This is a genomic window from Pseudoalteromonas fenneropenaei, assembly GCF_042643375.1.
In the GTDB taxonomy this organism is placed as follows: Bacteria; Pseudomonadota; Gammaproteobacteria; order Enterobacterales; family Alteromonadaceae; genus Pseudoalteromonas; species Pseudoalteromonas fenneropenaei.
The window spans coordinates 173,015-229,514 of sequence record NZ_JBHRSD010000029.1 but is presented as its reverse complement, the minus strand read 5'-3'; the positions used below and the strand labels follow the sequence as shown (position 1 = coordinate 229,514).

Sequence of the window (56,500 nt, the reverse complement as noted above, 5' to 3'; positions counted from 1 at the left end):
GCCGGCTCGTCGTCCTGACTCGCGTTCATAAACTGCGAAGCTGCGCTTCGGTTTTACTCACCCAATTGAGCTAATGACCCGCTCTGGATATAGATAACTTAAAGTGTAAATGGTGGGTCATGATGGACTCGAACCATCGACCAATGGATTAAAAGTCCACTGCTCTACCAACTGAGCTAATGACCCGCTCTGGTGATATCTGTAACTTGAAGTAGCATGGTGGGTCATGATGGACTCGAACCATCGACCAATGGATTAAAAGTCCACTGCTCTACCAACTGAGCTAATGACCCGCTCTATTTTATCCGGGGTTATAATCATCCTGAAGCTCTGGGCCAGCTCGTCGTCCTGACTCGCGTTCGTAAACTGCGAAGCTGCGCTTCGGTTTTACTCACCCAACTGAGCTAATGACCCGCTCTGGATAAATCAACTTCAAATGCAAATGGTGGGTCATGATGGACTCGAACCATCGACCAATGGATTAAAAGTCCACTGCTCTACCAACTGAGCTAATGACCCGCTCTAAGATATCATTTACAAATTAAGTGGTGGGTCATGATGGACTCGAACCATCGACCAATGGATTAAAAGTCCACTGCTCTACCAACTGAGCTAATGACCCACTCGATGCAGCTGTTTTGATATCATCTATCGCCTGCTGCGGGCGCTTATAATACTTATTTAAAAAAGGAGTGCAACTGAAAACCGCATTTTTTTTCAATAAACACTGCTAGATGCCTAATTTTAAATCAATTTGTCACAAATATACACAAATCGGATTAGACATCTGCGGTGTTTGCACAGCGCTACAGTTTGGCAAGGCGATCCGCCGCCATTTTTGCAGCAGTCGTGCTTGGATATTGTTGCACCAATTTGGTCAATATCTGTTTTGCTGCATCCAACTGTCCAAGCTTTTCGTAAAGGTTACCAAGCTTCAGCATTGCATCTGGGCGTTTATTTGAGTCGGCATAATTGTCAACTACGCGCTTAAAATGACCGACAGCCTGCTGATCATCATTCTTGATGGACAACAACTGCCCGAGCCAATAATGGGCATTCGGCTCATATACTGAATTTGGGAACTTTTTCAGGAAGGCTTCAAATTCCGGGATGGCTGCATCATAGCGCTTGTCTTTCATGATAAGCGCCACAGCGCGATCGTAGGCTTCGTTTTCCGATAAGTTACTGCTAATCGCTGTATCCGGCGTCACGGTAACATTCGCAACTGGCGAAGTCGCTTGCTCAGGCACACGAGAAACTCTATTCTCGATTTCCTGATATAACTCGCGTTGCCGCTGTAACACTTTTTCCAGCTTGTAGCTTTGTTCTTCGGTGATACCACGTAGCTGACTGACTTCATCTTGCAAAACAATGATCTGTTGTTGCATTTCAGCTTGCATAATATTGCGCGATTGCATCAAGCTTTCCAGCTGAGCTAAACGTGCATCCAGACTTGATTTTGAACCTGCAGCCTCAGAAACAGGTGCGGGAGCGGCCAACACGTGGACGCTCCCGCACGAGAGTAGTAAGGCTGCCAAAACGTGTTTCGGCTTCATCACTCTATTCTATCTTATTAGTATACCAGTACTGCGCGACGGTTTTTCGCAAACGCTTCTTCAGTACGTGATTTGATCATCGGTTTCTCTTCACCGTAGCTCACTACTGAAATTTGGCTGTCGCTTACACCTAGGCTTTGTAGGTATTTCGCTACAGACTTAGCACGGCTTTCACCTAGAGCAATGTTGTACTCAGGTGTGCCACGCTCATCAGCATGACCTTCGATTAATACTTTTACAGATGGATTCTTAACTAAGAAATCTGCGTGAGCTTGTAGCAACTCAGTAAATTGGCTTTGAATAGTTGATTTATCAAAGTCGAAGTAAATGATTTGCTCTTGACGTAGTGCTTCGTATTTCTCACGTAGCTTTTCTTCTGCTGATTTTTCACGGGCAATAGTGCTTACTTCAACATTGCCGTTATCAGTTTGGCTTGTCGCTTGGTTGCTTTGGTTAGCAGCTGACTCATCAACGTTTGAAGATGAGCTACAAGCAGCTAGCGTCATGACAGGGACAGCGATTAAAAGACCTTTAATAATTTTGTTCAGTTGCATCGAGTATATTCCTATTTCTTTTAAATCTAACCAGCAAAATTCTAATTTAAGAAAGGCGACCAGGCAGGCGCTTTCACTTGGCCATCCAGCACAGGTAAGCGTGCTTTAAAACGACCATCCATAGATACCAGCGCCAACACTTGCTTATTGTTGTGCAAAGTACTGTAAATGATCATTGAGCCGTTTGGCGCGATGCTTGGTGATTCATCCAAACGCGTTCTTGTTAACACTTGAAACGCATTTGTATTTAAGTCTTTCTTAGCTAGGTGATATTGCCCTAACGTTCTATTTACCATGACCAGCTGCTTCCCATCAGGTGTAATAGAGCCAGCTAAGTTCATGTCACCATCAAAGGTCAGTCGCTTTGACCTACCAGTTTGTAAATTTAACTGATAAATCTGGGCATTACCACCCCTTTCCGATGTAAAAACAATATCCTTACCATTTGGATGCCAACTTGGCTCAGTGTCGATACTACGATGATTTGTAATTCGCTTTTCACGCTTTGTTGCCAAATCCAAAAGGTAAATTTCCGTCGCACCGTCGCCATCTTTTGATAGTACCAGTAACAATTGCGTACCATCTGGAGAAAACTGCGGTGCACCATTAATACCAGGATAAGTCGTAACTAACTGACGTTTCCCAGTATAAAGATCCTGAATATAAATCTGACTTTGACGATTCTCAAAAGTCACATAAGCGAGCTTAGTACCATCTGGCGACCATGCCGGAGACATCAAAGGCTCTTTTGAGCGTAATAAGATTTGCTCGTTATAACCATCGTAATCGGCTACCACTAGCTGGTAAGGCTTATCATCTTGCTCACGCACGATGACGTAGGCAATTTTAGTTAAAAATGCGCCGCGCTCACCGGTTAACGCCTCGTATACTGTGTCACTGATTTTGTGCGCATAGCGACGAAAACCCGACGTTTCCACCACACTTTGTCGTGACTCTTGGATGTGATCCTGACTTTTGGTTAAACGACCATTGCTCATCATCCGCGTTTGTCCACCCGTGATCTGACCGCGGATCACGTCAATTAACTCATACTTAACCAAGTAACGCCCAGCTGGTTGCTGTGTCACAGTGCCAACTACGATAGCTTCAACGCCTTTGTTTACCCAAGCGTTGTAATTAACGTTTTCATCCGATGTCGGTAACTCTGGCATGTCCGCCACCGCAATAGGTTTAAACTTACCGCTACGCATCAAATCCGCAGCGATAATATCGCTTGGTTGCATTGGCAAGGTGCCAACACCTTCATATTTAAAAGGTACTATGGCTATCGGACGCGCACCGTCGATACCTTCGGTGATAACAATTTCTAGTGCAGCTTGAGCCTGCCATTGCCAACAGGCAACAACAACTAGCAAAAAGGTCTTCATTTTATGGAACATAGTTTTCCTTTTTAGATATTCGGCCTAATTGTTAGGTTAATATTTTTTAGTTGTTCAAATACATCTTTGTCTGGTGACACAGGTAAAGTATCTGCCATACGCACGGCACGCAGCGCGGCTTCGCACACCAGCATATCGCCACCAAGTGACGTCGCCTGAGTCACCAAGCCATTGAAGGCCAAGCGAATGTTCAAACGACACTCTTGCCCTTTCATTTTTTCGTCTATCAACAAGTTTTGTTGAATACGCTGCATGATCAATGCTTTGTATTTATCTACCTCAGACAAGACCTGTTGCTGGCGCACTTTGGCACGGGCAGCGGCTTCTTTAGCCAACTGGTCTTGCAGCATTTGCTCTTCAAGCGCTTGCTGGCGACGTCGTTCTTCTTCTGCGGCACGGCGTTTAGCTTCTTGTTCACGCTTTTTACGCTCATCTTCAGCCTTGCGTAGCGCCTCTTCTTCTTCCTTGCGTTTTTGCGCGGCAGCCTTAGCGGCTTTTTCAGCTGCTACTTTTTCTTGCTGCGCTTTTTGCGCATCCTCGCGCTGCTTCTTCTCTATCTCTTTGGCCTTTTTCGCTTCAGCTTCAGCCTTTTGACGTTCAGCTTCTTGAACTTTACGTTCTTGTTCTAGCTTTTTAATTCGTCTGGCTTCTTCTTCACGAGTTTCTTTGGCTTCTTTGGCACGGCGTTCTAAATCACGAATGCGACGCTCTTCAGCACGCCTTTTCTCGTCTTCAGCAGCTTTAAGTTCTGCAACTTTCAGTTCTACTGCACGTTGGTCAACAGCGACGGCTTCAACCACTTGCTCTGACTCTTGGATTTGCTCAGGATTGAGCACCACTTCGAGTACATCTGGCTTTGGCATATGAAAATCAGCCGTCACTAACAGTAGCGCGGCAATTGCCACATGCAGGACCAGTGATTTTATTACACTTTGTTGCATTGCCTGCTTACCCTTTATCAAACGATTTCGTCATCAGGCCAACCGACGGTACACCGGCATTCTTCAAAAAGTCCATTAACAACAACACTTCCTGATAAGAGACTTTACCGTCGCCTTTTATCATCACTGGCGTGTTTGGGTTTTGCTGCAACTTCAGTTTGATAATTGCTGCGACTTCCACTGCATCCATTGGTTTTTCGGGGTCAGTACCCACACTAACGTAGTAACGCCCTTGCGCATCTATTGAGGCAATAATTGGCGGTACATCTTTGTTGTCAACCAGCTCCGACTGTTCCATTTTTGGCAAATCAACTTTGACACCATGCGTGATTAACGGCGCTGTTGCCATAAAGATGATAAGCAACACCAACATAACGTCGATATAAGGAACGACATTGATTTCAGCAACTTGTTTTCTTTTTTTACGCAGGTACATTTTGCTTAGCCTCGGCTTGCGCTGCTGCTTGGCGATGTAGGATATTGGCAAACTCTTCCATAAAGTTAATGTAAAGTGTTTCCAACTTTTCTACGTTTTTCGCATAACGGTTATAAGCCATTACCGCTGGAATAGCCGCAAACAAACCCATTGCAGTGGCAATCAACGCCTCGGCGATACCGGGAGCAACCATTTGTAAGGTCGCTTGCTGAACTTGGCCTAACGCGATAAAAGCATTCATGATCCCCCATACCGTACCAAATAGGCCGATGTAAGGGCTGATAGAACCAACGGTGGCTAAAAATGATAAGCTTGACTCAAGTTTTTCTACTTCTCGAGAAAGCGCGACACGCATTGAACGGTGTGTACCTTCAATAATCAAGCCCGCTGAATTAATGCTGTTTTTTTGATGACGGGCAAACTCTTTAAAACCTGCAACAAATAACGCTTCAAGACCCTCTTGCTGGACACCACGTGCGGTAACTTCATTATATAGTTTGCTTAATTCGCTGCCTGACCAAAATCTTTGTTCAAATCTTTTCGCGTCAGTCAACGCACTGCCAATGACCTTTTTCCGTTGGAAGATAATTGCCCAAGAAGCAACCGAAAGACCGACTAAGGTCAACATTACAAGTTGCACTAAAAAACTGGCTTTAAGAATGAGGTCAATGAAGTTGAGTCCAGATTCCACTTATTATTCTCCTACTAGACATAATGGCTACAAATTGTAATCCAATAGACTGAACGCTTTATGAAAGGTTCAACTAGTTTACCCGCCAACTACAGCGGATACAACGAGATTGCCATGAATTCCAAGGAATTAACGACTAAATAAATTTGCGGGCTTTTCGCCATATTCAGCTAGCACTCAGTTTCCCATTCCTTTGCATGAGTATGTCTGTATTTATTCATCCAAAGCCACAAAACTCCATGTTTTATGCAAGATCAGTGAATAGTCGCCCAAAACGCATTTGGTCAGACCATTTTCCAACAATTAATTTTATTTTGAGTGATTTTCAACCAAATGTTAATTGTCATATTTTTCATAAGGTTGCACCAATTTTAAACTTATTAATCGCAATTAACGCAATAAACCTATATCTCATAGCATTAGTTTTTTTAATTTGAAACTGTAATTTTTCTAGTTTGAACATTTTTCCGAAGATCCGTAATATACATCCTGTACTGAGCACACAGCGTCGCAGATGCTAAGCACAGTTGTTGGCAATATGATTACTGATTTGTCGTATTGCCCAGATGACGAACTTTGGGATAAAACCTAAACAGACTCATCTTTGTTCCCTGGATTACTTCCTTCAACTTGTTGTTTTGCCCGCATTTTTGCGGGCTTTTTTTTGCCTAAAATAATCATAGGCACAAACAATCAATTAGCTTTGTAGACAACACCCAAGCCAATAAAAAAGCGGGTTACTTGTCAGCTCCCCGCCCTCAATCATTAGCCCTACTTCTCTATCAAATGATGAGAAACTGTTTATAGCGTCTTCATAAACTCAACTAATTGCCACTTTTCATCGTCAGATAAGCTAGTACCATAAAGGTGTCCGTCATTGGAGTTACCAGCCTGCACAGTACCATCCGCTTTATTTACCTTAAACAAGTTAAGGCCTTGTGTTGTGTCATAACCGACTTTAACTGGATCAAATTCTCGGCTACCCACCCAAAAAGTGCTTGGGCGTTGCTGCGGACTCTGTAATAACGACCACAGATCTGGCACCGAGCCATTATGTAAGTAAGGTGCGGTTGCCCAAATGCCATTCAATGGTCGCGCTTTGTACACTCCAGCATCATAGAATCCATCAACGCAATCCTCATTGGTATTCGGGGTGAGCTTGTCGCGATTCTCAACGTGTGCTTTGATCCGTTCTTCAATAGACTTGATGAGCGTGGTCTTTTCACCGTCAGTGCCTGTCTTTTCGGCTATTGCTCCCGCTTTTAGTGCTTTGATCGGATCTTTTAGCACCAAACCGACCACACCATTGACGGGAATGTCTATCGCACTGTCAGTGGCCGCAAATTTATCGCCAGCCAAAATAAAGGTTTTCGTGCCTTCTAGAATTAAGGTTTTCGCCATGTGGCAGCTGGCATTGTTAGACATAGTAGGATCTGTGCCGACTTCCTTTACAGGTACTCTTGTGGCTACATAATCGTTTAAAACATCCTGTGGGGCGATAATTTGATGGCAGCTTACGCAATTTGCTTGGAATACCATTTTACCCCTCGCCGCTTTATCAATATCTATCCCCGGCAAATATTGCTCAGGCCATACTGGTGGGCGCAGCGTTTTTACCCATGCCTCTAACTGGCCTAAACCATTTAAATCCACAGTAGAGCTATAACTGACATGCTTGTCTACGAGCTTTTCCCAAAGCGGTGCCTTGTGGATAGACAATGAACCAAACACCCCAACTACTTCACCAATATTACGCACCAATGGGCCAACTATCGGCGTATTTGGTGCCGAGGCATTCCATTGCACCACGTCAGATTGATGCGTACCCCAAATAAATGGATAAGACACTGGTGCTGTCGGCGCATTGCGGTTATTAAGATCATCCAGCGCAAACGCCGTCCCTGCGTTTTGAATATTGCCAAAGGCGTCAAGCCGCGCATAGCTGGTAAAATCGTCAGGATAATCCGCCGGTAAATCATTAACGGCTTGCCGCTCCGCCGTTGCCATTGCAACTTGCATTAGGTCTTGGCGTAAGTCTTCTATTTTTTCTTGTGAGGCGTCGTCTTTTAAAACATTGATAGCAAATCGGCTGAACTTTTGGTTATCGTTCAACGTTGCCGCTAACGCCGCATTGAGGCGATTAAAAAACAGCACAAAGTTGGCTAAGGTTGGCGCCCCTTCAATAAGCAATTTAGTGCCTTTATAATCTAATTGATTGGTGTGGCAGGCCGCACAGGTCATACCCACCCACGCCTGTCCGGTAGTTTGATTATTGTGTAACGCAAAACCAATTGGCAAACCACCGGGGTTGGCATTACTGCTGTTATTGGGCAAATAACGCAACATTTCCATGTGCTCGCCATCGCGAAAAAGCTTGTTATTGTCAGGCTGCTCTAACCACATAAACCACACATACGGGATAATTTGCGAGCCTTGGCCGGTATACCAAAAGTCTTGGCGTAGCTTTTCTGACCAACCTTGGTCAAGCCATTTACGATCTGGCACTTGCCCAACCGCCGTAACGGGTTGAACTTGCTCTTTAGGAACATCGGGTTTACGGTCAACCACACTACAACTGGATAAAGTTACTGTGGCACATACGAGCCAAAGTGGTTTAAGCGCAAAGTTTAAAGGTTTCATGATCAGATCCTGTGACGTAGAAATGTAAATTATTGATTATTTTATTTTACAATAAAATTACATTGTACGTGACAAACGGATATTTTGCAGAAAATATCAATGAGAAATATTCACCTGCGGGCACAAGGCAAACTAAGATGTAAACAGTGATGGGAAACAACTGTTTAAAATGACGCTCAAGCAAAGACAGAATAATAAAGCGCTGGGGTCATTTATCCCTAGCGCTTTGGCAACAGTGCAACGTTATTCGGGTTTAGTTAAACCAAAATGTTGGTAGGCACGGTCAGAAACCATACGGCCACGCGGTGTGCGTTGAATAAAACCCTGCTGAATTAAAAACGGCTCAATCACGTCTTCTATTGTCTCGCGCTCTTCACCAATTGCAGCAGCCAAGTTGTCTAAACCAACCGGACCACCCATAAACTTTTCAATAATAGCGAGTAGATACTTACGATCCATATAATCAAAACCGCAATTATCGACATCCACCATATCAAGCGCCGCCTTGGCGATAGTTTGCGATACGCTACCATCACCTTTGACCTGCGCGTAATCCCGTACTCGACGTAATAAGCGGTTGGCAATACGCGGCGTACCACGCGAGCGCTTGGCAACCTCTTCTGAGCCCGCATCTGAGATCTCTAACGCAAGAAAATGCGCAGAGCGTGACACGATTTGGGTTAAATCAGCGACATTGTAAAACTCTAGCCGCTGCACAATGCCAAAACGGTCACGTAGTGGTGAGGTTAACGAGCCCGCTCGGGTGGTTGCGCCAATTAACGTAAAAGGCGGCAAGTCGAGCTTAATTGAGCGCGCGGCCGGTCCTTCACCTATCATAATATCCAGCTGATAGTCTTCCATCGCGGGATACAAGATCTCTTCAACCTGTGGACTTAGGCGATGAATTTCGTCAATAAACAGCACATCCCCTTCTTCAAGATTGGTTAGCAGTGCCGCTAAGTCGCCCGCTTTTTCAAGCACTGGCCCTGAAGTGGTTTTGATATTGACTTGTAACTCATTAGCCACAATATTGGCCAACGTGGTTTTACCAAGCCCAGGTGGGCCAAAAATCAGCAAATGATCGAGCGCTTCGCTACGACTACGCGCCGCTTCAATGAAGATCTCCATTTGCTTCTTAACATGAGGCTGGCCGGTATAATCAGCCAATAGCTTTGGTCGAATGGCGCGGTCAACAACGTCTTCTTGGCCTTTCACGCCAGCATCGATGAGGCGATCAGCTTCAATCATGGTTTTCTCACATCATAGATTTTAGGGCGTCTTTAATTATGCCCTCGGTGGTCATACCCGCTTTTGCGACTTTTTTCACTGCACTTTGTGCCTGTGCAGGTTTATAGCCTAAAGCCAGTAAAGCTGCAATGGCATCATCTTGCGGGGTATTGGCAACGGTAGGATCTTGCTGTGGTGCTAATATAGCGTCATCGCTGAATGGTGTGAGTAAGTCATTACCCCAATCTTTGAGGCGATCTTTTAATTCCAATACCAAACGCTCAGCCGTTTTCTTACCAACACCGGGAATTTTCACTAACGTAGAGGCATCTTCGTTATGCACACAATGGATAAATTGCTGCGCCGACATGCCAGATAAAATCGCCAAAGCCAGTTTAGGGCCAACGCCGTTGGCTTTAAGCAACTCACGAAAGAGACTGCGGCGCTCTTTGGTTTTAAAACCAAACAATAACTGAGCATCTTCGCGCACCACAAAATGGGTGTAGATAGTCACTTGTTCGCCAATTTTTGGTAACTCATAAAAACAGGTCATAGGTAGCGCCACTTCGTAGCCTACGCCATTAATATCAATCAGCACTTCTGGCGGCTGTTTCTCAACCAATTGACCTTGTAAACGTCCGATCATAATTCCTCTTTAGCGTCTTAAACGTCCGCGTACGGTTTTGCTGGCATTACCCGCCAGACGAATTAAATTTTGTTCTGAATGAGCATGGCAAATTGCCACAGCTAGCGCATCGGCCGCATCGGCTTGGGGTGTGCCGGGTAATTTCAGCAGCTGCTTAACCATGTGTTGTACTTGTTCTTTTTTGGCCGCGCCAGTACCAACAACCGCTTGTTTTATTTGCCGTGCGGAATATTCACACACTGGCAGTTCTTGCAAGGTTGCCGCAACAATTGCTGCGCCCCTTGCCTGCCCGAGTTTCAACGCTGAGTCTGGGTTATGTGCCATAAACACTTGTTCAATGGCAAAACTGGTTGGGGAAAACTGTTCGATGAGCTGGCTGATACCTTGAAAGATCATTTTCAAACGGATGGGAAAATCGTGGTCGCCCACTTTGATACAACCACTGCCAAGATACTGAAAACGGCTCCCTTGATGTGCTATCACACCATAGCCTGTAAACCGTGATCCGGGATCGATACCAAGTATGATTGCCACGCGCACCTCATTATTGTTGTTTGCGCTAAGTGTGCCGTAATACTGTATGAATTTCCAGTAACTTTTCCTAGAGACACAAAAAAGGCGGCTTGTGCCGCCCTTTTGCTCGATTTTTATTCCGCGCTAGCTTTCAATGCCGCTAAATCGATGGCAATTGCCAGCTCTTTGAGCGCATCAGCATTGGCCACGCTTGGCGCATTGGTCATTAAACATGACGCTTGCGTGGTTTTCGGGAACGCGATGACATCACGGATGTTATCTGTGCCACACAGCAACATCACTAAGCGGTCTAAACCGAATGCTAAACCTGCATGCGGTGGTGTACCGTACTTTAATGCTTCAAGCAAGAAGCCAAACTTATCTTGCTGCTCTTGCTCATCGATGCCGAGAATACGGAACACAGTTTGTTGCATTTGGTTGTTGTGGATACGTACTGAACCACCACCCACTTCATAACCGTTTAGCACCATATCGTAGGCATCAGACAATGTATTAGCTGGGTTTGCTTCCAACTCTTGAGCCGACACCCCTTTTGGTGCAGTAAATGGATGGTGAACTGCGTGTAGATTGCCCTCGTCGTCTTCTTCAAACATTGGGAAGTCAACAACCCATAGCGGCGCCCATTGGTCAAGACGCGTTAATTCTAGGTCTAAACCAAGTTTAATGCGTAACGCTCCCAGCGCTTCGTTGACAACTTTACGCTTGTCCGCACCAAATAGCAGGATATCGCCAGTTTGTGCACCTGTGCGCTCAAGTAACGCTTTGATCACCGCTTCATTTAAGAATTTTGCAATCGGTGATTGAATGCCTTCAAGGCCTAATGCAAGGTCGTTCACTTTTAACCATGCCAAGCCTTTGGCACCATAAATGCCAACAAACTTGGTATAATCGTCAATTTGCTTACGCGAAAGCGCTGCGCCACCTGGTACTTTAATGACCGCAACACGACCTTTTTCGTCGTTTGCTGGACCTGCTAGCACTTGGAACTCAACGTCTCTTAGCAAATCTGCAACGTCCACGATTTCCAGCGGATTACGTAAGTCTGGCTTATCTGAACCAAAACGGCTCATCGCTTCGCTGTATGGCATGACTGGGAATTGACCCAAGTCCACATTTAAGAATGTTTGCCACATTTCACGGATCATACGCTCGGTCACAGCACGAACTTGGTCCGAGGTCATAAATGAGGTTTCGATATCGATTTGGGTAAATTCTGGTTGACGGTCAGCACGTAAGTCTTCATCACGGAAGCACTTAACGATTTGGTAGTAACGGTCAAAACCAGACATCATCAACAATTGCTTAAACAACTGCGGTGACTGTGGTAACGCGTAGAAGCTACCTTTATGCACACGGCTTGGTACTAAGTAGTCGCGCGCACCTTCTGGCGTCGCTTTAGTTAATACTGGCGTTTCGATATCAAGGAAATCATTGCTGTCTAAGAAACGGCGAACAAAACTGCTGGCTTTTGCACGCAGCTTGATACGGTCACTCATTTCTGGACGACGTAAGTCTAAATAACGGTACTTTAAACGACGCTCTTCAGAGTTTTGTTGGTTAAAGTCTAGTGGTAGTGGCTCTGCACGGTTAACAATCGTTAAGTCTGTGCCTAAAATTTCCACTTCGCCAGTGGCCATATCTTTATTGACTTGGCTGTCTGGGCGTGCGCGTACAGATCCTTTGATCTGCACACAGAATTCTTGACGAAGACCGTTGGCTTTATCCATCAGGCCGTCAACTTCTGGATCAAAAACAACTTGCACGATGCCTTCACGATCACGAAGGTCAACGAAAATCAAACCACCTAAATCACGGCGTTTGTTGATCCAACCACATAGCTCAACCTCTTGACCTACGTGCGATTTATTAAGTTTTCCGCAGTATATAGAGCGCATAATCTTCCTGTTCAACGAATCCTAACTGCCTCGCTTGGCGGCACTTAGGTAAAAAATATCCGCCAATTATATAAAACTGGCGCTTAAAGTCATCCGAAATGCCAAGCTGTTTTTGAAAAAACAGGAGCATTTGCAAAAAATTTGTTAGGCTAAGCGGGTTTCGAGGATCTTGAGGGTTGTAATGCTGTATTTGGGATGTCCACAATGGGGAAGCCAACACTGGCGCGGACGATTTTTTAGTCGCCATTGTAAAGCCGCCGACATGCTGCATGAATACAGTCAAATCTTTAACTCCGTTGAAGGCAACACCAGTTTTTACGCCGATCCGAGTCCCGCAACAGTGCAAACTTGGCATGATGCTGTGCCCGATACGTTTCGCTTTACCTTTAAACTCCCCAAACGTTTTAGCCATGAATCTGGACTCCAACCAGACCCGCAAGCAGTATTGGCTTGGTGTCAGTTGTTTGAACCCTTGTTTGCAAAAATCGGCATGTTGATTTTGCAGTTACCTGCGAGCGTCACGCCGCTGCAACTACCACAAGTTGCAGCCCTGTTGGCACAATTACCAAAGGATTTACCCCTCGGCATTGAAGTGCGCCATCCGGCATTTTTCCAAAAAGGTGAAGCCGAGCGCCAGTTTAACCGCTATTTGTTAGACCACAGCATTAATCGCATTATCATGGATACTCGCCCACTATTTAGTGAGCCAGCAACTACCCCTGCCATCATTGACGCACAGCGCAAAAAGCCAAGAGTACCCGTTAATGTGATTGCCACCAGTAGCGCCCCTATGCTGCGCTTTGTAGGCTGCAGTACACTTGTCGACAACCGTGCCTTTTACGCGCCATGGCTAAATAAAATTCGCCAATGGCTCGATGAAGGCAAAACCCCGTATGTGTTTTTTCATACCGCCGATAACTTTGACTCGCCGTTACTTGCACGGCAATTTATTCATGATTTAGGCTATTCACATCAAGTATTGGCGCCCTTTCCTGCTGAACAAGAAAGCGTGCAAAACAGCTTGTTCTAGCTTTGCGCCGGATTGGCTTTGGCTTTTTGGTTGTCTCGCTTGACTGAAACGCGATAAAATCTGCGCTTGCTTTGGCGTTTTAAACTTATTTGGCACTTTACTATGGCGTTTCATTCTTACTTTCTTCACTACCCAGAGAATTTACAGCAACAGATCCAGCAGTTGATAGCGGATGATGAGCGCCTTACCCAGTATTTTCAAAACAAGTACCCTGAGCCGCATGACTTACGTAGTGATAAGCAACTGGCCGATTACACCAATGGCTTTAAACAGCGCTATTTAAAAAATACCCCAAGGCTGGATTCTGTTGGCTATAAAAAGCAGGCTGATTTAGTAAAAAATGCCTTAGGTACGCACACCTTTCAACGCCAACAACATGGCGGCAAATTAAAAGCTAAGCATCATATTGCCATTGCCAATCAGTTACGTGCGGCGCCTGAAGCGCTGCTGCGCTGTTTAGTAGTCCATGAGCTGGCGCATTTTAAAGAATATGACCACAACAAAGCCTTTTATCAGCTCTGTTGTCATATGACGCCCGATTACCATCAACTAGAGCTAGATTTGCGCTTATTCTTAGTGCTGGAACAAAAAGCACTGAGTTTTTATCAGCCTGAGGTGTAATAAGCGCCAAAAATGGAAAAAGGCGCCTAACGCGCCCTTTTGTCATTTTGTTTTATCTTTACAGCCCTAATTGCGCCATAAAGTCATCGTCTGCATCATTTTCTACCTCAGCATTTGCAGCCTTTTTCTTATCTTGGGCTTTTTTTGCTTGGTTCGCGATGATGGTATCTGGGTCGACTGATTCGGCAATATCAAAATCGTGTAGCTTGATAAACTCTGTTTTATCCATTGCTAATTCTAAATAGAAAATATTTTGATTTTGCGTGGTGAAGGTTACGCGGCGTGCTTGTGGTCTATCCATAGTGGTATCCACAGAAATTTGCACTTGCTTGGTAATCGCCATCATTTTAGGTTGGTTTTGCGTAATTGAGGTGTGTAGCTGCTCACGCACCTTACTGGTAAAGTCACCGACGATTTGGTTCATCAGCTCACCCATCACGTTCGATACGTCGTCCGATAAATGGCTTTGCGCGATTTCCTCTTCCGGCATCCCCATGCTGCGCATATAGTCTTGGTAAATTTCCATTGCCGCTTGCGCGGTGAAATTGGTTACCACTAATCCTGTAAAACCGCCGTCAAATAACACAAAACAGCCAATATCTGGGCGCATACATGTACGCGTGATTTTTTGCACCATGGCAGAATAGCTGATGGAATTTCCCGACGCCGAGGACAATACCTCAGTCACTGAATGGCATAACGTAGATAGGATATCTTCGGTTGTGATCACTTTGCTTCTCGACATTCGTTATCTCTTTTTGATCTTATTGTTAATACTAGCCAAGCTTATCAATTTATCACTGACTATCCAGAATAAAATGCTAAAATAGCGCGATTATTTGCAAAGAGAGACACATTGTGAGCGGCACAGACAGTATTTATGCCCAAGAGCAGAATGTTAAAGACTTCACTTTTGACCAACGTGTGGTGGAAGTGTTCCCAGATATGATCCAGCGTTCAGTGCCGGGTTATGCCACTATTGTCAGCACCATGGGCAAGTTGGCTGGGCAATTCGCACAAAGCAATTCGACCTTGTACGACTTGGGCTGTTCTTTAGGTGCGGTAACACTTAGTATGCGCCGCAATATTGCCAAAGAAAATTGCCAGATCATCGCGATTGATAACTCTGAAGCCATGGTGCAGCGCTGTGAATTACACCTGCAAGGGTTTAAATCTGAGGTGCCAGTCAAAGTGCAATTGGGCGACATTAATGATGTTGCGCTCAGTAATGCCAGTGTAGTGGCAATGAACTTTACCTTACAGTTTATTGCGCCAGAAGCTCGCCAAGCGCTGCTCGCGAAAATCTTCGCGGCATTAAAACCGGGCGGTGTACTTTTACTGAGTGAAAAAATTCGTGCTGAGAATGACTACAACGATAATTTGCTGATTGACCTTCACCATGACTTTAAGCGTGCCAATGGCTACTCTGAACTTGAGATCAGCCAAAAGCGCACCGCCATTGAGAATGTCATGATCACCGATAAGCTCAGCACTCATGTTGCCCGCTTACAGGCAACCGGCTTTAGCCAAACCCAAGTGTGGTATCAGTGTTTTAATTTCTGTTCGTTAGTTGCGGTCAAATAGTGAGAGGGTTTTCGCATGCAGCATTGGTTTAATGATTTTTACGCCGCGATTGCTAAATCGCCCCTCGCCCATTGGCTAGATACTTTACCTGCGCAACTAACCCACTGGCAAAAAGAAACCCAGCATGGCGAATGGTCACAATGGGAAAAGGTATTGAAAAACCTGCCGGTTGTTTCAAGTCAACACTTTGATATTCAAACTAAGGTCGAAATTGGCCGTGGCGATGAACTCGCTGATGGGCAAAAAAAGCAGTTAGAACATCTCTTAAAACGGTTAATGCCGTGGCGTAAAGGCCCGTTCTTTTTGCATGGTATTCATATTGATACCGAATGGCGCAGCGATTGGAAATGGGACAGATTGTTACCTCACATTAGCCCATTACATGGTCGCCATGTGTTAGATATTGGCTGTGGCTCTGGCTATCACTTATGGCGGATGCGTGGCGCGGGTGCGCAAATGGTGGTTGGGATAGACCCTTCTGATCTGTTTTTGGCCCAATTTCAAACCATTAAGCATTACTTGCCCGATCCGAACGTGCACTTTTTACCGCTGGGTGTAGAGCAATTACCTGAGCTTAAAGCGTTTGATACAGTATTTTCGATGGGGGTGTTATACCATCGCCGCTCACCTATCGACTTTTTGGCGCAGCTTAAAGCGCAATTACGTAAAGGCGGCGAGCTAGTGCTCGAAACGTTAGTGGTGGAAGGTGATGTGCATACTGCGCTGGTTCCTACCGACCGCTACGCGAAAATGCGCAACGTATGGTATATCCCAAGTTGTGATGCGTTAAAGTTATGGCTTGAACGGGTGGGCTTTAAAAACGTCCGCGTGGTCAATAAAGATGTCACATCATTAGATGAGCAGCGCAGCACCGAATGGATGCAAACTGAGTCGTTAAAGGACTTTTTAGATCCGAACGACATCAGCAAAACCATCGAGGGCTACCCTGCGCCACTACGCGCTATTTTTATTGCCGAGGCATAAGCGCATTAGTTTTGCATATCATTTTCTGTCTTTAACCACCAACGCCAGTTGGTGGTTATCACTCTTTAGGCTCTGCCTAAAATCTCTATCAAAATTATAGATAACTTAATTATAAAAGCGGCTATTTAACCCTTTCTATCGTTTATTAAACTAAGTTGTTTATCATCACGGCTGCGCCCTCACCATAGCTGGCTGAGGCGATTTGATTGGTTTCGGTATAGCCAAACTTTTGCCAAAACTGCACCGAGTCTTGTACCGATACCAATAAACTTTGCTGATAGCCGTGGGTTTTGGCTACCGCCAGCAAATGCTCCACCATCGCCCGACCCGCACCTTGCCCTGCTAAACGCTGCGAAATAGCTAAGTCATGCAGGAATAAAATGTGCCCGTCCGCTGCTGCAAGTTGTTGATACAACTTAGGGGGCGTTTCACTGTGCCACCGATGCGCCAATAAATAGCCACCGATTTCACCAGATACATCACGATAAACAAAACAGGTTTCCGGCGACATCAGCCATTTAGCTTGTAATACCGACAAACTTTCCGGCTCAACCGCGTGATAAACCTCAGCTTGGATCTCAACAATAGCAGTCCAATCCGTGGCTCGAATGGGGGAGATCATTTAACTCACTTCTCTTTGCACTTAAAGCCTGATTATACCCAAGTACGCAGAGCTTAGGTGAATTTCCCGACGAACCGTCTGAGTTAACCGATGAGGGTCAAAAACTAGAATCCGGCTGCTGTAAAAACGCTAACTCTTCGGCGCTAGACTCACGCCCCAGTATGGCATTGCGATGCGGATAGCGACCAAACTTATCAATTATGCTTTTATGTTTGAGTTCAAACTCATAGTTGCTTGGCTCACCATACTGCTTAAACAGCGGTACCGCTAATTCGTGGATATGACGTGACTCACTGTGCATATAAGGCATGAGCAAAAAGGCTTGTTCAACTGGTGTCAGTTGCTCAAGCGTCCCCATCGCGACGGCTTCTTGTGCCAAGGTCAGGGCTTGTGGGTCTTGGGCGAAGGCGTGTGCGTTACCGCGATAAATATTGCGAGAAAATTGGTCTAAAATAATCACTTCCGCCAAGCGCCCTTGACCAAATAAACGCCAGTGGTGGAGCTCCCCAGCAATGGCTTGTGCTAGCAAGTCGGTAAAACGCGATTTAATCACTTCATCGAACGCTTCCCCACCGTTAAACCACTGTTTCGGCTCACTTTCTACAAACCAAAAATCCAGCACTTGCTTAAATTGTGTTGTCGGGTTATCCATAGTTATTCCTTGTTTTGCACGGGTATCTTCTAAGTACTGAGACAACTTGCCAATATTATCTCGCCACTCCCATACTGGCAGCACTTTTCATTTCGCCAACAATATTCGCTGTGTTCAAAGCTTGAATAGGCACACCAAAACTGCGGATAGCTGAAAGGGTACGATTGTGATGCTCACGGATAAACCCACCTTTAGCATGGGCTTTATCCTGCGTGGTGTGGGCGTCAGCCGCAATGGTCACCGCAAAACCTCGTGCCGCAGCACTGCGTACCGTGGTATCAACACAGAATTCGCTAGCATAACCACAGACGATAAGTTCTTTAATCTCTTGCTTGGCCAGTAACTCAGCCAAATTGGTGTTTAAAAACGAATCTGGCGTGGTTTTACGCACCAGCAAATCACTTTCGGCTTGCTGTAAACCTGCTTGTAGTTGCCAACCCGCGCTTTGATACGCAATCGGCGTATCTGGCTGTTCGTGTTGAACCATAATCACTGGGATATGAGCGGCACGCGCCCACGCAGTTAAACAGTTGATGTTTCCAATTACCACACCACTGTCAGCTGGCGCTGGCACCGCATCGAAAATACAACTCTGTACATCAATCACTAATACTGCTTGATTCATTGCTTTTCCTTAAACTAGAAATTTAACCCGACACTAGAAATTTAACCCGACAAAAGCACCGCGATTGCGCTTTGCTACAGCTTGCATAAAAGCAGCAAATTGCGCGGCATTTCCATCTCTTGGCCGATAAAAGCCAATACCATGAATACGAAAATGTGGCTTACCGTTTTTATTTAAATTGGCTTTCGTAATGCCACCCACAATAGCATCAAGATCTGCTGGTCGATAGTCATCGCCAAAAACATATAAGCTGACTTTACCACTTTCTTTTTTGTATAAATCTAACGCCCGTTTAATTCCGACTTCAGGCGCACTGCCACCGCCAGTAAAGCCTTTCATACGTGCCAAAGCCTTTTGCCGCATCGTAGGCGTATCGCTAAGCCACTGACCTTCTTGACCCGGATACAAAAAGTCGCCATCTGCCGCCATCACCTGAAAGCCTTTCATTTGGGGATGGTTGCTAAGAATATCGCCAACCACCTCAATGACTTTTTGCCAGCGCCCACCGCCAGCCATAGAGCCTGAATTATCAATGACGAAGATGACATATTCAGCATCGGTAGGAATACCACCTACCGCATCTTCTGGTTTCGTTGCCGTATTAGGGGTATTTAAGCGCGCCGTCGCTAGGCGCAGCTCTACACGTAATGACTGCGCCTTGTCTTGTAATTGCAGCAAGGTTTGCTGCGCACGCGGTACAGCAGTTGCGAGATTCTTTGCCGCATCGCTACTCGATGCCGAACTAGCACTGACCTTAGCAAGACGCTGCTGCGCGTCTGACACCTCAACTTGGCGTTCATTCACCTGTTGCTCGGCTATCAGTACCATATCAAGGAGATTGCTTAAATTCTCAGCTCCTTGTTCGTTTCCATCAGTGCCATTTTTTGATAGCAGCACCAACATCACCACCGCAGCAAATGCGCAAGAAATGATATCAAGGAAGCTTAAGGTAAAGATCTCTAAAGGCGGTCGTTGGATCTTTCTCATTACGGCCACTCCGGTGCGGGGGCTAAAAAGGTGCCGCCCGTAACTTGAGTCCAGTTCCAATACATTGCCGAGGCATACGGATCGCCTTCAATCGGCAGTAAAATGACATTCATCGCCACTGGTTTTTGGCTGCGGCTAATAGTTGCTAGCAATAATTGCTGACGACACTCGGAAGAAATGGATTTTTTCTTGCTCAAAACACCTTTACAACTCACGCTTAAACCGTCGCCCAGGGTCGGCAAGCCATCCGTGACTAAGTACACATCACTGACCGATGGCGCAACTTTAAAGAGCTCGTCTAAACCAACTTGCAAATTGGTGCCGCCGTTGGGCACTAACGCTTGAATATCTTTACTAATAGCTTGTAGTGAGTCGGCCGCTGCCGCGCTATTGACTGGCCGATGACCAAGGCTGCGTGCTTGCTCAGAAAACGCAATCACAGTCACTTTGGCGTCCTTTGGTACGCGCGCTAGCAACCAATTGGCCACTCTGAGCGTACGCTGCCATTTGGCTTGTCGCACTTTCTGTTGATCTGGATACGCCATGGCTCTTAGCACTTCGACCAAATTATCGCCCATCATAGAGGCGCTGATATCAAGCAAAATCCCAATGTGCTTGCCTTCAACTTTCATACCGGTAATGTAATTTTGCTCGCCTTGCCCAGCTATTTGCACGCTGGCATCCGGTTGCACTTGTTTTGCCACCGCCGCGATTTGCTGTTCTAAATCAGCCACTACTGCCAGTTGTGTGGAAATATCTTGGAGCAATTTTTGCTGCGCTTGGCTATTGGTTTGCGCAGCGCTTTTATCTTGCTGTTGCTGCGCCACTTGCTCAGCAATTTGCTGTTCTAAATCAGCCAGCGTTTGGCTGAGCGCTTGTTCAGCCAAAGTTGCATTGGCTAACTCTTGTTCTAGCTTTTGCTGCTCTTCACTTGGGGTGGTGGTAAAGGCATTAAAATCGACCAAAATAAAAATCAAGATCACCGCGCCTAAGCCGCAAGCCATCACATCCAAGAAAGACATATTAAAGCCGTCTTCGGCGCGTCGTTTTAGTCGCATATCGGCTATTAGTTATGTAAATGCGCGAGCAAATAACGCTCACAAGAGGCTTGCGTGCGTAGCACCATAGCATCCTGACGGCTATTTAATAAGTGCATGAAGTACATCAAAATCAGTGAAATAAATAACGCCACTAAAGTCGAGTTAAAGGCGACCCCTAGCGAGGCTGTCATGCCGGAAATATCCCCCGCTAAGGCTTTGTCGGCTTGTGCCAATGCTTGTCCAATCCCACGTACTGTACCGACGAAGCCGATACTCGGAATGGCCCAAATAATATAGCGGATCATATTGTTACCGCTTTCTAACTGAGCAGCTAAAGCATCAACAGAAGATGCAATCGCTTCTGCGGCATGCTGAACATTATTGGTATTTTTAAAGCGACGAATACAGTTTATCCACGTTGCCATGGCGGGGTTGTCGCGATAGCTTGAGCCTTCAAGTTCACTCAATGCTTGTTGAATATTAAGCGGTTGAGATTTGTCGTGGCTGGCAAGAAAGTCTCGGGTATACAGCGCTTCTTCATCCACCAAACGCCACAGCTTATAACCCATTAAAAATAAGCAAAATAACAGTAAGGAAATACAGACTTGCTGCTCAACGTCTTTCAGGATCACCCAAATAGACGACAGCGACTGGGCGCCAGCAGTGGCAAACACGGCCTCCGCCGCTGGGCGAATTACCCCAGCAAAAACCAGTTGCACCAGCGTAAAACACACCGCCAAGACGATAAAACTAACCAGCAGCGGCGGGTTCATGGTCGCGGTTTGGTGATTATGTTCCATATTTATCCCTACATTAAATATTGGTTGGAAAATCTTGTGGCGCATCTAACGACACAAAATAAGCGCTCGCACCGCCGACCACAGTAAGCAGCAGCAAGGCAATCATGATTTTTTTCTTCATCGGTCAGTTCCCCTCAAAGTTGCGCCTGTTACTCGTCAAAACGCGCAATGCGAAAACCGACATCGTCTTCGCCATTTTGGCCTTTATCGCGCACGCTAGCGCGTAGCTGGCTAAGACGGCCGGTTTTGTAAGAAGCGCCTTTAATCACATGGCTGCCATCAAGCCCCGCCGAGGAGCTTGGGCCGCTGTAATCTAGCTGCTCGCCAGCCGCTGGCGGCGCAACGGTGTAAAAGTCATACACCCATTCGCGCACGTTGCCGTCTAAATCAAAGAGATTACTGCGGTCTGCTTTAAAGCTGCCCACTGGCGCTTTTCCGCTAAAGCCGTCTTGATAGTTGTCGAGCACAAAGGTTTGCTTGCCTTTTAAGCTTGCATCGGCAAAGTTGCCTTGTTTGTCTTTCACCCGTTCTTGGCTGCCCCAAACGTATACCGTAGCGGTACTGCGGCGATATTGCTTAGCCACAAACTCCCACTCAGCTTCGGTCAAGAGGCGATATCCCGCCGCGCTTTGATTAATGGCAACTTGGCTGCCGCGCACTTGGTAAAAAGGCGCCAAACCTTCTTGCTCACTCAGCCAATTACAGTATTGCACTGCCTCTAACCAACTGATGTTGGTAACCGGCTCATTGCCCGCTTGGCTTGCCTGAGCCCCCTGCATAGCAGCAAATTGCGCATTGGTGATCTCATGTTTTGACACCCAAAACGGCTTAGAAAACTTAACGCCAAGCTGATGTTCATGACGCATCCTGCCCGCTTCATTCACTGGCGAGCCCATAGTAAAACTTGCCCCCGCGCTTTGGATTTTCTCCATGCTGATACCAAGCTGACTAATAAACAGCGGTTTTCCTTCTTTGCGCCGCGCCGCAAATTCAGTTAACAGCTCAGCATTGACGGTCTGCATTTGCTTACTATTCGCCGTTACGGTTTTTTTAACGCTGCGAAAACCGACCTTTTTAAACTCCACCGCCGTTGGTAAGGTTTGCAGTTTAAGCTTCAGTGGCGTAGTACCTGCTAACTTACCATCCAGCCACAGCTCAGCGGGTTTATCCGCATTAAACTGCACCTCGCCATACTCAGCTTGTAAGTTAAAGCCCAAGGTTTTGCGCTCGCCGGGGCTTAGAGTGAGCGCCTGCTGCTGCGCAATAAAACCCGCCCGCTCATAACGCACCAGATGTTTCACATTGGCATCAACACTCACAGGCGCAGTAGCTGGCTTGCCGTTTAACAGCAGCACGCCATCACTTGGCGTTAAATCTACTTTTAGCTCAGCTTGCTCAGGGAGTAATTGATAATGGCGGGTAACTTCCCGTAACGACTGCGAAATTCGAATAGTATCTTGGCTTGTTTCATAGCCCGTTTGCAGAATTTGCAGTTGGTATTCGCCACCCGCAATGGGTAAACCAAGCGGTGTCACCCCTTTTATCTCACCATTTAACACCACAGACGCGCCAACTGGCGTAGAGGTAATTTGCATATGCCCTGCAATTGGCGTAAGCGTTAGCGTTTGTTCTATTTTGCCTGCAATTTCTGCTTGAATGGTTAAGCTTTGTGGCTCAAACCAAGGGTGCGATAGTTGCAATTGATATTCACCGGGAGGTAGCGACTGACTAAATACCGCCCCAACTTGACCCGGCTGACCGTTCACCGTCCACATTAAGTCATCCAAAGCGGGCGCTGCGGTTATTTTCACCTCAGCGGGTTTGGGCTGTAGCACAATCTCGATATTGGCTGGAGAGTCTACGCCAATTGCCACTTTTGCCGCGATATATTTATCAGCGCTGACCAATACTGTGGTATCGCCTGGCAAAGTATAAAGGGTGTTATCGAGCATAAAACCAAGCCCGCTGACCACATCAATACGTGCCGTTGCTGCTGCCGCTTGTGGGGCAACATTTAACACATAGCCACGCATTACAAACAACCAGATAAGATAACCCACCATCACCACCGTCATGGCGATACTGGTTATTAACACTAAGGTTTTGCGCTGTTTTTTATCGGCATTGATTTGCGCGTCTAAGCTACTCACTCTGGCTCCTGGTTATATTTTTTTACGACAGATGATTTCAACCACCAAAGGCGCAATCGTTTGAGCGACTTGCACTTCGATAATTTCAGTTTGATAGCCTTGGCGTGAGGCCTCAAAACGATACATTCCCGGTTTTAGTTGAATGGTCTTCTCTTTTACTACGCCAACGTTCCCCACCCCTAATACGCGAATACTGGTTTTATTATCGCTAATAATTTGCACTGCAATCGCGGCGTTTTGTTGTGCCATGCTGTCCTTAACCTCTTCAACCTGCTGCGCCAACTTGCCACTCATGGCCGCAAGTGGAGTCGCTTCCAGAATAACTTGATTGACATGGGCGCGAATATTTTCGTCGCTTAAGCGCTCTGGCTTTGCGAGCAATCCTGCCAGCTTTTTCGCCGTGCTATTGATGCGCTGCGCTTGGCTATAAAAATCGCGCACCACGCTATTATTGGGATAACGCGGTAAGCCTTTTTCTGCCAGCATGCCTACCGTTTGCCATTCATCTAACTGACTAAAAGTCTGCAGTTGGCTGACAAGGCCAGCCTCTCCTGCGGCTTGCTGCTTATCTTGTAGTTGCTTACTTAAGGTGTTTAATTCTTGGCGCGACGCATCAATTTTCCGCGCTGCTTGTAACGCACTGGCGGCGCTGTCTAAGTCGTCAACCGCTAACGCCGCCACTACTTTTTCGGCTTGCTGTGCAAAGGCTTGTTGCTTGATAGCCGCTTTAACTGCTGGCAACTTTTGCTGAGCCTCAACTTGGTTAGCATCTAAACGCAAAATGCGCTCTAAAGCCTCGGCTTGTGCTTGTAGCGAGCGGCTTGCCAGCGCTTGATGATATTGCTCCCAAGTGGCAGTTAGCTCGTCAATCACTGCCAAACGTTGCTGTAACTGCTGGGCAGGCGCAAATGTCGGGTTCAATTGCAGCGTTTTATCAAGATGGAACTGCGCGCTTTGCCATTGTTTTTGTGTAAATGCCGCCTCAGCCTTAGCAAAGGCTGCTTCATACTCATGCTGGTAAGCTAAAGGTAATTGTTCTAGCGCTGGGGCAAGTTCATTCAATAACGCTGTGGTAACGCTAAAATGCTGTTGCCCGTAAGCTTGGTACGCCTCTTCCAATTGCTGGGCCAAATCTGACAATTGGCTTTGCCCCCAAACGGCCAAACTCGGCTGCGCCTCTAATGCCTGAATACTCGCTTTGGTGTCGGCCAGTTGCTGCTGTAAAGCCTTGCGCGCAGAGTCAGAATAGCCAACTTCATCAACAACCACAGCAGCAATTGGTGTGGCTGGTTTTGATGCAAACCACCAACTGCCCGTAGCGGCAGCGCCCAGCGCCACCACAGCAAACAACAGCCCCATAGAAAGCTGTTTGCCGCGCTTGAGCTTCGCCGCTGCAATTTGCTCATCTAGGCTTGGCGCACTTACCGCTGGTTGTGAGCTTTGCACTACTACCGGCAATTGTTTCGCACTTTGCTCTGAATTTGGCTCTGAAGATCCCTGATTCAAATCTCAATCCTTGCGTTACAGTTGGTGATCTGGCGTTGCTTCAATTTGGTAAATTTGCAAAAGCTTATGTCTAAACTGGCTATATTGCTCTTTGGCCGTGCCCGTTAGCTCAATGGTTTGCTCATTAAATTCCACCACTTGTGGCGTGACTTTAATATCTAAATTCTGGCCTTTTTCTTCCAACACATCGCGCTGCGCATGAATGGCTTTATTCGACTGGATCGCTTCATTTAAGTTATACGCGCCCACTGCCGCTGCCACCACAGCACCAACGTTACCCGCGGTTGAATTGGAGTTTTTGCTAAGTAACACCCCACCAATAATTCCAATTGCCGCTAACGCTTGGGCTTTAGCGCGCTCCGTTTTTTGGCGGCGAATATCGACTGCGATTGGCAAAGTTTCGCGCTGATACGTACGGTAAGCATCGTGAGTATCGGCATAAAAGGCTTCATAGCTGGTTTGTAGATTATCAACAAACTGCTCGTCTTTAGCTTTGATCATCGCAATGCGTTGATACATTGGATCTTGCGCCGAAGGTAAACCCGTTAGTGTATACACTTGTGAGTTTGAGAAGAAACCTTGCGACTTTTCTTTTAAATACGGGCCAAACACCTCAGGGCTGTACATCGCCGCGTAACGCACGTCAGCAATTTGCTGTACTTGTTGCTTTTCTTGCTCTGAGCGTTTCATCAGCAGTGAATAAACATAAGCGGCAACGTTATCAAAAATCGGCCCGTAGGGGTTGTCTTCTTTACGTAGCGCATCGCGATAAAACCCTTCACCAACGCGGTGCTCAAACGTTTGTTCGCCCCAAATTTTGTTACTGGCATCTATTACGCGTACGCCAACCGCCACGGTTTCTGTATCGGAATGATTGATGCGACCTATGATATACAGATCTGACGAACTGCTGGCATCGGGCGTGACATTAATGGCACCAAAAGCTTTGGTTTTTGCTAGTGCTTTTTTGGTTTCAATGGCAAAGCGGTTCGCTTCTAAGCGACGCACTTGTGGCCAAATATCTTGCTCGACGACTTCCTCATCATCAATATGGCCGTTATCATCAAGCGGAATACCCGGATCAAAAACCGGAATCGCCACATCCAAAAAGATATTTGAAGTGTAGTTATATTGTTTTTCAGAACTGCCCTTGAGCGATGACGACTGCGGTCCATTTAAGGTTGGCCCCACAGAGGTAACACGGCTTTGCTTAGAGCCAGTAGATTGACACCCTGCCAATAAAAATACGCTACCAAGCATAAGTAGTAGCGCATTGGCGATAGATTTAGTTGATTTGTTATAACTCATACGCGCCTCTCACTGTGCCTATTGGCACTGGTATTCTTTCATCAATTGTTGAAAATGTTGTTTTTCTGCGGCTGTAGTGGCTGATGCTAAGCCCTGTTTGATGGCATCGCACACCGCGCTGCTACCACCGCCACCTTGCCCTTGCTGATGTGCTTTGGAGCTACTTGATTGTTGTGATGACTGCTGTTGGCTTTGCTCAGCCTGCTGGTTTTGCGTTTCAGTTTGCTGGTTTTGTGCGCTATTTTCGCTGCCTGCTGCTTGGTTGGCACCCGCAGCACCACCTGCCTCAGCGCCTGATTTTGCTGCACTCATGCGCTCCATTCCCGCTTGCATGGCGTCGTCCATACATTCCGCACTGGCATTAAGGCTTTTTTCTAAAATGGCTTCTTGGCGCGCAATGCGCTCTTCTTTGGTCAAGAGTGTTTCGTCGACTTCATCAAATTCAATATTGGTGCAATCACGAAAATAACTCTCTTGTGGCTGGTTCTTTACAGCCTCCAGTGGCGGCTTTTTTTCTATCTGAGAACAGACGGGTAACGCGGTAACAGCCAATAACACACACAACAATCTAGACTGTTGTAAAAAAGCGGCGAATTTCATTGCCTGTTCTCCCTTTTGTAACACCTGATAGACCACACCGAGCTTCGACTTTAGCGTGCTGACCGCAGCGTGGCTATTAATAGCGATTGAATACCACGTATTTGCTGCAAACTTAGCCAAATAACGCAATACAGCAACTTTCATTGTGGATTTAACAAAACCGCAATGAAAGTTACAACGACAAAATTGTAAAAACTCGTAGCCCAGCTTTACAAACGTAAACTGAGCCACTGTTTACAGCCAAGCATACCCACATTATTAGGCGTTGCAGCTAGCTGGCAAGTAAACTCATCCCTATTTGCTAAATGCTCGGGATGAGTGAGCGCAGCCAACCTCTATGCAACTCCCAACAGGTACACTATTTAATTAGGTAAACCATTGAACTAGGTAAACTATTGGATTGGGTACACTGGCTCGTCTTTACCTTCAATTATCCAATTAACCCACAGCTTACCGTCTGTGCCCGCTTGCAAAGTGGTAAAGTTACGGCAACGCAGATATTTATCACCACCAAAAGGTTTGATCATACTGGCGCTGATTTTCTTTGCTTCGTCCAAATATTCAACATCATCGTTTGTCACTGCGGTAATACCCAGCCACTGCATAAAGCTAGGCGCTGGGTGTACAATCCCCGACGAGACTATTTGATGGATTTGCACCGGTTGCTGTTGGCACTCAGCGCGAATAACACCAAGTGCACCAACATGCACATCGCCAGATAAAATCACGGTTTTTCCCTCGCGCATGCGGGCGTTTTCCAACAATCGCATGATTAAGCGCGAGCGTTCACCTTCGTGCTCTTTAGCCCGCCAATGGTCTTTTAAATCATCGGTAAGTTCTTCTTCCCAAGGCGTCGCATCGACGGCACTTTCCGCAAAGGAAAAATCACGGTACACCACAGGCACTGCACTCATCAGTAATAAGTCACCGCTTGTTATGGTCGCTAGGCTTGCGATAACATCCGCCCAATGCGCCGCTCCCATGACTTGTTTAATTGTCCGCTCTGAACGATTATCCAGCGCTAAGATATTCAATTTTCTAAACTTGAGCAGCGTTGTAAAATGCGTTCTAGCGCCATTAACTGGGATTAAACTCGGGTTATCCGTACCGCGTAATTGCAGTAATTCAAAATGTCGTTTTGCTTCTTGATAAATCGCCTGATACACCTCGCAGTTTTGAATATCTGCAGGGTAACTGCCCCAACCATCAAAAATATCGTGGTCGTCCCACATCATCACACTTGGAATGCTTGCGAGCATGTCGGCAAAAGGTTGTTTGTTCCAACGGTCAACGTACAAATTGCCGTAAAAATTAGCAATTTGTTGCTGCATCACTTTACTGGCTTGAGCTTTGACTTTTTTATCGCGTGGTTGTTCATTCCAACTTTTTAAACTGGTGACTTGAGTCCAAATGGAATCCGCATAAAGCTGGTCGCCGCCCATCAGCAGCAATGAAAATGGCGACTCGCCATGCAGCTTTTGCATCTTCGACCACAGCGCGTACGGGGTTTCTGTGGAAGTCAGCAATTTATAATCCGAAAACCCATTACAAGAGCAATATGCCATACGGGGCTCTTCTGTCGCACCTGGTTGATAAAACTGCCAACTCGACTTACCCGCCGCGCTTGAAGCTAGTTCACCATCGAGTTGCACTTGGTAATCATGCGTTGTGCCATTTGGCGTCAGCGGCAATGCCGCACTGGCACGCCACACCCAACCTGAGGTCAGTTCGCCAAGTTTAGTAAATACCACCGCATTACCGTTTAGCACTAAATCAAGCTGATTAACGTTTGGTTTGGTCATCACCAACCAAGAGTATTCGGTGTCGGACGTGATGCCCAAAATCGGACCTAAAACGAGTTTACTTGCCATCTTCACTTTTCCTTGCAAGGGGTGCTTCTATGCTCAGCACGGCACGTCTATCGCTTGATGCGTACCCGAGCTAAGAAGCTAAGAGGTTGAATACCTTCATCATACCTGCGCACAAAGATAAGGTAACGTATTTTTAACAGTGCGCTTAGGCATACAAGTGTAGCGTAATTTTTGTAGGGTGCGGGATTGGCTGTGGTATTGACTATGATTGAGTGAGGTGGATTGCACAGTAAACCCATAAAATAGCGGAGCTATTTGTGATGACTTGGTGCCTGAAGGGGGCGGTGGTAATGCTCCGCTCACTGGCAAATTTGGAGCGCAGCGGAAAATGTGTCCCTGCGCAGCACCTTGCTAAGGCTTGCCATATCGCCGCATAATTGAATCCGCGAGGTGGCTCCCAGCGCTAACTAATCTCGCCAAAACCCTTATGTTCTCCTTACACTGTTCATCTTCTACAGGGAGCGGGTAGTTCATCGTGTGGTCTATTTCCCCCCACACTTCTTCCAATAGAGTTCGAACTTGAACCTCGCATGTTATTAGGCTTCTCTCATTTGGCTTTAAAACATAGTGGATACTAGTGTAGAAACTGTCTTTTTGTTGAGTTTCTATACCAAGAGAGTGAAAGAATTTATTTGAGTCTGGATCCCAAGTGTATGCTTTTGGGTCTTCAAATAAGCAGAAATCACCTTCCTCAACTTTTTTCATGATCTCTTTATGGATAGTTTCAAACTGCTCTTGATGTAAGTGAAGAACTCGAACACCAGCAATGTCTGTTATTCGGCTAAACAAATTATTCCCATTAATCGAGCCTAGCTGTTCCGCTTCTGGCTTTTGTTCATCTTCTCGATTTTTCCGTTCAACCTTTTCAAGTAGGTGATCGATATCTTTTAATCTATGGCGAATCGAATGCACAATACCTTTAAGCGACCGAGCCTCAAAAAAGCTCCTGACGGTCTTGTAGAATAACTCAAGAGAGTCAAAATTTTGATCGTAGACTTCAAGAACGTCTTTGTATTTTTCTTTAATCTCCTTATCCATTAGTCATCCAACCCCTCTAATCTACTTAGAAGATCTTTTGCAAAAGAGCGATAGAGATCCCTTTTTTCAAAATACATCTCACGATTACCTGATATAGTAGGTCTGTCTGAAGGGAGCAAATTTGTTTGATTAGGTACGTCCCAAATGGGCACTCGATATTTCTGCGCCATTGATGGAAGGGTATTATGCGAGTGCATTACAGACTTTTTGCCTATAGGTGAACCTATAATTTCTTCGTCTAAATGGTCATAACATTCTGCGGGTATATGAGTTTTTATTGAACTTGGCAGCCGTTCTACGTACGAGTAATGCGCTGCAGCAAGATCAAGGTCATTTTGACCAGTATATTTCTTAGCATTGTATATGGTGAAACCAAGAAATTTTACAAAGTTCTTTGGAAATACAGCTCTTTTTTTGTCGGGTAATAAACTATACATCGTTTCAAATTGATTTTTCCAAATTTTAAGTGCTTGGCCGATATTTGTAATACCGAATGTTGAGAACATATCCGGCATACACGGTACGAAGAAACCTGTAGACATTGATATAAGGATTCTGTTTAAAATTCCCAAACTTGGAGATGTATCGATTATTACGTACTCATAGCCGTATTTATCACCTGCCTCTAGGCAGATATTTCTTATGCTTGTTATCACTCTTAGAGCTTGAGGCTCACCTAGAAATGCATCGCTCCAAGATTTTGATATTTTGTCCTCATAAGAATGAAGACTCAATCGACCGGGAATCAGTCCCAAATTTTCATTGATTTTATAGACGCTACCTAAGCTGAATGACTCGAATACACCATCTTCAATTGGCTTGAGCAAACAATGAATTGACCTTGGTTTCTCAACAAATTTTTCAAAGGATTCTCCTGACTCTTCCAATGCAGCTTGGAAATCCTCAATGTATGGTTCTTCCTCTATCCAAAGCTCTTCCAATTTTTCGGGAGAAATGCACTGCAGAGTCAAATTTGATTGGGGATCGAGGTCAATCATTAACGTTTTCTTACCCATCTCGGACAAAGCGCAAGCCAAATGAAAGCTCAGGGTAGATTTACCTACACCACCTTTGTTATTAAAAACTGATACGATCTTCAATTATAAGTCCTCACTTTGTAATTTGTGTACATTAACAATCTTAATCAACGAGCGACTCAGATCTTTCTGTCTCAAGTCGTTTCGTTTTAAAACATTGTTTACTTCTAGCACTTATCTTAACTGATCGCTATTACAGAGCTTTACATCAAAATTCACTCTCACCAGACTACTTTAGTTTCGCAGCTAAGTGTGGGTATTTACGCATAAACAAAATATATAGCATCGAGGCGTAAAGCCTCACCTATAAATCAAAAACCGTGCAAAGCGCTGCTTAACTTAATAGCTCGTGCAACACAGGTAGTACAGATAAAATCAGTAAGATAGACATAGTGTAGTTAAAGATATTGCGTGCTTTGCCACTACTTAACCAACGCTGCAGCCCCGCGCCTGCAACCAACCAAAGGCCAACACAAGGGAAGGACACGAATAAGAAAACAGTGACAATCATAAGATGTGCATCGCCAAAACCTTGCCCCACTGGGGTGTATGCAGCAATGGCTCCCGTTGCCACTACCCAAGCTTTGCCGTTGATCCATTGAAATAATGCACCATTTAAAAAATTAAGCGGTTGTTGCTTTACCGTATTGGCTTCAACTTGACCGCTGCGCGCCACTAACCAAGCAAGATAAATAAGGTAAATTACCCCTAACCATTTAATCACTAGGTGTAACTGCGGATAAGTTTGAAATAAAGACGCAAAGCCGAGCGAAACCACCAGCAACATTAAGGTAAATCCACTACAAATGCCTGCCAATAAAGGCAAACTGCGTTTAATGCCAAAATTAACCCCTGAGGTCATCACCAAGATATTATTTGGTCCTGGGGTGATAGACGAAACAAGCGCAAACAACAAAACAGCAATGACATAGTCCATAATCGAGTCCTTGATGAGTTAAGCTAAACAATCAAGCTAGGGTTACCCTAGCAAGCGCTCGGTTGTGCGCCAATCAAATTTTTGTCATCTGCAAAAATTGATTAAGCGCAAAAGCGCAAACATTATCAATCGGGTTTCAGTTAAGGTGGTTTTGTCCCGTAATGAGCAGTCAAAGGAGGCACAGACAATGAGCAAACAACGTACCCAACACCATTACCAAAAACGCTTATTGGCGGTCATTGATTATATGTACCAGCACATAGAGCAAGATTTGGATGTGAATACCTTGGCCGATGTTGCATGTATGTCTTGTTACCATTTCCACCGTATTTACCGTGAATTTGCTGGCGAGCCAGTCAATGTCACAGTGCGGCGTATCAGGTTGTTCAAAGCGGCGACATTTTTGGTGCACAGTGACCTTAGCTTGGCGGATATCGCCAAACGCGTGAAATATGGCAGTGTTGAGGCGTTTCATCGCGCCTTTTGTAAGCAGTATGGTGAAACTCCACTGCGCTATCGACAACTGCGTAATAGTCAAGCGCTTGAAGGCTCTGTGTTTTACCCCACAAATTGGAAGGAATACAAAACCATGTACCAAGTTGAACAATGTAAAACTGATGCCGTAGCGCTTTACGGTATCGCCCATCAAGGCGACTTTATGCAAATTGGCCAAGCCTTTGAAAAACTGACTGTGTTGGCCACTAACCTTGGGCTGCTTAACCAGCAAACACGCTTTTTTGGGGTGTATTATGACGACCCTAAATCTGTGCCCGTTGAACAATTACGTGCAATGGCGTGTATTAGTGTGGCGCAGCACACTGATCTTGAGCATCCCCAATTGCAAAAGCTCACCATTCCTGCCGGAGAGACCATTAGCTTGCTGTTTAAGGGCGATTATACAGAGCTTGAGCAGCCTTATGAGTGGTTGTTTGGCCAGTGGCTACCACAAAGTAACCTTGAGCTGGCAGACTTTCCGCCGTTTGAGGAATATCTAAACGATAATCGCACGACCGCTCCGCAAGATTTGCTCACACGCATTAACTGCTTGTTGAAAGTTTAGCTCTACGCAACGAAGTGGTATGGGACTCGCCTACCACTTTCTTCAATCGTCCTGTTTATGTCAGCATTCGTGTGTAGCCTGAGTTGATAAACCGAGGGCGTGTTGACCTTTGCAGTGTGTTTTTGCAGCAGTGAGTTAGATATTTAGGCAAGGCAGAGGCTGCGTAGCATAGTTATTCTATGTGAGTCAGCCGATAACGCTGAATAAATGTCCAACTCGCCCTAGTACAACGCTGAAAAAAATTTGCCACTTTGCTTGGCGTTTTACGTAGCGACTTCTACACTAGACCTCACCATTTTAACAAACTGTTAAAACTCTCTGCACCAGCTGTACGCAAAGGTTTGCGACCCCTTTTGGTATCAAGGAATTGTATATGAGCCATCATCACTGTGCGCACGACGCTGATATCGTCAGTGCTGCGATTTACCCGCCGATTGGCGTTATGCGTGTTGGTAATAGCCCAACTGAGTATTTTATCGGCCCTGAAGTTAACCAGCCTTTTGCCCATGACAATCAATATTACCGTGATGCCACAGGGGCGCTGAAACGTCAGGCGGCGCGTTTTCGTATTTATGGGTTTGATGCACAAGGGAATGTAGTTAAAGAATTAACCGCAGACAATGCTACCATTACTTGGCATGCACGACTTGCCAACCAAAAGGCGTCTTGGTATCAGTTTCAACTCGCGCTAGATATTCCAGAAGCAGCCGAAGCCGACCCATCGTTACTGCGTAACGCAACCGTAAAAGATCGCAGCACTTTATTGATAGATGGTGGTCAGCACAGTGTTTGTGGTAAAAACCAGCAAGGTAGCAATACGCGTTTTGTCGGCTGCTTTGAACATACTTCGGTTTACCTCGGCGAAATGCGCACCGATAACGAAGGTCGCTTAGTGATGCTAGGTGGTCATGGTAAATCTGCCAACCCGCAAGGCAAACCTGCGGTTACTTTTGGTAATAACGAAGGTTGGTATGATGATACCTCCGACGGCCCAATTACCGCCGAGGTACAATTTGCCGGTAAATCTCTGCCAGTCAAACCCGCTTGGGTGGTTTGCGCGCCACCAGACTACGCGCCGATGCAAAAATCGGTGCGCACCATGTGGGATTTAATGCGCGATGTCGCCGTTGAAGCCAACTTACTAGCTGCGCCGGGTATTCCTTCGTTTACTCATGATATTTTACCCATCTTCCAACGCTTAACCGATTTGCAGTGGGTAAATGCGGGGTTTGCGGCAGGTTTTGGCTGGCAAAGCCCGTTTGATTTTCGCTCTGAACAATGGTTAATGCGCTTAAGCGACCCATCAGAAACGTGGCAAGCGGCGCGACGCACCTTGTTCCATAATTTCCGTAATCTTGACACCGCGTTTAGCACACCAAATGCCAGCGTTAATACCCAAAGTTGGGACCCTAAATTTACAGCGCTTTCAGTGCAGCAATGGCCTTGGTTATACGGCGATGCCATGAGCGTTAACGCCAACGCGTCACCACGCCAATTTGTAACCTTAACGCGGCTGCAACTGAATGCCCTAGCGGATTGGGTGCGTGGCGAATTTATTGCCGATTACGACCCACGCACTGTACCGCCACAATGCCTTGCTGATGTGCCGCTGGCTGAGCAACCGGATATGCTCACGCGCGCTGCGATGGAGTTTTGCCTTGCCGATGCATTCCATCCCGGTTGCGAAATGACATGGCCAATGCGTACTGCGGGGCTATATAGTGAGGCGTTTCGTTTGCGCCATGCGGTTGATACCGCGCCAACCCACGGTATTAATTATGGCCCGGTGATGACATCACAAATTGCCCTTCAACCGGACGGCCCGATTTTATCGGGTCAAGTTGCTGGCGGCATTACCCGCTGGATGGCCATTCCGTGGCAAACCGACACCGCGAGTTGCCGCGATGGTTATAACCTTGCCTATGACCCTTATTTACCTACATTCTGGCCAGCGCGTGTGCCAAACAATATGCTCAATGAGACTAACTACGCCAAAGTGATTGATGAAAGTTTGCCGCTGCAAACGCGCCAACAAGCCTTTAATGAGCGGGAGTTTTGGCTTGATGATTTACCTATAGGTCCTTCAACCAATTACGAAGCGCAGATCAATTCTATGATTGATAACTTTGCTGATTTGGCGATTGTGCTACCGCAAACCAAACCGGGAGATAGCCACTTCCCAAATACTATGCAAGTGGGTATGACACCGCAAAAACCCGCAGCTTTGCTGCAAACCAAAGCTAAAATGCACACTGAGTTGCAGCACTTAACAGCCTCTGAACGCCGCCCTGATCTCAGTCGTACCGATAAAGCCAATCGGTTTGGTGGTAAGTACTGAGCCAATGCGTGATATTCCGGAAATAGTTATAGTTGGAGCAGGCATTGGTGGCTGTATTGCCGCCATTGCACTGGCGCCTTATTATCGGGTGATGCTGATTGACAAATATGCAGCGCCACAAGCCAAAGTGGGTGAGTGTTTAGCCCCTGCGGCTTCGCGTATTTTGCATAAACTTGGGCTGAGCTCACTTTTAGAACAAGGCCATTTGCAAAGCCACGGCATACTTTCTTATTGGGGCAGTAACGAGCCAAGCATAGCCGATAATTTACCTAATCCCGACGGGCTGGGTTGGCATCTTGATAGGCAGCTTTTTGAAACTCAACTGCGCGAGGCTGCCAAGCAACGCGGTGTTAAGTGTGTGTGGCCTGCGCAGCTAATTGACGCAGCTAAAACCACCAGTGGCTGGACGGTGCAAATCCAAACCGCTGAAGCCTATATGTGTATAAACCCCATGCTGTTGATTGATGCTACGGGTCGGCAAAGTGCGTTGGCGAGAGTACTTGGCGCAGAGCGGCACAGTGACGATAGGTTGATCTCCTTGTGGCTGACCGCCTTAGTTACGGTGCAAAAACAGTTAAGTGTGCTTAGTCACACAGAGCGTGGCTGGTGGTATAGCGCCCCACTACCGACATTACCAGACGTAGCCATGACAGGCGCAGCGGCAAATGTACCCTACTTAAACTTAGGACCAAGTATTGCTAAACCGCGCTTGTTTGCGTGGCAAGTGATGGCGCCTGAATTTGATAAAACCGTGGCGCACTGCCCTCAAGCCTTTTTAGAAGCCGCAAGCTTAGTGCCTGGCTTTTCGACGCTGGTAGACCAAGTAGTGCCCGGTAGCGCAACCTTGCATGGTATTGTTGCTGCAAATTCAGCTCGGCTTGAACAGGTTGCGGGGGCGGGTTGGTTTGCTATTGGTGACGCAGCCTTATGTTTCGACCCACTTTCTTCCCAAGGAATGTTTAATGCGATGGCAACCGCCATGCAGCTGGCTGATTTATTGATTGAATATGGGCTTAGTGACCCACAAACGACCCCAGCCTATCAACAACAACTTGATAATATTTGGAGACACTATTTGCGTCATCGCCAATTTTATTATGGACTCGCTGTGCAAGCCTAGCTGACACAGTTGTATCTTGCTCGCCCAACTGACCCCGCCATATACGCATAGCGTATTATGGTGGTGGATTATTATGCTGTTAATTGCTCTTACTGAGATGATCTCTGTGCCTATTGGACTATAGTTTAAAAGAAGGCGCAATTATTGCTTATTAAGCAATTGAATTCTGAAGTTCCTAAGGTTGCAATACCATGGGCATCGACCTGCAACAATCTAAGTTAAATTACCGACTAAAACGCAGTTTTAAGCGAGAGCTGCTGCTTTGTATCGCGCTGGTGGTGCTAGTGACATTTTTGTCTGTGTACTTCGAAATTGAAGTTTTAGAGTCCTTTTATGACTTCACTCGTAGTCATGAAAATTGGGAGCTAGATGAAATTGTGGTGTCACTCAGCGCAATTTGTATTGCCACGATGATTTTTACTATTCGGCGTCTGCGGGAAATCAAAGCTCTTCATCAAGAGCTTGCATTACAAGCGTTAACCGACCAGTTGACCAACCTTGGTAATCGCCGCTACGCCCATGAACGCTTAGAGCAAATGATGGCAAACTGTGACCGCTATCAACATATTCTCGCACTGCTGTTTATTGATCTGGACGACTTCAAAGAGATCAATGATCAATACGGCCACCAAACCGGTGATCAAATCCTCAAAGCGGTGTCAGCTCGGCTTGTTAATTTGGTAAGAAAAAATGACTTTGTTGGCCGTTATGGTGGCGATGAATTTATTGTCCTGATTGAAGCAACACAGCTCAGTGAAATCAACACCGCCAAGGGCCGAATTGAAGCCTTGTACAACGCCAACTATCCTCTCGGTAAACTCTCTATGCAAGCCAAATTCAGCCTCGGAATGGCGCTTTATCCTGAAGAAGCTGACTCAGCCGAAGCGTTGCTCAAACTTGCCGACCAACGTATGTATCAAGAAAAGACCGCTCACAGCTAGATCATCCGTTGCAGTAGGACTATGACCACACATCGACGTAACATAACAAATCATGGATAATACGCGCTTTGACTTGTTACCTGCAGAGGAAGCTATCTATGGCACAGACGCAAATCGTTTTGATTAATCCAAAAAGCCCGACCAATGTCGGTGGTGTGATGCGTGCTGCGGGTTGCTATGGTGTATCTCAAGTGTGGTATACCGGTGAGCGCTATGGCTACGCCCGTAAATTCGCTACTGACACCAAACAACGAGTAGACGAAATTCCGCTCACCGCCCTTGCCGACGTAGCCTGCCTTAAGCAAGGCAATACTAAGCTGGTTGCCATTGAAATGGTCGACGGTGCCGAGCCTTTGCCACATTTTCAACATCCTGAAGAGGCTGTGTATATCTTTGGCCCTGAAGATAGCTCGCTTAAACGTGATGTGCTGAGCCATTGCGACCATGTGTTGTACATCCCGACCCATGGTTGTATGAATCTTGCGGCGACGGTTAACGTGGTGCTCTACGACAGATTAGCCAAAAATGCCAATACCGATTATTCGCGGGAGTTTTTACTGCAAAATCGCGATACCAATAATCGCGTATCGGTATAAGTTACAGATTAGAAAGGGTGTGCTCACACCCACACATCATTTTTAGCGGTTAATTCACTTTGCATAGCGCCAGTATTGACCACACCGCGCGGCTCGACCAACATTATCTTACATTCGTGCTGCGCATAAGGTTTATGTTCAACACCTTTTGGCACGACGTACATTTCGCCCTCAGACAGCTGCACTACGCCATCACGAAACTCAATTTGCATTTGGCCTTCAATAACGATAAACACTTCATCGGTATCATCATGGACATGCCAGACAAATTCGTTATGGATCTTGGCAAGCTTGAACTGATAGTCGTTCATTTCAGCAATCACTCGCGGAGACCAATGCTCGCTAAACTTGCGGAATTTGTCTTGAAAATTAATCGCAGTTTTTACCATTTTGACGGTACACCCTATTTACTTGCGGTTGGAGTCTTGCCCACATCCCTGAAACATGGACAAAACTTAGCCTACTATAAGCTGTTTAAAAACGCGAGTAACGCACTTTTGTCAGCGCTGCTGCGCGTCTCATAAGCAATTTTCGCGGCATTCGCTTCACCACCATGCCACAAAATAGCTTCTTCAATGCTACGTGCGCGGCCGTCATGAAGATAGCTGTGTTTAGGTGTACAAAACTCGTTGCCTTGACCGCCTAAAACATTATCAACGCCCCCAGTTACGCAGGCTGATAGACCTAAGCCCCACAGCGGTGGCGTGCGCCATTCTGCGCCGCTGGCATCACCTTCACCGAGATTATCCGCCAAACCGCTGCCCATATCGTGCAGCAATAAGTCGGTGTAAGCATGGATAGTTTGATTACGTAGCTCAGCAAGTGGGTGGTAAGCGCTGGTTTGCATACTTTCGACATGGCATTGCTCACAACCAATTTGCTTAAACACGGCTTTACCTTGCTGCACTTGGGCATCTTCAGCACTACGCTGCGCCCTTACCCCAAGTAGCGCGAGATACTTAACTAATTTATTCAGGTCGGTATCAGATACTTCCACGCCGCTGTTACCACAATTGCTTTGTGCACTGCCACAATCAGGATTTGGCAACAAACTCGAGGTGACGCCCATATCAGTATTAAACGCACTGGCAACTTGATGCTGAAGGCTCACTGTCGCCGCCTTCCAGCCAAATCGGCCAAGGCGCGTCACACCAGATTGTGGATCAGCAATGCGGTTTGCTTTACCTGAAATACCATCACCATTGGCATCATTTTGATCTTCCCGCGCCAAAATGGTTTCTTCCGCAATGGCCTCAAGTAACCCCATGCCAACTAACTGTGGAGCAATACGGGCAGAGAAGCGGGCTGGGGTAGTTTTACTAAATTGAAAATTAGGTGAGCGTAAGCCGTTGTTTTCATTCCAACTTGAAATGATCACAGTGCCTTCACTGTCACTACTACTGATCCCAAAAGTATTGGGTTGCAGCACTTTACCAAGGAGCGGATGGGGGTTGCCATTCGCATCTGCGACTTTAAACACCCATTTATCAAGTGATTCACCAATTGCAGGAGGTGCGGCGCGACCATTACGCGCATGGCAGCCAACGCAGCTGTGATTAATATAATGCGGACCGGCCTTGCCAACGACTTGTGCGAATACCCCATTTTCACCGCCGTGTTCGTCGTGTTGACCATCAACAAAACTACTATGATGTACTCGCCGCCCCTCCACAAATACTTGCCCATTGAGATTCGAGAGGTTAGTTGCCATTTGCATAAAATGGTTATCTGGCTCATTGGTATAGTTGTACGGTAAAGTTGTACCGCCACCTAACCAAGCCGACTGCGCAATTGGATAAGAGTCTTCGCGTTCAGAGCTTTTGTTATCGAAATTTCCTTTAGTTTGCCAAGGCACTAAGCCTTGACCAATGATGTAGAGATAAGTCGTACCGTAGTAATTGTCTCGCCCTTCCGGTGCAGCTAACAGAAACTGGCTAGCTTCAAACTCCATACGTTGACCAATTTGCAATGGTAAAAAGCCACTTTGACCTGGGTCCCAATTAAGTGGGCGATAATCGTTAATAATCAAACGATAACGGTACTGAGTGCCGTTATCGCTGATTTTATTGAAATTATAATCATAGCTACCGTGATCCAACTCTTGAACCGCGCCATTTATGCCAAAATAGTTACCGTGGTACTCCGCAACAGTGTTAAGCCCGCGATACCAAGCGCGAAATTCGCGTTCATTTAACGGCCATTCCGTAATAAAGGTAATTTCTAAACTATTGCCACCTTTAGCGACATAATCAACGAATTGAAACTGTGCAGTGCGATGTGTCCAATAATGGGAAAGGTAATGATCATAGCTTTGAAACTGATCTTCTTTTGCATGGCGATCACGACCACGGTCAGCAAAACGCGTCACTAAAGCGTCACCACGGTCAAACTGAATAGCCTGCTCCAGTGGCGTGCTGGCGGAATAAAGCGGCACCACATTGCCACCGCTCGCCAGTGGACAGCCTTGCCCATCAACAGCAGTCCCTGCTGGTGTATTGGGGCAATTATCAGCGTTATCTGGCACTCCGTCCCCGTCACTATCGGTACCGGGTTGAGTGCTTCCTCCACCAAGGGTAAACGTTTGCGCGCTGGTATCGACTGCACCAGTTGAGGTTTGGTAAGTAAACCAATATTCAATGCTGTCACCCGTGGTCAAATTACTCAGCGTCAAGGTGTTACGTCCACCCGCAATCACCATTCGCACGTTTTGCTGACCACCGCCATTGACGCGGTAGTGAACATCGGCCCAATCTGAGGTATTCACGTAAAACTGCACGCTGCTCGCGTCAAGTTGAGCAACACCATAAGGCAACTGCACGATAGGACAGCCATTGCTATCAACCGCACTCCCCGTAGGGGTATTGGCGCACTGATCTTGGCTATCAGGAATACCATCGCCATCTGAATCAATTGGGCAACCAGAGCCGTCCACAGCAGTACCGGTTGGCGTATTTGGACAGATATCGGCGCTATCAGCAACCCCATCACCATCGGAATCCACCACTTGAGCGCCTGCTTCAGCTAAAATCGCCCATTCTGCCAGCTGGGTAATATTGCCGCTGTTATTGCTCATAGTCAGCCGATAAAACTGATAAGCCGTTTGATTGTTAAAGGTGAATTCACGCGTTGCAAAACGCCCAGGAAAATCTTCATTACTTCGACTATCGAGCACTTGCCAATTTTGCCCATCGTTAGAGCCTTGCAATGACCAATTGAGTGGATCGCGCTCAGCAAAATCATTGGCTGAAGTCAGTTGATAGCCTTTTGCCACATACGCACCGCCATTGGCTTTAAATTGCAACCATGTACTGTTATGGAAAGTGAGGTATTTGCTATTGATATTATTGTCGATGACTTTGTCGCGCCCTTCGCCCCGTGGCGAGTCGTTATATTGTGCGCTTAGCTCACCAGCTAAATCTGTAAGGTCAATAAGCGTAGTGGTCGGACAGCCGTTACTGTCCACAGGTGTATTGGCTGGGGTATTTGGACACAGGTCAACGCTGTCATTCACGCCATCGCCATCACTATCAAGTGCAGGACCAGCACCCCCGCCCGTCCAAACTACATCGTCAATCGCCATAGCAAATGCAGAGGTTGGGATTTGCCCATCCACAGAAACAATATTGAAATGATTTTTAATTGATTGCAGTGCGATTAACGGGCCAGCTAAATCTCGTACTGGGATCACCGCCTCTGCCCATTCGCCGTTACGCACTAACCCATAAGTGGTGGTATTGGCAGGGAAAGTAAGCCAATTCTCGTTGGTGTAAGTGTCTGCGATACCGACTCTGAACGCCACATTGGCGGGTATTTTGATTTTAAATCGCACTTCACCATCAACAAAAGCACTCATATCGCGTGCTTGTCTTGCCTGAAAGCCGCCACCAAACCACTGATTTGGCGTATAATTCCACGCGATTACTGAGCTACCTTCATACGGCGCTGTGCTGCCTGCACTGATAGAAGTTTGGTTCCACACATAAAAATCTGAACTCTCACCCAAAGTCAGTTTATTGCTGGTTGGTGTGTTGTCGGTAAACACCCCAAACGTACCGTGCTCTGGCGCAGTCGTGTTACCAATAAACACTTCGCCTTGTCCGTCGAGCTGATAAACTCGAACATAATCAACCACCATTTTACCGGGTAATGGCGCGGAGACTTGGTCATCGCTGCGCGCATCGGTAAAGTTGCCACCCACAGCTAAGTTCATCAACAGGTAAAATGGCTCTCGAAACTCGCTCGACTCGGCATCAATGTAAAAAGGCGCGTCGTACATATCGTATTCAATACCATTGTCGACTACTGCAAAACGAATTGCTTGCGAAGTCCAATACAACCGGTAAGTCACAAAACGATCCGTTAAGGGCTGACTGCTCACATGGGCATTGTCGTTTTGCCAAGCCAAGCTCGCGGCACAAGTTGGATTACCAGCACTACAGGCGGCATCAGTGTAAAAAATTAAATTTGAACCTGTGTAATTGTTCATCGGTGCACCGGGAAAACCAGCATCAGCTCGACCTTGCGCTGATTGCCCCATTTCCATAATATCGATTTCACCTTTTGCTGGCCAACTCGCCGTACTCGTGCCCAACATCCAAAGCGCTGGCCACAACCCCATTTCAACGCTCGATACTTTCATGCGCATTTCAACCATGCCGTATTTAATGGCAAGTTTGTTGCTGCTTTGGATTTTGCCTGAGGTAAAGCTTTTACCGCCCATCGCCTCACGTCTGGCTTCGATCACTAAGCCTTTGTTGCCCGCTTCGCCACTGATGTCTTCAATCCGAATATTGTTTTCGCTGTACCACTGTAACTCTTGGTTACCCCAGCCACACAAGCCTTGTGCGCAGCCGTCTCCGGTATCGATATTCCAAATCGCTTGGTCAAGGCTATTGAAGTTATCCTCCCAGAGTAAATTGCCCACTGCGGCCTGAGTTTGCGGCACCGCCAACGCAGCAACCGCGATAAGTAACGCGCGCACTTTGCTGCGCGGCCTGCGCATGGTTGTTATTGTCATTGTTCGCTCCTTTGCATTTGCTTTGATGAGTGACTTTCGTCGAGTTGCAAAGTGATAGAGCAAGGAGACAACAACCCTTTGCTTATCACATTGCATATGGCTGCGCAGGACTACCTTGCACGCTGCGCAACAAAAACACAAAATTAATATTGGCTACAAATAAATATCATGTAAGCGCTTTCATTTAAAGCGTGAAATTGTTTCTCTTGCAAGGTTGCGAACAAAAATTATTCAAAGATAATTAATATGACTTTGATTTATATAGAATTAAATTTTAAGAAAAATCAGTTGAGGTAAAGAAGCTAAAGCTCGGTAACAACAACCTTAGAGCTAGCGATTTTTGCTCGGTAACGAAGTTGAATGGCGGCGCGTTACGCCGTCAAGACTAAAAAACATGCAGCTTAAGGCGCAGGAAAAACTAACTTTCCAGCGCTTTGCCCTTGCGCGGCTATTGCATCAACTGAATTTGTGCTAACGACGTAACTTGAATGTGGGTTTGATAGTAGTAACGGTTAAGCTCGCAGCCACCACGATGAAAACAAATCATGGCTTGTTCAAGTTCACCAATCACTCGTACTCTTTTACCTGTATAGTACTCTTCTAGCGTCACTTGGTGCAGTTGCTTAAATTCAGCCACCAATTTAACTGGAATATCTATTGAGATATTGCGTGGGTCGCGGTGATCTAACTCTGTATTGAGATAATATGCACCGAATTGTTCCCCAACCTTTTGGATCAGCAACTCACTTTCTACTGCTAATTTTTGTGGATATTGCTCTGCCGCAACTTTTCGTAGCGCCATCACATCATTTGACTGAAAAACAGGCGATTGACTACTTGCACAACCAAATAAAAACAACGAACACAATAAGATAGAATACTTCATAAATCTTCCTTTTCATCTTCTACGTCCCAAACTGACATAGAACCGGTCGCGAACATAGCCTAAATCAGCGCTTAGAACAAATAAAATATCTCTAAATAAGGAACAAACGTTGAAAATTTAGTCAGCGTTATAGATGTTCGTTTTGCCTGTCCAAGCGGCAATAGCAATTCCCTGACGAAACATGGTTAGTTTCCAAGCTTATTCACTATGGCCAATAATCGTGATTTAGTTTGGAGGTGCTGAATGCCTGAACAACTTTCCCTGTGACGACGCAATAATTTGCTGCAACGCTTACATCATAAACAGGAGGAATAAAACATCCTACGCTCGCCGAGGTAGTACTTAGCCAAACGAACACTAAATTTAGTCTAAGAAGACGCGCCTATAGATTTAGGTCTAAAAATGCCTTTGCATATCAACCATAAAAGCGATAATAACAGCTCAAATCCAGCTAATACGACTAAGCCAAAACCAACGCCAATGGCAATAGCTGACGCATTCAATAACACTTGATAGTTGTAGTTACGCCATACGTCTTGCCGTATCTCAGCGATTGGATTAAACATCACATGAAGATATGGACTATACGCAGCGCGCTGGAATTCTTGCAGCGCTGCAGATAAGCGTTGATTTCTGGCGAATAGCGCCGCAATATTTTCACCAGCAGAAACAATAACTGGGTCATTTTGCTTGGCATAATGCGCAATTAAGTGCTTGATATCACCATGAAAGTACTTATCTGCATCATGTTGAAACGCCGTAATAGCCAATTGCGATTCTTGCATGCGAGCCGCCAAGTTATTGCCATATTGAGTGACAAAGCCTGGAATTTGCACCCCGATTAAAATCGCTGTAATTAGTACCGCAAGCTTGAGGTAATCGAATAGTTTACGCATGGCACTCCCACATTCTTGACTTTGCTAGCATCATGCTAGCTAACTCTAAATATAGAAATAAGCCCCTTAACAGCAAATGAGCGATGTGAGGCATTCGACAGCTAAGAGACCTCAATTTAATCACCATTCGCGATGACAATGCTGACAGCGAGTTAAAGCTACTTTCGATGTAAAAGCAGCTACCTCTAAAATTAAGGGTCCTTTCAGTAGCCTTGCGCAACTAGATTGAAAAATGAGATACCTGAGACTTTAATTTTGCCCCTAAGTTTGCCAGCTCTGCGCTCGCATCGGCATTTTGCTGCGCATTTTCGCTGACTGAGCCGATACTATCGTTGAAATCATTGATGTTTTGGCTGATTTCCGCCACAACGGTTGATTGTTGTTCTGTTGCAGAAGAAACTTGCGCGTTCATCAATACAATCTCTGCGATTGCGCTATTGATTTGCTTGATAATGACCGCTGATTGCTCGGCATGAGCGCGGCTTTGTTCCGCACTTTGCTCAGCTGCTCCCATCGCGTTTACAGCATTTTGCGACATTTTCTGTAGCTGCATTATCATATCTCGTATGCTTTCCGTCGCTTTTTGCGTGTTATGGGCAAGTTGCCGCACTTCATCAGCAACCACGGCAAAGCCTCGTCCTGACTCCCCGGCTCTCGCGGCTTCAATGGCTGCATTTAATGCCAATAAATTGGTTTGCTCCGCCACCGCTTGGATCATCAATACAACTTGGTTTATCTCGTTACTTTGATGATTTAACGCCTGAATTAAATCGGCATTTTTCATCACCATTCCAGATAAAGAGGAAATACTTGCGATATTACCCGCGACAATTTGGTTACCTTGTTCAGTCAGTGTTGCAACATCACTCGCCTTACTTGCGGTGTGTACGGCATTTCGCGCGACTTCCTCAATTGCTGCATTCATTTGCGTTACCGCAGTTGCTATCATAGTCGTTTGCTGCCCCTGCTGCTGCGAAGTTGCTGCCATCAGTTGACTAATGGTGCTCATTTCCTCGGACGCTGCGCTTAATGTCATAACTCCGGAAAGTATGCTATTCACCAACTGCTGCAGCTTCTCAACCATGTTATTAAAGGCATTACCAATACGCGATAACTCATCATTACCCTGCACCTGCACCCGCTCTGTGAGATCAGCATGAGTAGTAATATTGGTAATTGCACGTTCTAATTCAAACAAAGGTTTACGAATGGCACGTTGTACCAATACACCACTTATACCGAGTAGTAAGATCAACATTACACTCGCCACTTCCATCGTAGTGCGGGTGAAGGTGGCATCATGGTCGGCCGCTTGTTTAAGTGCAAACGCGGCTTTGACTTGAGCGTCCAATAAAGTGCGCAAATGCTGATTAATAGGCAACACGGCGTCATTTAGGTGCTGGTTAAATACTTGCTCACTAAGGGAGGCTAATTGCCCTGACGAAAGCTGGTTTGTTAGCGTATCGAGCTTACTATTCATGACTACCATTTGTTGCTCTGCGGCGATGAGCAGCTGCTCTGTCGCGTTGTCGTGCTTGCTGTCTCGCACTAATAGCCACTCTTTTGCAGCATGTTGGCGTACCGTATCAAGTTGAATTGCAGCCTCTTGCACGCTCAATTCGCCAAACCGCGTTTGACGGAAAATCTCTGGCAGCTTAACCGTCAAATCGTCTTTGATTAGGGTTAACTCTTGCGCTGGCAGCAGGTGTGACTCGAACATCGCGTCAACGTCGTGCTGTACTCGATTCATTTCAATGACCACAAACAGACAACTGGCCGAAAACACCACCAACGGCAATAACACTAATATCAGTAATTTTTGCTTGATTGTAAAATCTAATACCATTGCCCGATTCTCTATCTGTTTGTTCATCCTATTGAGTATTATTGCTAGACGCTTACTTAGCCAGTTTTTGTCCTTTTTTGCTATTTCACGAATAATGACTTACAACTCGTCAATTAAGCCACTTTGAAAAGGGTGACTTAAGCTCGCATGTGCTGTCATGTAGGCATGGTCAGTTTGCGCAAACGTTTGGCTCAACGTATAGTGCTCAAAAAATGGAAACACGGTCTTAGATATGGAAAATATAGTTGTGTTGGCGTTGTTTTTTCTTTTACTGCCACTTGTGGTCGCTTGCTACTCACTTTGGCAAACTAAAAATAACCAAAAAGAAATTAACCAACTGCAGTTAGAAATTGGCCACTTAAAGCAGCTTTTAGCCGCTAAACCTAAAATAGATTTAGCCACAGAGCCTCAACCTGACATCATCTATCACGGGTCCTTAGATACCCCAAAAGCAGCCACCAGCGCAGCTAGCATTGATAACCATGCCGCGATTAGCATGCCTAAACGCAGTGCGCAATTCGATGCATTGCTTAAACAAAAACCAGCATCACCAACCAGCCGATGGCAACGAGCCAGCCAATTTGCCAATCAAGTGTTCGATACCTTAAGTGGTAATGCGTTACTGTGGCTTGGTGGCGTTGTGCTCGCTTTTGGTGGGATCTTTTTAGCAAAATACAGTATTGAAGCCGGATTAATTTCACCGCAGTTACGTTTATTGTTCGGTGCCGCAGTCAGTGCAGCTTTACTTGGTACTGCCGAGTGGTATTACCGCAGTCAGGTTACGCAGCATCACTCCAATTTACTTATCTCAGCGGCGCTTGCCTGCGGAGGCCTTGTTGGGGGCTATGCTTTAACATTAACCACGTTACAGTTTTACGCCTTTATCTCGCCAGCAATCGCGTTTGTAGTGATGGCACTACTGTCGCTGTGCGCCATTAGTTTAGCCCTGCGCTTTGGACCCCTCCTTGCCTACGTTGGTTTGTTAGGCGCGCTTACCGTGCCCGTTTGGGTTAGCAGTGGCAATAATGATATTACGATTATTCCCTACTACATTATGCTGATAAGTGCGGCCAGTTGTTGGATCTGTGCCCGTGTCAACGCCAAACGCCTTGCTTGGCTTTGTTTTACTGGTCACTTTTTATGGTATTTTGCCGCCATATTTAATGCCAGTGCGCAACACCAAGTTGCCATCGCATTATTTACACTGGGTAGCATTTATCTGTATGTACTACTCCCCATAATGGGCTGGCGTTTACAACACCGCTGTAATGAAGTATTGCCTCTGCGGGTGCTATTTATGCCTAGAATTGAACAAGCTGGGTTATTTTTAGCCTTGTTCGGCTTTGCGCTGTTTTATTTAGACCATCCAAACGCCTCATCTATGCTGCCCCAGAGCCTACTCCTTATTGCGATGTTGTGTTGGTTGCCGCGCTATCACAGTGCCTTTGAACCTTGGCCTCTGTATGCCGTGTTAGTTGCGCTATTTACCCTTTGGAACTGGCCAAGTGATTACACGACTGATCAAGTAACATCCTTGTTTAGCGGCCCTAACTTATATTGCCAACTCCTCAGTATGGCTTTTGTTGGGCTTGCGCACGATTTTAATCGCCGTTTCTCGCATCGCTATGCAGGATTAATATTGCTCAATAGTGGTCCACTATTATTATTTGCGACCGCTTATTATTTAGCCCCCCAAGCTGAGCTTGGCTTTGTTTTCCCTGTTTGGGCGTTTGAGCTATGTGCTATCAGTGCACTGCTACTTTTGCTTGCCCGCTCAGTGAACGCTGGCATGCAGCAAGTGGCGTACTGGACTGCGGCCAATGCCTTGTTAGCACTTGCCGCTACGCTATTACTAGAAGCCAGCATGTTGTCGGTTACTTTAACAGTGCAAATAGCCGCAGCCTGTTACTTTGCCAAACAGCAAAATGTAACTTTACCTGACTGGTTACTAAAAGCTGCCATTTCAGCCGTATTACTGCGCTTGAGCGTTGCGCCTTGGTTGGCCGATTATGCCGATGAAACCATACTGACACTGCCTTGGACTGTGCTGGTTTATCCTCTAGTATTTGGCCTACTGCATGTGGCACGCGAGTATTCTCAAAGCCCTGCACTCAAGGATTTTATCCGCGGCGCACAGCTCCACCTGATTGCGCTATTTTTTACCACCCAGAGTAATTTGTGGTTATTTGGTGCTTATCCCGCGCTATTTGATGCGACATTCCATGAGAAAGTGGTCCTAGCATTGGGCTGGCTAGTGATTGCTGCGGTGTATTTGTGGCGTGCCAGTTTATCTAGCCGACCCTACACTTATCAGCTTATGGCGGGCTTATTGCTAATTGCAGCTGGAATTTATCATCTTGATATTTCAGTGTTTGGCAATCCATTTTGGGTTGCTCACAGTGTTGGTGAGATGCAGTTATTAAACTGGACAAGTTTGCTGTGGGCGTTGCCCGCGCTAACTTTAGCAGCAACGGTGTATTTTGTTGCCATACCTGCACAAGCCCGCCGTTATAGCTGTGGTGCGGCACTGTTGTTGGCAGTCCTCTATATCAATGCGGCAATTCGTCAGTATTTTCAGGGCGAATTTATCACCTTATCGCTACCAACATCGCAAGCTGAACTGTATTGTTATTCACTCATTTGGTTACTGGTAGCGTTAGGTACTTTGTATTTCGCAGCCCAAAAACAACACCAGCAAGCACTAAAATTGGGCTTTGTGATCTTGCTCTGCGTGGTAGTTAAAGCCTTTTTAATTGATATGGCAGGCTTATCAGGTCTCTACCGCGCACTCTCTTTCCTTGGTTTAGGTTTGTCTTTGGTCGGCATAGGTTGGTTGTTCCAACGGGTGAAACTCAAACAAATGTAATCTTTAACATGCGCCCGTTTGGGCGCAATTGCTCCACAATGCCGTTGCATCCACAAAACAGTACAATGAATCGCTACCAGTTCGCCTAACTCCGTCACGGCACCGTCAGGATGTGTACAAATTCGCGCTCAACAACTTGCAGCTCTGCGTTGCTGCGTTAAGCTATTAGGAATACCTTAGCGTGGAACAGCGATGAAACTGGTTCTGATATTGTTGTTTTTCTTTACACTTTCCTTATCAGCTAGCGCAATAGAAAAGGTAGAGAGCTTCAAGATTTGCTTTGAGCGATGGTGGCCTTATAGCTATGTCGACGACGATAGATATCCTAAGGGTATTGAGGTGGAAACCATTCAATTAGCCGCACAACAGGCCGGTTTCTATATACATTTCATCGAGTTGCCATACAAACGGTGTATTGAAGAGGTCAAATCTGGACTTCAAGATTTTTCCTTACATGTTGACCCAACTGATGGCTTGCAGATGTTGAATAATTCCTATACCGACTGGGAATTATCATTTGCCGTTAAAAAAGGCCGCTTTACGAGTTTACCGCAACTTTTAAAGGCGGCCCCGAGGGTCATTTTGGCAGATGAATATCCCTATCCCCAAGCTGTGTATGATAAGCTCGATTCGATGCGCGCTACTGTAGTGAGGCGTTCTTTTTATGAACAAAGCGACGAAGAGGCCCGAGCATTTTTTTCGGTGTTAGATAACGAACGGGTTGAAGCCATTTTGGTGGATAAACGTTGGGCTGCTAAAATGGCTAAAAAATTCAATTTAGCTGTAATGATTTTGGATGAGATCTTCCATCTTGAGCCACAGTTTATTGGCTTTCGTGCTGACCGTTATCCTCAAGCAAAGAAACTAGAGCAGGCGTTAGAAAGGTTATCTACTGCACAAAAAATCGCCATATCGATAAAGTATCAAGAATAATTACCCAGCTTTAGCCCGCATATTTGTCGCAACTAACGCACAGAATATGCGCCATTGATGAATAATTATAATTATTTTTATCCTGTTAATTTAAAATTTAAATTGACGTGAACGCAGAAGCTGGTAATTTTGCCCCGATGTTTTAAGGTGGGGTAAACAGCAACGCTGCCAGCCCAATTTAAAGCAGATGGCTGCAAAATTTCACTTGATTTTTGCAGGGTTTGCCTATTTGCTTAGGCAATCGTCGTTTAAATTGGACAATAATAATGACCGAACCTAGCGTGCTGAGTGTTATCCCTCCTTTGGTGGTGTTGACCCTTGCGGTGTGGCTTCGCCGCCCTATTCTTGCCCTCGTATTGGGCGCAATCGTTGGTCTGGCACTGCTAGACATCAATGCGATACTAGGCAATTTTGCCGCTGCCTCACTTAAAGTCATGGGTGATGAAACCATTGGCTGGTTAATTTTAGTTTGCGGCAGTTTTGGCGCCTTAATCGCGTTACTCGTTCGCACCGGTGGCGCATTGGCTTTTGGCCACAATGCCATACGCCTTGCCAAAGGACCAAAATCTTCGCTTTTGATGACCTATTTTTTAGGTATAGTGATTTTTATTGATGATTATCTCAATGCCTTGACCGTGGGCGAAACCATGCGCCGCGTCACGGACAAATTTAAGATTTCGCGAGAAATGCTTGCCTACGTCGTAGATTCTACCGCTGCGCCAATCTGTGTGCTAGTGCCGCTCTCAACTTGGGCTGTGTTTTTTGGTGGGCTACTGGTAGATAACGGTGTTGCAGCCGAAGGCGAAGGGATCAGCGTTTATATGCAAGCTATCCCTTATATGCTGTACGCTTGGGTTGCTGTTATTATGGTGCCGTTGGTGGTCTTAGGGGTTATTCCATTATTTGGCCCGATGAAAAAAGCGGAGTTAGCTACACAACGTGGCGAGCCTGCACAAGCACAAACTGATCGCCGTGATATTCATACCCCTGACGAGTACGCGACCAAAGCCATTGAGCAAGAATTTGAACATGCTGATGAGCAAGGTAAATTATATAACTTCCTAGTGCCGATTGGTTTATTAGTCGCCTTTACGGTTTATTTTGATATCGATGTATGGAAAGGTTTGCTGGCAACCCTAGCCGTAACTATCCCATTCTACTTGGTACAACGTTTAATGCCTCTAGCGGATATGCTCGAGCAGATGATCGATGGTTTTAAAAGCATGTTACCTGCTATTGGTACGGTTATCGCGGCATTTATCTTTAAAGACGTGTGCGACCAATTAATGCTACCGCAATTCGTTATTGAGTCATTAAGCCCGTATATGACACCGCAGCTACTTCCTGCAATGGTGTTTTTAGCGATGGCGGTGTTGGCCTTTGCGACTGGCTCAAGCTGGGGTATTTTTGCCGTGACTATTCCTATCGTCATGCCGCTGGCAGTGGCAGTGGAAGCCAATATACCATTAGTCATTGGTGCGTTGTTATCGGCATCATCGTTTGGCAGCCAAGCTTGCTTCTATTCAGATTCAACCGTACTTGCCGCACAGGGCTCGGGCTGTAATCTGGTAAGCCATGCGATTACTCAGCTACCTTATGCGTTACTTGCAGCTGCAATTGCGTTTGTTGGCTTCTTGCTAATGGCATAAAAACTACCACAGGCTAAGCTTTACGCTTAGCCTGTATATTCCCCCTGTGGACTCCCTTCCCCGCTTTAGTTACCGTGCAACATTTGTAAGCGCGTGCATTTATCAATGCAATGAGTATACTAACTCGCCGATAAGAACAATAAAGACTAAACGCAATGACATTCGCAGAAAAATTAAAAGGATTTGGCCCCGGTATTTTGCTTGCAACCGCTGCGGTTGGTGGCTCTCATTTAGTTGCGGCCACGCAAGCGGGTGCGCTTTTTGGCTGGCAATTACTGTGGTTAATCTTGGTCGTTAATCTCCTCAAATACCCTTTCTTCCGCTTTGGGGTTGAGTACACCCTACGTAGCCAACAGAGCTTAGTCGCCGGATATCGGGAGCAAGGCCCGTGGATCTTCTATAGCTTCATTGCTTTGAATATCGTGGCAGCTATCGTTAATACCGCTGGGGTACTGTTGCTTACCGCCAGCCTGCTACACTACGTGCTACCTTGGCAAATTGAGTTATCACAGTTATGTGTGTATTTACTGCTAGTGTGTATGACCATTTTGCTCTTTGGTCATTACAAGTTGCTTGATAGTGCAAGCAAAGTCATTATGGCACTGTTAACTCTAGCAACCCTCGCAGCGCTTGCTATCGCACTCGCGAACGGGCCTGCCAATCCAGCTCCAGTCAACCCACCGGACCCTTTCCAATTAGCGATGCTCGGCTTTTTAGTGGTATTAATGGGCTGGATGCCAGCACCGATTGAAATTTCAGCCATTAACTCTTTATGGCTCAAAGCCAAAGCCAGAACTTCTGCGCTGTCGCTACACCAAGGCTTATTAGATTTTAATACCGGTTATATACTCACCGCGGTACTTGCTGCGATATTCTGTGCACTTGGTGTACTTATTCAGTATGGCAGCAGTGCGCAAATTGAATTAGCCGGCGCCGCGTTTAGCAAACAATTAATTGATATGTACACTCAAACTATAGGCGAATGGTCGCGCCATTTAGTCGCTACCATTGCCTTTTTATGTATGTTTGGCACTACTTTGACGGTGTTAGATGGTTATGCCCGCACCTTAGACGAAAGTGCGCGGTTATTGAAACCCAGTTTACGCCCAACCACATTAAACGTCTTTTTGCTTATTCAGGCCTTACTCGGTCTTGCTGTAGTACTATTTTTTAAAGCCAACTTAAAGGCCATGCTCACCTTTGCCATGTCTTTGGCATTTGTCACCACGCCACTCTTTGCTTACTTTAACCTGCGCCTTATGACAGCAATAAACAATGCGCCAACAGGTTGGTTGAAAATATTGACGCGACTTGGCTTAGTTTACTTATTTGGTTTTACTTTACTGTATTTATATTGGCAATTTGCCTAAAGGAACGCACTAAAAAGGCAGCGAATGCTGCCTTTTTGTTAGGGTTTTTGTCTTACAAACACATTCCCTGCATAGGTGCTTAACGACAATTGCTGACCGCCGCCATTGACTTTGGTTGCCATAGTGCCGCCAATTACCACACGTTGGCGGCCATCGTCATCATTGCGCACTTCTTCCAAAGCTTGAAACTCAGTATCAAGCCCCGAATATACCTCGCCAGTGTAAGTCTGAACGCGAATATCTGATTTCACATTTGCTGGCAAACTGACATCAATATTGCCATTATGCGAGGTAAGTGAAGAGGGTTGACGCTGTTCAAAGTTAACAAACGTCACTTTGATATCTTGTTGACCACTTTCTGCCACAATCGGTCCGCTGATATTCGCTGCGATGATGGCACCCTGCCCATTTTGCAGTTCCAATTCGCCACTCACATCACTGACTTGAATATCGCCACCTTTACTGACTTGCACAGTTAAGTTGCTATTATTTGGCACTTTTATCGTTAAATTAACGGTTTGCTCGCGTGATAAGCTGATAATATCCACTTCGTTATCGCGCTCTTCTAAAATAATAGCGGGCGTCGCGGCTTTGACTTTTTTCAGCTCAGTTGGTTTATCAGTGCTGACGGCAACACTTGGCTGAACTTTGTCTAGTGGTTTAACGTCTGCGCTGACCATCACCGCCTCCCCTTGGTAACCTATCACGTTGACTGCGCCGTTTAAGACTGCCACTTTGATATTGGCAGCTTTACTTGGGTTGGATAATACCAAGCTATAGTCTTTTGCTATCGCACTAAAAGTACCGAAAAAACAGGTTAGTGTAGCTATCATCATTAAATTCTTGGCTATTTTCATGGTTATTTCCTTCCTGCTAGATAACGTGTTGCTGACTGATTAATTGCAAATAATGTATGGCTTCGTCAGAGAGTTGCTCTGATTTACGCAAGTTTTGCAACGCCGCAGAAATATCGCTGCTGCCGAAACGTTGTAATTTTTTAATAAGCGCCAGTTGCACCAAGGGGTGCGGCTGCTGCACTAAGCTCTCAAGCAGCGCACTTTCAATCGCCATAACCCGCGCTGTTGAATTTAAGCTCTCGACCACCGCCAAGCGCACACTGGTTGAAGGGTCAGTATTGAGTAGAGCTAACATTGCGGCGCTCAAATCTGGGTCTTGCTCTAAATAAGACTGACCGAAGGACACCCCCCCTAAGCGTTCGCTGGCTGAGTTTTGCGCGAGCATGTTAAGCGCCATGCGATTGCTTAAGGTCTGAACTTGTTGCTGCAACGCTGCAATTGAGCTTGCTTGTGGCTCAGGTTGACCAACGCCATAACCCAAACCAAACACCACTCCCAAAGCAGCCAATTGTATTACAGGGGTTGGTAGAACGTTGAGCCTAAGCCTCGCCATTAACCCCGCTTTCTGCTTTACTGGAGCCGCTTGTTGCTCATGCGACGCGGTTTGCGCGACATGCGCCTGCTCAAGCATCTGATAAAATCTCGCATCGAGCTGTGCACTTGGTCGCTCATCCATTCCAGCCGCGGTGACTTGCCAAAACGCCGTTATAAACTCAAGCTCTTTACTCAGCTCTGCATCGCCATCAACATACGCTTGCATATCAGGGTCAAGGTCGCTTGGCTGATGACCACTTAAATAGGCGATTTTCGCTTGGATAATAGCTGCTTTATTCATTTGTCCTCCTCAACCTTGTGACCGCAATTTAAGCGCTGATAAGCTGCTTGTAACAGCTCAACCGCTTTAACCATCCGAGATTTCAAAGTACTGAGATTGCAATCCGTCACTTTGGCAATTTCCTCATATTTCAATTGCTGAAACCGGCTCAGCACTAGTAGCTCACGGTGTTCATGTGGAATACTACTGAGCGCTTGGTCGAACATTGCTTGCTGCCTATGGTGTAGTAAGTCTTCTTCAAGGGTCGGCAAACTACTCGCGGTGTCATCGTCAAAGCTCTCATGTTGCGCCGAAACCTTGTTGCGACGATAGTGGTCAACTCCAACATTGCGGGCAATGCCATATAACCAAGTGCTAAATGCACTTTCACCTTGATAGCTGCTACGATAAGCCAGCACCCGCATAAAGGTTTCTTGCACTAAATCTTCACTAATTTCCGCCGCATACCCTGTGCGCCTGAAAAAGTTGAACAATCGCACTTTGTAACGTTCAAACAGCGGCGCTAAGCAATTGAGCGCGCCGTTTTGGACGTTTAACATTAATTGTTTGTCATCCTGCATTGGATTTGTTCCACCTTTCCATGCTTATTGCGCCTTGCGCTTATTGTCTGTTCAGTTAGTTATACCGAGCGAAAAGATTAAAGTTGATGCGCAATATGAAATTTTTCATAATTTTCGTTTTTACTTACCACAATCAACTATAACCAACTGAATAATATGTCTTTATTGTTTTAAAATTGCTCAATAAGTTGTAGTACGAAATCTTGGCTGAACTGAGTGGTGCGGGTGGAGGCATTGACAAGTAATATTTTCGCCCGTATCGATCATTCTTTTCACTGGCAATCAGCTATATCCAAGCTAGCTGGAGTTTACAGATAGGCTGCAAGTGAACAAATCCATACAGCATAGATAATCTATGTGATTAGGAACTGCAAACACTGCAGAGACTTCAAGTAGGTAGAGTATGCTGGCCGTATCTTGCGTTAACACAAAAGCAGCAAGCTATAAAATGATGCTAAATACCCGGCGCACCTTGGTGCGCCAATTAAAATACCAAAAGAACGAGGTTTACCCCTTGTTCTTAGCAGCGCAACTAGGCAATTAAGCTAACGCTTTAATTTGCTCCCATATTTCTACCACGTGGTCTCTATCTGTATCAGTCAGTTCACCTGAGCGGTACGCTTTCACTAAACTGTTTTCAATGTTGGTGTTTAGCTCATCACAGCTTAAGTCAGTGCCTTCAACTTGAGCATAACCTACGGCAAGATCAAAGTGGCCGCGTAAATAACCACCAGCAAAAAGTTGGTCGTCAGTTGCGGTCTCAACTAAATTATCAAAAAACTGTTGTGCTGCATCAACATACTGCTGCATTGTCATGA

General features: G+C 46.0%; 48 protein-coding genes and 4 tRNA genes. 13 read left to right on the top strand and 39 right to left on the bottom strand.

All coding sequences use genetic code 11. The annotated features are described in order from the left end of the window. Nucleotides 1–110: 110 nt before the first annotated feature. The 15 genes from ACFOEE_RS16225 to aspS form a co-directional block, all read right to left on the bottom strand. A tRNA-Lys gene (locus tag ACFOEE_RS16225) sits at nt 111–186 on the bottom strand. Nucleotides 187–217: 31 nt separating this feature from the next. Continuing rightward, a tRNA-Lys gene (locus ACFOEE_RS16220) sits at nt 218–293 on the bottom strand. Nucleotides 294–443: 150 nt separating this feature from the next. Next, nucleotides 444–519: transfer RNA gene (locus ACFOEE_RS16215), tRNA-Lys, on the bottom strand. A gap of 27 nt (nt 520–546) precedes the next feature. Next, nucleotides 547–622 (bottom strand) — tRNA-Lys (locus tag ACFOEE_RS16210). Between the two features lie 184 nt (nt 623–806). Next, nucleotides 807–1,556, bottom strand: coding sequence for a tol-pal system protein YbgF (ybgF, locus tag ACFOEE_RS16205; RefSeq protein ID WP_377126606.1), 750 nt, complete (start codon nt 1,554–1,556; stop codon nt 807–809). 17 nt (nt 1,557–1,573) lie between these two features. Beyond that, nucleotides 1,574–2,110: a peptidoglycan-associated lipoprotein Pal gene (gene pal, locus ACFOEE_RS16200; protein ID WP_377126603.1), complete on the bottom strand. Its 537-nt coding sequence runs from the start codon at nt 2,108–2,110 to the stop codon at nt 1,574–1,576. A 41-nt stretch (nt 2,111–2,151) separates the two neighbouring features. Then, nucleotides 2,152–3,510 (bottom strand): Tol-Pal system beta propeller repeat protein TolB, encoded by a 1,359-nt coding sequence (gene tolB / locus ACFOEE_RS16195; RefSeq protein WP_377126600.1) that lies wholly within the window; start codon nt 3,508–3,510, stop codon nt 2,152–2,154. An 11-nt stretch (nt 3,511–3,521) separates the two neighbouring features. Next, entirely contained in the window at nt 3,522–4,451 is a 930-nt protein-coding gene (gene tolA, locus ACFOEE_RS16190; RefSeq protein ID WP_377126597.1) for a cell envelope integrity protein TolA, read from the bottom strand. 7 nt (nt 4,452–4,458) lie between these two features. Next, nucleotides 4,459–4,887: a protein TolR gene (gene tolR / locus ACFOEE_RS16185; RefSeq protein ID WP_377126594.1), complete on the bottom strand. Its 429-nt coding sequence runs from the start codon at nt 4,885–4,887 to the stop codon at nt 4,459–4,461. Next, nucleotides 4,874–5,578 carry a protein TolQ gene (gene tolQ / locus ACFOEE_RS16180; RefSeq protein ID WP_377126591.1) on the bottom strand — a complete coding sequence of 235 codons (705 nt, stop codon included), beginning with the start codon at nt 5,576–5,578 and terminating at the stop codon, nt 4,874–4,876. Before tolQ ends, tolR begins: the two co-directional genes overlap by 14 nt. Before the next feature lie 801 nt (nt 5,579–6,379). Continuing rightward, entirely contained in the window at nt 6,380–8,218 is a 1,839-nt protein-coding gene (locus ACFOEE_RS16175; RefSeq protein WP_377126588.1) for a di-heme-cytochrome C peroxidase, read from the bottom strand. A gap of 243 nt (nt 8,219–8,461) precedes the next feature. Then, nucleotides 8,462–9,466 (bottom strand): Holliday junction branch migration DNA helicase RuvB, encoded by a 1,005-nt coding sequence (gene ruvB / locus ACFOEE_RS16170; protein WP_377126585.1) that lies wholly within the window; start codon nt 9,464–9,466, stop codon nt 8,462–8,464. Between the two features lie 7 nt (nt 9,467–9,473). Then, nucleotides 9,474–10,091 (bottom strand): Holliday junction branch migration protein RuvA, encoded by a 618-nt coding sequence (ruvA, locus tag ACFOEE_RS16165; protein ID WP_377126582.1) that lies wholly within the window; start codon nt 10,089–10,091, stop codon nt 9,474–9,476. Between the two features lie 9 nt (nt 10,092–10,100). Then, complete coding sequence (gene ruvC, locus ACFOEE_RS16160) at nt 10,101–10,625, bottom strand: crossover junction endodeoxyribonuclease RuvC (protein WP_377126579.1); 525 nt, start codon at nt 10,623–10,625, stop codon at nt 10,101–10,103. Between the two features lie 113 nt (nt 10,626–10,738). Beyond that, nucleotides 10,739–12,520 carry an aspartate--tRNA ligase gene (gene aspS / locus ACFOEE_RS16155; protein ID WP_377126576.1) on the bottom strand — a complete coding sequence of 594 codons (1,782 nt, stop codon included), beginning with the start codon at nt 12,518–12,520 and terminating at the stop codon, nt 10,739–10,741. 181 nt (nt 12,521–12,701) lie between these two features. On the opposite strand from aspS, the gene ACFOEE_RS16150 reads away from it, so the two are divergent. After that, entirely contained in the window at nt 12,702–13,550 is an 849-nt protein-coding gene (locus tag ACFOEE_RS16150; RefSeq protein WP_377126573.1) for a DUF72 domain-containing protein, read from the top strand. Between the two features lie 102 nt (nt 13,551–13,652). Next, the gene (locus ACFOEE_RS16145) at nt 13,653–14,171 is read left to right on the top strand and encodes a M48 metallopeptidase family protein (protein WP_377126570.1); all 519 of its coding nucleotides are present in this window, start codon (nt 13,653–13,655) and stop codon (nt 14,169–14,171) included. Between the two features lie 58 nt (nt 14,172–14,229). On the opposite strand, the gene ACFOEE_RS16140 is transcribed toward ACFOEE_RS16145, so the two are convergent. After that, nucleotides 14,230–14,916, bottom strand: a complete 687-nt coding sequence (locus ACFOEE_RS16140; protein ID WP_377126567.1) for a DUF3334 family protein — start codon at nt 14,914–14,916, stop codon at nt 14,230–14,232. 113 nt (nt 14,917–15,029) lie between these two features. On the opposite strand from ACFOEE_RS16140, the gene cmoA reads away from it, so the two are divergent. After that, complete coding sequence (gene cmoA, locus ACFOEE_RS16135; protein ID WP_377126564.1) at nt 15,030–15,755, top strand: carboxy-S-adenosyl-L-methionine synthase CmoA; 726 nt, start codon at nt 15,030–15,032, stop codon at nt 15,753–15,755. 15 nt (nt 15,756–15,770) lie between these two features. Then, the gene (gene cmoB, locus ACFOEE_RS16130) at nt 15,771–16,739 is read left to right on the top strand and encodes a tRNA 5-methoxyuridine(34)/uridine 5-oxyacetic acid(34) synthase CmoB (protein ID WP_377126561.1); all 969 of its coding nucleotides are present in this window, start codon (nt 15,771–15,773) and stop codon (nt 16,737–16,739) included. A gap of 145 nt (nt 16,740–16,884) precedes the next feature. On the opposite strand, the gene ACFOEE_RS16125 is transcribed toward cmoB, so the two are convergent. From ACFOEE_RS16125 to ACFOEE_RS16060, 14 genes are all read right to left on the bottom strand, one after another. Continuing rightward, nucleotides 16,885–17,361 carry a GNAT family N-acetyltransferase gene (locus tag ACFOEE_RS16125; RefSeq protein ID WP_377126558.1) on the bottom strand — a complete coding sequence of 159 codons (477 nt, stop codon included), beginning with the start codon at nt 17,359–17,361 and terminating at the stop codon, nt 16,885–16,887. A 97-nt stretch (nt 17,362–17,458) separates the two neighbouring features. Continuing rightward, nucleotides 17,459–18,013 carry a DUF924 family protein gene (locus tag ACFOEE_RS16120; RefSeq protein WP_377126556.1) on the bottom strand — a complete coding sequence of 185 codons (555 nt, stop codon included), beginning with the start codon at nt 18,011–18,013 and terminating at the stop codon, nt 17,459–17,461. Between the two features lie 55 nt (nt 18,014–18,068). Then, nucleotides 18,069–18,638, bottom strand: a complete 570-nt coding sequence (locus tag ACFOEE_RS16115; RefSeq protein WP_377126553.1) for a cysteine hydrolase family protein — start codon at nt 18,636–18,638, stop codon at nt 18,069–18,071. A gap of 33 nt (nt 18,639–18,671) precedes the next feature. After that, nucleotides 18,672–19,625: a VWA domain-containing protein gene (locus ACFOEE_RS16110; RefSeq protein ID WP_377126550.1), complete on the bottom strand. Its 954-nt coding sequence runs from the start codon at nt 19,623–19,625 to the stop codon at nt 18,672–18,674. After that, nucleotides 19,625–20,683 carry a VWA domain-containing protein gene (locus tag ACFOEE_RS16105; RefSeq protein ID WP_377126547.1) on the bottom strand — a complete coding sequence of 353 codons (1,059 nt, stop codon included), beginning with the start codon at nt 20,681–20,683 and terminating at the stop codon, nt 19,625–19,627. The genes ACFOEE_RS16110 and ACFOEE_RS16105 overlap by 1 nt, the downstream gene beginning before the upstream one ends. Nucleotides 20,684–20,691: 8 nt before the next feature. Continuing rightward, the gene (locus ACFOEE_RS16100) at nt 20,692–21,465 is read right to left on the bottom strand and encodes a MotA/TolQ/ExbB proton channel family protein (RefSeq protein WP_377126544.1); all 774 of its coding nucleotides are present in this window, start codon (nt 21,463–21,465) and stop codon (nt 20,692–20,694) included. 149 nt (nt 21,466–21,614) lie between these two features. After that, nucleotides 21,615–23,615, bottom strand: coding sequence for an SUMF1/EgtB/PvdO family nonheme iron enzyme (locus tag ACFOEE_RS16095; protein ID WP_377126541.1), 2,001 nt, complete (start codon nt 23,613–23,615; stop codon nt 21,615–21,617). A 12-nt stretch (nt 23,616–23,627) separates the two neighbouring features. Further along, nucleotides 23,628–25,121 carry a hypothetical protein gene (locus tag ACFOEE_RS16090; RefSeq protein ID WP_377126539.1) on the bottom strand — a complete coding sequence of 498 codons (1,494 nt, stop codon included), beginning with the start codon at nt 25,119–25,121 and terminating at the stop codon, nt 23,628–23,630. A 15-nt stretch (nt 25,122–25,136) separates the two neighbouring features. Beyond that, entirely contained in the window at nt 25,137–26,429 is a 1,293-nt protein-coding gene (locus ACFOEE_RS16085; protein ID WP_377126537.1) for a hypothetical protein, read from the bottom strand. Nucleotides 26,430–26,447: 18 nt separating this feature from the next. Then, nucleotides 26,448–27,173, bottom strand: a complete 726-nt coding sequence (locus ACFOEE_RS16080; RefSeq protein WP_377126534.1) for a hypothetical protein — start codon at nt 27,171–27,173, stop codon at nt 26,448–26,450. Nucleotides 27,174–27,421: 248 nt separating this feature from the next. Continuing rightward, a complete protein-coding gene (locus tag ACFOEE_RS16075) occupies nt 27,422–28,900 on the bottom strand; it encodes an alkaline phosphatase D family protein (protein ID WP_377126531.1) in 1,479 nt (492 codons plus the stop codon). A gap of 351 nt (nt 28,901–29,251) precedes the next feature. Further along, a complete protein-coding gene (locus ACFOEE_RS16070; RefSeq protein ID WP_377126528.1) occupies nt 29,252–29,938 on the bottom strand; it encodes a RelA/SpoT domain-containing protein in 687 nt (228 codons plus the stop codon). Further along, nucleotides 29,938–31,038, bottom strand: a complete 1,101-nt coding sequence (locus ACFOEE_RS16065; protein WP_377126525.1) for a ParA family protein — start codon at nt 31,036–31,038, stop codon at nt 29,938–29,940. The genes ACFOEE_RS16070 and ACFOEE_RS16065 overlap by 1 nt, the downstream gene beginning before the upstream one ends. A gap of 271 nt (nt 31,039–31,309) precedes the next feature. Continuing rightward, nucleotides 31,310–31,912 carry a LysE family translocator gene (locus ACFOEE_RS16060; RefSeq protein WP_377126522.1) on the bottom strand — a complete coding sequence of 201 codons (603 nt, stop codon included), beginning with the start codon at nt 31,910–31,912 and terminating at the stop codon, nt 31,310–31,312. A gap of 187 nt (nt 31,913–32,099) precedes the next feature. On the opposite strand from ACFOEE_RS16060, the gene ACFOEE_RS16055 reads away from it, so the two are divergent. The 5 genes from ACFOEE_RS16055 (at nt 32,100) to ACFOEE_RS16035 (ending at nt 37,967) form a co-directional block, all read left to right on the top strand. Further along, complete coding sequence (locus ACFOEE_RS16055; RefSeq protein WP_377126519.1) at nt 32,100–32,972, top strand: AraC family transcriptional regulator; 873 nt, start codon at nt 32,100–32,102, stop codon at nt 32,970–32,972. A gap of 373 nt (nt 32,973–33,345) precedes the next feature. Further along, the gene (locus tag ACFOEE_RS16050) at nt 33,346–35,310 is read left to right on the top strand and encodes a LodA/GoxA family CTQ-dependent oxidase (protein WP_377126515.1); all 1,965 of its coding nucleotides are present in this window, start codon (nt 33,346–33,348) and stop codon (nt 35,308–35,310) included. Between the two features lie 4 nt (nt 35,311–35,314). Continuing rightward, nucleotides 35,315–36,430, top strand: coding sequence for an NAD(P)/FAD-dependent oxidoreductase (locus ACFOEE_RS16045; protein WP_377126512.1), 1,116 nt, complete (start codon nt 35,315–35,317; stop codon nt 36,428–36,430). A gap of 191 nt (nt 36,431–36,621) precedes the next feature. Further along, nucleotides 36,622–37,371 (top strand): GGDEF domain-containing protein, encoded by a 750-nt coding sequence (locus ACFOEE_RS16040; RefSeq protein WP_377126509.1) that lies wholly within the window; start codon nt 36,622–36,624, stop codon nt 37,369–37,371. 98 nt (nt 37,372–37,469) lie between these two features. Continuing rightward, complete coding sequence (locus tag ACFOEE_RS16035; protein ID WP_377126506.1) at nt 37,470–37,967, top strand: RNA methyltransferase; 498 nt, start codon at nt 37,470–37,472, stop codon at nt 37,965–37,967. Nucleotides 37,968–37,990: 23 nt separating this feature from the next. Here the strand turns inward: ACFOEE_RS16035 and ACFOEE_RS16030 are convergent, their stop codons facing one another. From ACFOEE_RS16030 to ACFOEE_RS16005, 5 genes are all read right to left on the bottom strand, one after another. Continuing rightward, nucleotides 37,991–38,356, bottom strand: coding sequence for a cupin domain-containing protein (locus ACFOEE_RS16030; protein ID WP_377126504.1), 366 nt, complete (start codon nt 38,354–38,356; stop codon nt 37,991–37,993). Between the two features lie 74 nt (nt 38,357–38,430). Continuing rightward, nucleotides 38,431–42,984, bottom strand: coding sequence for a di-heme oxidoredictase family protein (locus ACFOEE_RS20505; RefSeq protein WP_449301153.1), 4,554 nt, complete (start codon nt 42,982–42,984; stop codon nt 38,431–38,433). 448 nt (nt 42,985–43,432) lie between these two features. Further along, nucleotides 43,433–43,870 (bottom strand): hypothetical protein, encoded by a 438-nt coding sequence (locus ACFOEE_RS16015; RefSeq protein ID WP_377126501.1) that lies wholly within the window; start codon nt 43,868–43,870, stop codon nt 43,433–43,435. Between the two features lie 368 nt (nt 43,871–44,238). After that, nucleotides 44,239–44,766: a DUF2937 family protein gene (locus ACFOEE_RS16010; protein ID WP_377126498.1), complete on the bottom strand. Its 528-nt coding sequence runs from the start codon at nt 44,764–44,766 to the stop codon at nt 44,239–44,241. Nucleotides 44,767–44,986: 220 nt separating this feature from the next. Next, nucleotides 44,987–46,612, bottom strand: a complete 1,626-nt coding sequence (locus tag ACFOEE_RS16005; RefSeq protein ID WP_377126495.1) for a methyl-accepting chemotaxis protein — start codon at nt 46,610–46,612, stop codon at nt 44,987–44,989. Nucleotides 46,613–46,844: 232 nt separating this feature from the next. On the opposite strand from ACFOEE_RS16005, the gene ACFOEE_RS16000 reads away from it, so the two are divergent. The 4 genes from ACFOEE_RS16000 to ACFOEE_RS15985 all read left to right on the top strand — a co-directional run bounded on the left by ACFOEE_RS16000 (nt 46,845) and on the right by ACFOEE_RS15985 (nt 53,430). Beyond that, entirely contained in the window at nt 46,845–49,478 is a 2,634-nt protein-coding gene (locus ACFOEE_RS16000) for a DUF2339 domain-containing protein (protein WP_377126492.1), read from the top strand. Nucleotides 49,479–49,670: 192 nt separating this feature from the next. Continuing rightward, complete coding sequence (locus ACFOEE_RS15995) at nt 49,671–50,411, top strand: substrate-binding periplasmic protein (RefSeq protein WP_377126489.1); 741 nt, start codon at nt 49,671–49,673, stop codon at nt 50,409–50,411. 266 nt (nt 50,412–50,677) lie between these two features. Beyond that, on the top strand, nt 50,678–52,060 hold the full coding sequence (locus ACFOEE_RS15990) for a Na+/H+ antiporter NhaC family protein (protein WP_377126487.1): 1,383 nt from the start codon (nt 50,678–50,680) through the stop codon (nt 52,058–52,060). Nucleotides 52,061–52,215: 155 nt separating this feature from the next. Continuing rightward, the gene (locus ACFOEE_RS15985; protein ID WP_377126484.1) at nt 52,216–53,430 is read left to right on the top strand and encodes an NRAMP family divalent metal transporter; all 1,215 of its coding nucleotides are present in this window, start codon (nt 52,216–52,218) and stop codon (nt 53,428–53,430) included. A 38-nt stretch (nt 53,431–53,468) separates the two neighbouring features. On the opposite strand, the gene ACFOEE_RS15980 is transcribed toward ACFOEE_RS15985, so the two are convergent. The 4 genes from ACFOEE_RS15980 to ACFOEE_RS15965 all read right to left on the bottom strand — a co-directional run bounded on the left by ACFOEE_RS15980 (nt 53,469) and on the right by ACFOEE_RS15965 (nt 56,498). After that, nucleotides 53,469–54,287, bottom strand: a complete 819-nt coding sequence (locus tag ACFOEE_RS15980) for a DUF4097 family beta strand repeat-containing protein (RefSeq protein ID WP_377126481.1) — start codon at nt 54,285–54,287, stop codon at nt 53,469–53,471. Between the two features lie 16 nt (nt 54,288–54,303). Continuing rightward, a complete protein-coding gene (locus ACFOEE_RS15975; RefSeq protein ID WP_377126478.1) occupies nt 54,304–55,122 on the bottom strand; it encodes a HEAT repeat domain-containing protein in 819 nt (272 codons plus the stop codon). Next, nucleotides 55,119–55,682: an RNA polymerase sigma factor gene (locus ACFOEE_RS15970; RefSeq protein ID WP_377126475.1), complete on the bottom strand. Its 564-nt coding sequence runs from the start codon at nt 55,680–55,682 to the stop codon at nt 55,119–55,121. The genes ACFOEE_RS15975 and ACFOEE_RS15970 overlap by 4 nt, the downstream gene beginning before the upstream one ends. Nucleotides 55,683–56,222: 540 nt before the next feature. Further along, nucleotides 56,223–56,498, bottom strand: coding sequence for a YfcL family protein (locus tag ACFOEE_RS15965; protein ID WP_377126472.1), 276 nt, complete (start codon nt 56,496–56,498; stop codon nt 56,223–56,225). Between the last annotated feature and the right edge of the window lie 2 nt (nt 56,499–56,500).

Coding starts and splice junctions, on each gene's coding strand:
- ybgF (WP_377126606.1), bottom strand. CDS start 1,556: ATGAAGCCGAAACACGTTTTGGCAGCCTTACTACTCTCGTGCGGGAGC.
- pal (WP_377126603.1), bottom strand. CDS start 2,110: ATGCAACTGAACAAAATTATTAAAGGTCTTTTAATCGCTGTCCCTGTC.
- tolB (WP_377126600.1), bottom strand. CDS start 3,510: ATGTTCCATAAAATGAAGACCTTTTTGCTAGTTGTTGTTGCCTGTTGG.
- tolA (WP_377126597.1), bottom strand. CDS start 4,451: ATGCAACAAAGTGTAATAAAATCACTGGTCCTGCATGTGGCAATTGCC.
- tolR (WP_377126594.1), bottom strand. CDS start 4,887: ATGTACCTGCGTAAAAAAAGAAAACAAGTTGCTGAAATCAATGTCGTT.
- ACFOEE_RS16175 (WP_377126588.1), bottom strand. CDS start 8,218: ATGAAACCTTTAAACTTTGCGCTTAAACCACTTTGGCTCGTATGTGCC.
- ruvB (WP_377126585.1), bottom strand. CDS start 9,466: ATGATTGAAGCTGATCGCCTCATCGATGCTGGCGTGAAAGGCCAAGAA.
- ruvA (WP_377126582.1), bottom strand. CDS start 10,091: ATGATCGGACGTTTACAAGGTCAATTGGTTGAGAAACAGCCGCCAGAA.
- aspS (WP_377126576.1), bottom strand. CDS start 12,520: ATGCGCTCTATATACTGCGGAAAACTTAATAAATCGCACGTAGGTCAA.
- ACFOEE_RS16150 (WP_377126573.1), top strand. CDS start 12,702: ATGCTGTATTTGGGATGTCCACAATGGGGAAGCCAACACTGGCGCGGA.
- ACFOEE_RS16145 (WP_377126570.1), top strand. CDS start 13,653: ATGGCGTTTCATTCTTACTTTCTTCACTACCCAGAGAATTTACAGCAA.
- ACFOEE_RS16140 (WP_377126567.1), bottom strand. CDS start 14,916: ATGTCGAGAAGCAAAGTGATCACAACCGAAGATATCCTATCTACGTTA.
- cmoB (WP_377126561.1), top strand. CDS start 15,771: ATGCAGCATTGGTTTAATGATTTTTACGCCGCGATTGCTAAATCGCCC.
- ACFOEE_RS16125 (WP_377126558.1), bottom strand. CDS start 17,361: ATGATCTCCCCCATTCGAGCCACGGATTGGACTGCTATTGTTGAGATC.
- ACFOEE_RS16120 (WP_377126556.1), bottom strand. CDS start 18,013: ATGGATAACCCGACAACACAATTTAAGCAAGTGCTGGATTTTTGGTTT.
- ACFOEE_RS16115 (WP_377126553.1), bottom strand. CDS start 18,638: ATGAATCAAGCAGTATTAGTGATTGATGTACAGAGTTGTATTTTCGAT.
- ACFOEE_RS16110 (WP_377126550.1), bottom strand. CDS start 19,625: ATGAGAAAGATCCAACGACCGCCTTTAGAGATCTTTACCTTAAGCTTC.
- ACFOEE_RS16105 (WP_377126547.1), bottom strand. CDS start 20,683: ATGCGACTAAAACGACGCGCCGAAGACGGCTTTAATATGTCTTTCTTG.
- ACFOEE_RS16100 (WP_377126544.1), bottom strand. CDS start 21,465: ATGGAACATAATCACCAAACCGCGACCATGAACCCGCCGCTGCTGGTT.
- ACFOEE_RS16085 (WP_377126537.1), bottom strand. CDS start 26,429: ATGAGTTATAACAAATCAACTAAATCTATCGCCAATGCGCTACTACTT.
- ACFOEE_RS16080 (WP_377126534.1), bottom strand. CDS start 27,173: ATGAAAGTTGCTGTATTGCGTTATTTGGCTAAGTTTGCAGCAAATACG.
- ACFOEE_RS16075 (WP_377126531.1), bottom strand. CDS start 28,900: ATGGCAAGTAAACTCGTTTTAGGTCCGATTTTGGGCATCACGTCCGAC.
- ACFOEE_RS16070 (WP_377126528.1), bottom strand. CDS start 29,938: ATGGATAAGGAGATTAAAGAAAAATACAAAGACGTTCTTGAAGTCTAC.
- ACFOEE_RS16060 (WP_377126522.1), bottom strand. CDS start 31,912: ATGGACTATGTCATTGCTGTTTTGTTGTTTGCGCTTGTTTCGTCTATC.
- ACFOEE_RS16055 (WP_377126519.1), top strand. CDS start 32,100: ATGAGCAAACAACGTACCCAACACCATTACCAAAAACGCTTATTGGCG.
- ACFOEE_RS16050 (WP_377126515.1), top strand. CDS start 33,346: ATGAGCCATCATCACTGTGCGCACGACGCTGATATCGTCAGTGCTGCG.
- ACFOEE_RS16045 (WP_377126512.1), top strand. CDS start 35,315: ATGCGTGATATTCCGGAAATAGTTATAGTTGGAGCAGGCATTGGTGGC.
- ACFOEE_RS16040 (WP_377126509.1), top strand. CDS start 36,622: ATGGGCATCGACCTGCAACAATCTAAGTTAAATTACCGACTAAAACGC.
- ACFOEE_RS16035 (WP_377126506.1), top strand. CDS start 37,470: ATGGCACAGACGCAAATCGTTTTGATTAATCCAAAAAGCCCGACCAAT.
- ACFOEE_RS16030 (WP_377126504.1), bottom strand. CDS start 38,356: ATGGTAAAAACTGCGATTAATTTTCAAGACAAATTCCGCAAGTTTAGC.
- ACFOEE_RS20505 (WP_449301153.1), bottom strand. CDS start 42,984: ATGACAATAACAACCATGCGCAGGCCGCGCAGCAAAGTGCGCGCGTTA.
- ACFOEE_RS16015 (WP_377126501.1), bottom strand. CDS start 43,870: ATGAAGTATTCTATCTTATTGTGTTCGTTGTTTTTATTTGGTTGTGCA.
- ACFOEE_RS16010 (WP_377126498.1), bottom strand. CDS start 44,766: ATGCGTAAACTATTCGATTACCTCAAGCTTGCGGTACTAATTACAGCG.
- ACFOEE_RS16005 (WP_377126495.1), bottom strand. CDS start 46,612: ATGGTATTAGATTTTACAATCAAGCAAAAATTACTGATATTAGTGTTA.
- ACFOEE_RS16000 (WP_377126492.1), top strand. CDS start 46,845: ATGGAAAATATAGTTGTGTTGGCGTTGTTTTTTCTTTTACTGCCACTT.
- ACFOEE_RS15995 (WP_377126489.1), top strand. CDS start 49,671: ATGAAACTGGTTCTGATATTGTTGTTTTTCTTTACACTTTCCTTATCA.
- ACFOEE_RS15990 (WP_377126487.1), top strand. CDS start 50,678: ATGACCGAACCTAGCGTGCTGAGTGTTATCCCTCCTTTGGTGGTGTTG.
- ACFOEE_RS15985 (WP_377126484.1), top strand. CDS start 52,216: ATGACATTCGCAGAAAAATTAAAAGGATTTGGCCCCGGTATTTTGCTT.
- ACFOEE_RS15980 (WP_377126481.1), bottom strand. CDS start 54,287: ATGAAAATAGCCAAGAATTTAATGATGATAGCTACACTAACCTGTTTT.
- ACFOEE_RS15975 (WP_377126478.1), bottom strand. CDS start 55,122: ATGAATAAAGCAGCTATTATCCAAGCGAAAATCGCCTATTTAAGTGGT.
- ACFOEE_RS15970 (WP_377126475.1), bottom strand. CDS start 55,682: ATGCAGGATGACAAACAATTAATGTTAAACGTCCAAAACGGCGCGCTC.
- ACFOEE_RS15965 (WP_377126472.1), bottom strand. CDS start 56,498: ATGACAATGCAGCAGTATGTTGATGCAGCACAACAGTTTTTTGATAAT.